Source organism: Haloparvum alkalitolerans (assembly GCF_055381565.1).
In genome coordinates this window covers 2,383,467-2,438,868 of sequence record NZ_AP043938.1, presented here as the reverse complement: position 1 = coordinate 2,438,868, position 55,402 = coordinate 2,383,467, and the positions used below count along the sequence as shown (strand labels likewise).

The 55,402-nt window shown below is 70.7% G+C and carries 53 protein-coding genes (2 of these 53 only partly in view); 19 read left to right on the top strand and 34 right to left on the bottom strand.

The genetic code is table 11. The features are described from left to right. From ACZ432_RS14390 to ACZ432_RS14380, 3 genes are all read right to left on the bottom strand, one after another. A protein-coding gene (locus tag ACZ432_RS14390) for an SRPBCC family protein (protein WP_426963885.1) crosses the window boundary here: on the bottom strand, positions 1–167 show its 5' portion. It extends 313 nt beyond the left edge of the window; the window shows 167 of its 480 coding nt (coding positions 1–167); the start codon lies at positions 165–167; its stop codon lies off the left edge, out of view. A 76-nt stretch (positions 168–243) separates the two neighbouring features. Continuing rightward, positions 244–468 carry a DUF7123 family protein gene (locus tag ACZ432_RS14385; protein ID WP_058366816.1) on the bottom strand — a complete coding sequence of 75 codons (225 nt, stop codon included), beginning with the start codon at positions 466–468 and terminating at the stop codon, positions 244–246. Positions 469–543: 75 nt separating this feature from the next. After that, positions 544–726 carry a DUF7525 family protein gene (locus ACZ432_RS14380; RefSeq protein WP_426963886.1) on the bottom strand — a complete coding sequence of 61 codons (183 nt, stop codon included), beginning with the start codon at positions 724–726 and terminating at the stop codon, positions 544–546. 192 nt (positions 727–918) lie between these two features. Here ACZ432_RS14380 and ACZ432_RS14375 point away from each other — a divergent pair, with 192 nt between their 5' ends. The 3 genes from ACZ432_RS14375 (at position 919) to ACZ432_RS14365 (ending at position 3,823) form a co-directional block, all read left to right on the top strand. Beyond that, positions 919–2,106, top strand: a complete 1,188-nt coding sequence (locus ACZ432_RS14375; RefSeq protein WP_426963887.1) for an LEA/WHy family protein — start codon at positions 919–921, stop codon at positions 2,104–2,106. A 111-nt stretch (positions 2,107–2,217) separates the two neighbouring features. Further along, positions 2,218–3,165, top strand: coding sequence for a DUF7096 domain-containing protein (locus ACZ432_RS14370; RefSeq protein WP_426963888.1), 948 nt, complete (start codon positions 2,218–2,220; stop codon positions 3,163–3,165). A 304-nt stretch (positions 3,166–3,469) separates the two neighbouring features. Then, entirely contained in the window at positions 3,470–3,823 is a 354-nt protein-coding gene (locus ACZ432_RS14365; protein ID WP_426963889.1) for a DUF7528 family protein, read from the top strand. A gap of 17 nt (positions 3,824–3,840) precedes the next feature. On the opposite strand, the gene ACZ432_RS14360 is transcribed toward ACZ432_RS14365, so the two are convergent. The 7 genes from ACZ432_RS14360 to ACZ432_RS14330 form a co-directional block, all read right to left on the bottom strand. Further along, complete coding sequence (locus tag ACZ432_RS14360) at positions 3,841–4,869, bottom strand: PhoU domain-containing protein (RefSeq protein WP_426963890.1); 1,029 nt, start codon at positions 4,867–4,869, stop codon at positions 3,841–3,843. Between the two features lie 933 nt (positions 4,870–5,802). Then, positions 5,803–6,624, bottom strand: coding sequence for a nucleoside phosphorylase (locus ACZ432_RS14355; RefSeq protein ID WP_426961757.1), 822 nt, complete (start codon positions 6,622–6,624; stop codon positions 5,803–5,805). Between the two features lie 89 nt (positions 6,625–6,713). Next, complete coding sequence (gene cdd, locus ACZ432_RS14350; protein ID WP_426961758.1) at positions 6,714–7,142, bottom strand: cytidine deaminase; 429 nt, start codon at positions 7,140–7,142, stop codon at positions 6,714–6,716. A 110-nt stretch (positions 7,143–7,252) separates the two neighbouring features. After that, complete coding sequence (locus ACZ432_RS14345) at positions 7,253–8,854, bottom strand: PGF-pre-PGF domain-containing protein (protein ID WP_426961759.1); 1,602 nt, start codon at positions 8,852–8,854, stop codon at positions 7,253–7,255. A 2-nt stretch (positions 8,855–8,856) separates the two neighbouring features. Beyond that, positions 8,857–11,127 (bottom strand): right-handed parallel beta-helix repeat-containing protein, encoded by a 2,271-nt coding sequence (locus ACZ432_RS14340; RefSeq protein ID WP_426961760.1) that lies wholly within the window; start codon positions 11,125–11,127, stop codon positions 8,857–8,859. A 417-nt stretch (positions 11,128–11,544) separates the two neighbouring features. Then, entirely contained in the window at positions 11,545–12,324 is a 780-nt protein-coding gene (locus ACZ432_RS14335; RefSeq protein ID WP_426961761.1) for a helix-turn-helix transcriptional regulator, read from the bottom strand. 303 nt (positions 12,325–12,627) lie between these two features. Further along, positions 12,628–13,215 (bottom strand): GNAT family N-acetyltransferase, encoded by a 588-nt coding sequence (locus ACZ432_RS14330; RefSeq protein ID WP_426961762.1) that lies wholly within the window; start codon positions 13,213–13,215, stop codon positions 12,628–12,630. A 230-nt stretch (positions 13,216–13,445) separates the two neighbouring features. Here ACZ432_RS14330 and ACZ432_RS14325 point away from each other — a divergent pair, with 230 nt between their 5' ends. Further along, the gene (locus ACZ432_RS14325) at positions 13,446–15,494 is read left to right on the top strand and encodes an AMP-binding protein (protein WP_426961763.1); all 2,049 of its coding nucleotides are present in this window, start codon (positions 13,446–13,448) and stop codon (positions 15,492–15,494) included. An 8-nt stretch (positions 15,495–15,502) separates the two neighbouring features. Here the strand turns inward: ACZ432_RS14325 and ACZ432_RS14320 are convergent, their stop codons facing one another. The 10 genes from ACZ432_RS14320 to glpA form a co-directional block, all read right to left on the bottom strand. After that, positions 15,503–16,780, bottom strand: a complete 1,278-nt coding sequence (locus ACZ432_RS14320) for an MFS transporter (protein ID WP_426961764.1) — start codon at positions 16,778–16,780, stop codon at positions 15,503–15,505. Between the two features lie 183 nt (positions 16,781–16,963). After that, entirely contained in the window at positions 16,964–17,350 is a 387-nt protein-coding gene (gene mce / locus ACZ432_RS14315; protein ID WP_426961765.1) for a methylmalonyl-CoA epimerase, read from the bottom strand. A gap of 83 nt (positions 17,351–17,433) precedes the next feature. Next, positions 17,434–19,110 carry an acyl-CoA mutase large subunit family protein gene (locus tag ACZ432_RS14310; RefSeq protein ID WP_426961766.1) on the bottom strand — a complete coding sequence of 559 codons (1,677 nt, stop codon included), beginning with the start codon at positions 19,108–19,110 and terminating at the stop codon, positions 17,434–17,436. A 115-nt stretch (positions 19,111–19,225) separates the two neighbouring features. Further along, the gene (locus tag ACZ432_RS14305) at positions 19,226–20,704 is read right to left on the bottom strand and encodes a hypothetical protein (RefSeq protein ID WP_426961767.1); all 1,479 of its coding nucleotides are present in this window, start codon (positions 20,702–20,704) and stop codon (positions 19,226–19,228) included. Between the two features lies 1 nt (position 20,705). Further along, positions 20,706–21,500, bottom strand: coding sequence for an ABC transporter ATP-binding protein (locus ACZ432_RS14300; RefSeq protein ID WP_426961768.1), 795 nt, complete (start codon positions 21,498–21,500; stop codon positions 20,706–20,708). Positions 21,501–21,549: 49 nt separating this feature from the next. Beyond that, positions 21,550–22,578, bottom strand: coding sequence for an LLM class flavin-dependent oxidoreductase (locus tag ACZ432_RS14295; protein ID WP_426961769.1), 1,029 nt, complete (start codon positions 22,576–22,578; stop codon positions 21,550–21,552). 123 nt (positions 22,579–22,701) lie between these two features. Next, positions 22,702–24,081 (bottom strand): CRTAC1 family protein, encoded by a 1,380-nt coding sequence (locus ACZ432_RS14290; protein WP_426961770.1) that lies wholly within the window; start codon positions 24,079–24,081, stop codon positions 22,702–22,704. A 95-nt stretch (positions 24,082–24,176) separates the two neighbouring features. Then, positions 24,177–25,661 carry an anaerobic glycerol-3-phosphate dehydrogenase subunit C gene (locus ACZ432_RS14285; protein WP_426961771.1) on the bottom strand — a complete coding sequence of 495 codons (1,485 nt, stop codon included), beginning with the start codon at positions 25,659–25,661 and terminating at the stop codon, positions 24,177–24,179. After that, complete coding sequence (gene glpB / locus ACZ432_RS14280) at positions 25,658–27,136, bottom strand: glycerol-3-phosphate dehydrogenase subunit GlpB (RefSeq protein ID WP_426961772.1); 1,479 nt, start codon at positions 27,134–27,136, stop codon at positions 25,658–25,660. The genes ACZ432_RS14285 and glpB overlap by 4 nt, the downstream gene beginning before the upstream one ends. Then, complete coding sequence (gene glpA / locus ACZ432_RS14275) at positions 27,136–28,893, bottom strand: anaerobic glycerol-3-phosphate dehydrogenase subunit GlpA (RefSeq protein WP_426961773.1); 1,758 nt, start codon at positions 28,891–28,893, stop codon at positions 27,136–27,138. The genes glpB and glpA overlap by 1 nt, the downstream gene beginning before the upstream one ends. 367 nt (positions 28,894–29,260) lie before the next feature. Between glpA and glpK the strand changes: the two genes are divergently transcribed. The 5 genes from glpK (at position 29,261) to msrB (ending at position 34,464) form a co-directional block, all read left to right on the top strand. After that, positions 29,261–30,793: a glycerol kinase GlpK gene (glpK, locus tag ACZ432_RS14270; protein ID WP_426961774.1), complete on the top strand. Its 1,533-nt coding sequence runs from the start codon at positions 29,261–29,263 to the stop codon at positions 30,791–30,793. Between the two features lie 3 nt (positions 30,794–30,796). After that, positions 30,797–31,858: a hypothetical protein gene (locus ACZ432_RS14265; RefSeq protein WP_426961775.1), complete on the top strand. Its 1,062-nt coding sequence runs from the start codon at positions 30,797–30,799 to the stop codon at positions 31,856–31,858. 148 nt (positions 31,859–32,006) lie between these two features. Beyond that, positions 32,007–33,179 (top strand): Cdc6/Cdc18 family protein, encoded by a 1,173-nt coding sequence (locus ACZ432_RS14260; protein ID WP_426961776.1) that lies wholly within the window; start codon positions 32,007–32,009, stop codon positions 33,177–33,179. Between the two features lie 111 nt (positions 33,180–33,290). Beyond that, positions 33,291–33,974: a phosphoglycolate phosphatase gene (locus tag ACZ432_RS14255; RefSeq protein WP_426961777.1), complete on the top strand. Its 684-nt coding sequence runs from the start codon at positions 33,291–33,293 to the stop codon at positions 33,972–33,974. Between the two features lie 46 nt (positions 33,975–34,020). Then, positions 34,021–34,464 carry a peptide-methionine (R)-S-oxide reductase MsrB gene (gene msrB / locus ACZ432_RS14250; protein WP_426961778.1) on the top strand — a complete coding sequence of 148 codons (444 nt, stop codon included), beginning with the start codon at positions 34,021–34,023 and terminating at the stop codon, positions 34,462–34,464. Positions 34,465–34,476: 12 nt separating this feature from the next. On the opposite strand, the gene ACZ432_RS14245 is transcribed toward msrB, so the two are convergent. Further along, positions 34,477–35,250 carry an MBL fold metallo-hydrolase gene (locus ACZ432_RS14245; RefSeq protein WP_426961779.1) on the bottom strand — a complete coding sequence of 258 codons (774 nt, stop codon included), beginning with the start codon at positions 35,248–35,250 and terminating at the stop codon, positions 34,477–34,479. 83 nt (positions 35,251–35,333) lie between these two features. Further along, on the bottom strand, positions 35,334–37,181 hold the full coding sequence (gene ligA, locus ACZ432_RS14240) for an ATP-dependent DNA ligase LigA (protein ID WP_426961780.1): 1,848 nt from the start codon (positions 37,179–37,181) through the stop codon (positions 35,334–35,336). Between the two features lie 137 nt (positions 37,182–37,318). Here ligA and ACZ432_RS14235 point away from each other — a divergent pair, with 137 nt between their 5' ends. After that, complete coding sequence (locus tag ACZ432_RS14235; RefSeq protein WP_426961781.1) at positions 37,319–38,881, top strand: hypothetical protein; 1,563 nt, start codon at positions 37,319–37,321, stop codon at positions 38,879–38,881. Between the two features lie 95 nt (positions 38,882–38,976). Here the strand turns inward: ACZ432_RS14235 and psmB are convergent, their stop codons facing one another. Then, entirely contained in the window at positions 38,977–39,699 is a 723-nt protein-coding gene (gene psmB, locus ACZ432_RS14230; protein ID WP_426961782.1) for an archaeal proteasome endopeptidase complex subunit beta, read from the bottom strand. A 299-nt stretch (positions 39,700–39,998) separates the two neighbouring features. On the opposite strand from psmB, the gene ACZ432_RS14225 reads away from it, so the two are divergent. After that, entirely contained in the window at positions 39,999–41,279 is a 1,281-nt protein-coding gene (locus tag ACZ432_RS14225; protein ID WP_426961783.1) for an RNA-guided endonuclease InsQ/TnpB family protein, read from the top strand. A gap of 50 nt (positions 41,280–41,329) precedes the next feature. Here the strand turns inward: ACZ432_RS14225 and ACZ432_RS14220 are convergent, their stop codons facing one another. After that, positions 41,330–41,500 carry a hypothetical protein gene (locus ACZ432_RS14220; protein WP_426961784.1) on the bottom strand — a complete coding sequence of 57 codons (171 nt, stop codon included), beginning with the start codon at positions 41,498–41,500 and terminating at the stop codon, positions 41,330–41,332. Between the two features lie 346 nt (positions 41,501–41,846). Between ACZ432_RS14220 and ACZ432_RS14215 the strand changes: the two genes are divergently transcribed. Then, entirely contained in the window at positions 41,847–42,218 is a 372-nt protein-coding gene (locus ACZ432_RS14215) for a DUF555 domain-containing protein (RefSeq protein ID WP_426961785.1), read from the top strand. Positions 42,219–42,349: 131 nt separating this feature from the next. Beyond that, positions 42,350–42,889 (top strand): CBS domain-containing protein, encoded by a 540-nt coding sequence (locus ACZ432_RS14210; RefSeq protein ID WP_426961786.1) that lies wholly within the window; start codon positions 42,350–42,352, stop codon positions 42,887–42,889. Positions 42,890–42,904: 15 nt separating this feature from the next. On the opposite strand, the gene ACZ432_RS14205 is transcribed toward ACZ432_RS14210, so the two are convergent. The 4 genes from ACZ432_RS14205 to ACZ432_RS14190 form a co-directional block, all read right to left on the bottom strand. Then, positions 42,905–43,858, bottom strand: a complete 954-nt coding sequence (locus tag ACZ432_RS14205; protein WP_426961787.1) for a mechanosensitive ion channel family protein — start codon at positions 43,856–43,858, stop codon at positions 42,905–42,907. Continuing rightward, positions 43,858–44,103 carry a YhbY family RNA-binding protein gene (locus ACZ432_RS14200; protein ID WP_058366849.1) on the bottom strand — a complete coding sequence of 82 codons (246 nt, stop codon included), beginning with the start codon at positions 44,101–44,103 and terminating at the stop codon, positions 43,858–43,860. The genes ACZ432_RS14205 and ACZ432_RS14200 overlap by 1 nt, the downstream gene beginning before the upstream one ends. Positions 44,104–44,222: 119 nt before the next feature. Continuing rightward, positions 44,223–44,498: a ribonuclease P protein component 4 gene (locus ACZ432_RS14195; RefSeq protein ID WP_426961788.1), complete on the bottom strand. Its 276-nt coding sequence runs from the start codon at positions 44,496–44,498 to the stop codon at positions 44,223–44,225. 138 nt (positions 44,499–44,636) lie between these two features. After that, positions 44,637–45,092 carry a hypothetical protein gene (locus tag ACZ432_RS14190; RefSeq protein ID WP_426961789.1) on the bottom strand — a complete coding sequence of 152 codons (456 nt, stop codon included), beginning with the start codon at positions 45,090–45,092 and terminating at the stop codon, positions 44,637–44,639. 307 nt (positions 45,093–45,399) lie between these two features. On the opposite strand from ACZ432_RS14190, the gene ACZ432_RS14185 reads away from it, so the two are divergent. Then, positions 45,400–45,699: a DUF3892 domain-containing protein gene (locus tag ACZ432_RS14185; protein ID WP_426961790.1), complete on the top strand. Its 300-nt coding sequence runs from the start codon at positions 45,400–45,402 to the stop codon at positions 45,697–45,699. 263 nt (positions 45,700–45,962) lie between these two features. On the opposite strand, the gene ACZ432_RS14180 is transcribed toward ACZ432_RS14185, so the two are convergent. Then, positions 45,963–46,940: an aldo/keto reductase gene (locus ACZ432_RS14180; protein ID WP_426961791.1), complete on the bottom strand. Its 978-nt coding sequence runs from the start codon at positions 46,938–46,940 to the stop codon at positions 45,963–45,965. A gap of 102 nt (positions 46,941–47,042) precedes the next feature. Continuing rightward, positions 47,043–47,240 (bottom strand): hypothetical protein, encoded by a 198-nt coding sequence (locus ACZ432_RS14175; protein ID WP_058366845.1) that lies wholly within the window; start codon positions 47,238–47,240, stop codon positions 47,043–47,045. A gap of 104 nt (positions 47,241–47,344) precedes the next feature. Here ACZ432_RS14175 and ACZ432_RS14170 point away from each other — a divergent pair, with 104 nt between their 5' ends. From ACZ432_RS14170 to ACZ432_RS14160, 3 genes are all read left to right on the top strand, one after another. Then, positions 47,345–47,569, top strand: a complete 225-nt coding sequence (locus ACZ432_RS14170; protein WP_426961792.1) for a zinc ribbon domain-containing protein — start codon at positions 47,345–47,347, stop codon at positions 47,567–47,569. A gap of 2 nt (positions 47,570–47,571) precedes the next feature. Continuing rightward, complete coding sequence (locus tag ACZ432_RS14165) at positions 47,572–47,823, top strand: hypothetical protein (RefSeq protein ID WP_426961793.1); 252 nt, start codon at positions 47,572–47,574, stop codon at positions 47,821–47,823. Positions 47,824–47,898: 75 nt separating this feature from the next. Continuing rightward, positions 47,899–49,443, top strand: coding sequence for a cryptochrome/photolyase family protein (locus ACZ432_RS14160; RefSeq protein ID WP_426961794.1), 1,545 nt, complete (start codon positions 47,899–47,901; stop codon positions 49,441–49,443). Positions 49,444–49,566: 123 nt separating this feature from the next. Here the strand turns inward: ACZ432_RS14160 and ACZ432_RS14155 are convergent, their stop codons facing one another. Beyond that, the gene (locus ACZ432_RS14155) at positions 49,567–49,761 is read right to left on the bottom strand and encodes a cold-shock protein (RefSeq protein WP_426961795.1); all 195 of its coding nucleotides are present in this window, start codon (positions 49,759–49,761) and stop codon (positions 49,567–49,569) included. A 194-nt stretch (positions 49,762–49,955) separates the two neighbouring features. Between ACZ432_RS14155 and ACZ432_RS14150 the strand changes: the two genes are divergently transcribed. Beyond that, positions 49,956–52,688, top strand: a complete 2,733-nt coding sequence (locus ACZ432_RS14150) for a heavy metal translocating P-type ATPase (RefSeq protein WP_426961796.1) — start codon at positions 49,956–49,958, stop codon at positions 52,686–52,688. 57 nt (positions 52,689–52,745) lie between these two features. Here ACZ432_RS14150 and ACZ432_RS14145 read toward each other — a convergent pair whose 3' ends face one another. Together ACZ432_RS14145 and ACZ432_RS14140 are read right to left on the bottom strand one after the other, a co-directional pair. Next, positions 52,746–54,263, bottom strand: a complete 1,518-nt coding sequence (locus tag ACZ432_RS14145) for a PAS domain S-box protein (RefSeq protein ID WP_426961797.1) — start codon at positions 54,261–54,263, stop codon at positions 52,746–52,748. Beyond that, complete coding sequence (locus tag ACZ432_RS14140; RefSeq protein WP_426961798.1) at positions 54,260–54,853, bottom strand: winged helix-turn-helix transcriptional regulator; 594 nt, start codon at positions 54,851–54,853, stop codon at positions 54,260–54,262. Before ACZ432_RS14140 ends, ACZ432_RS14145 begins: the two co-directional genes overlap by 4 nt. 123 nt (positions 54,854–54,976) lie before the next feature. On the opposite strand from ACZ432_RS14140, the gene ACZ432_RS14135 reads away from it, so the two are divergent. After that, positions 54,977–55,171: a heavy-metal-associated domain-containing protein gene (locus ACZ432_RS14135; protein WP_426961799.1), complete on the top strand. Its 195-nt coding sequence runs from the start codon at positions 54,977–54,979 to the stop codon at positions 55,169–55,171. Here ACZ432_RS14135 and ACZ432_RS14130 read toward each other — a convergent pair. Then, on the bottom strand, positions 55,153–55,402 hold the 3' portion of the coding sequence (locus ACZ432_RS14130; protein WP_426961800.1) for a DUF5305 domain-containing protein. It continues 989 nt past the right edge of the window; the window shows 250 of its 1,239 coding nt (coding positions 990–1,239); the start codon falls outside the window, past its right edge; its stop codon occupies positions 55,153–55,155. The genes ACZ432_RS14135 and ACZ432_RS14130 overlap by 19 nt on opposite strands.

Below are 55,402 nucleotides of genomic sequence, written 5' to 3'. Positions count from 1 at the left end.
AACGGGATCGGCAGCGAGACCTGCCACGTCGCGTTGCGCTCGTCGTGGACCTCGTAGGAGTCGACGACGCTTATCGCGCTGGCCCGCTTGCCGGGGTCGCTGATGAACGCCCAGACGTCGGCGGGATCGGCGTCGAACTCGAAGGTCCGCGAGACACGGACGGTCATGGCGCGAGATACGCCGGGGGGTCTCAAAAAGGGCGGGTTCCCGGCGGCCGTGGTCGGTTTGCCGAGACGCCGTCGGTCAGCCCTGCGTGACGCGCCAGGTGGTCGACTTGGCGCGGCCCCACTTCTCGATCTCGACCTCGTCGGTCTTCTCGGCGAGGTTGGGGAGGCGGACGCCGACCTGTTTCGCCGTCAGGCCGATGGCGTTCGCGATGGTCTTCGAGCGGACGTACCGCTCGCCACGGGCGGCGCTGTCCCGGAGGTACGCGAGGATGCGCCGTTCCTCTTCCGTGTAGTCGGTCATTGGCGGGAGATAAGGACGGTCCAGCCTTACGGCTTCCGGTCGATCCATTGACCGAGCGAAACCGCGCCCGGTCTGTTAGTCGAACGCCTGGAACGCCGCGACGGAGACGACGGCCGCGACCATCGCGCCGCCGAAGCCCCACGCGGTGCCGATCTGTGTCGGTGCGCCGAACATCGCGACCGCGCCCACGAGCGTGATCGCCGCGAACGCCAGCCCGATGCCGAGCCCCTTGTCGGACTCGATGGATCCCTCGCTCATACCCGAACCTTCCCGGGGCCGTACTTAGTTCATTCGACCCCGGAGGACTGCGGCGGCCGCTCCGCGCGCCGACCGAGTCCGGCATGCGCGACGGCGACCCTCCGCGATCGGTCTGGGCTGTCCCCCGTTCCGACGTATCACGCCATCAAGAGGACGGGATGGCGTTTTATGTCTCGCCCGTGTCCGACCGGTATGGCACTCGGCGGCATCACGAGTCTGGGAACGGGGAAGCTGGCGATACTCGCCCTGCTCGGCGTCGGCGTGACGCTCGGCGGCGCGTTCGCGGTCGGCGTCATCGGCGCGCCGAGCGTCGTCGGCGTCGACAACGGCTTCGGCGACGTGACCGAGGAGACGACGGTGATCGAGACGAACCTGACGGTGAACAACCCGAACCCGCTCGGGGTGCGCCTCGGCGGGCTGACGATCGACTACGAGGTGCTGTTGAACGACGTCTCGATGGCGCAGGGCGTCCGCGAGGGCGTCCCCCTCGAATCGGGCAACTCCACGGTCGCGTTCACGACGGAGATGTCCAACGAGAAGATCCCGGCGTGGTGGGTGAGCCACCTCCGGAACGACGAGCACACGACGCTGTCGGTGAACGCGGACGTCCACTCCTCGCTTCTCAACCGGTCGTTCGAGGCGCCCGCGGTCGAGCGGTCGATAAACACCAGCCTCATTTCGGCGTTCAACTCCGACGAGGAGCGCGAGGTGAACGCCGACACGACCGGCGTCGAGGACCCGGTGCTCATCGTCCGCGAGACGCGCGGCGAGTGGGGAAGCGTCTCCGAAGAGACGACGGAGGTTCGGATGGCGTTCGACGTGTACAACCCGCGGGAGTACCCCGTGGCGATCAGCAACGTCGGCTACGACGTGGCGATGAACAACGTCTCGATGGGCGGCGGCGAGACGAACGACTCCGTGGTCATCCCGCCGGGCGGGACGGAGACGCTCGAGGTGACCTTCGAGTTGACCAACGAGAACCTCGACGAGTGGTGGGTGAGCCACCTACAGAACGACCAGGTGACCACGCTGACCGCCGACTTCTACCTCCGCGTCGACCTCTCCGACGTGGGCGCCGGCACGACCGAGGTCCCGCTGGACACCATGGAGCAGACCATCGAGACGGACATCTTCGGCGAGGGCGGTGGTGACGGGACTGGCGGCGGGACCGACGACGGGACGAGCGACGACGGGAGCACGACCGAGGAGCCGACGGACGACGGAACGACCGAGACGGAGGGCGACGCGGCGACGGAGACGGCCACGCCGACGGAGACCGCGACGGAGACCGAGAGCGGCACCACGGAGACCGAGACGGATGACGGCGGCGGCCTCCTCGACGACCTCGACGCGTCCGACGCGGCGGCCGCCGGTGCGTAGCCGGCCGGCCGCGCCCGGTCGAGGATCGCCCCGCAGTCACCCGGTTTAACTCGGCTTAATCCGGGCTCAGGGACCTGACCGTATAAGGCGACGAGCCGCCTTCCTCCAGTCATGAAGCGAAGCATCCTCGCCGTCCTGCTGGCGGTCGCAGTCCTCGCGGGCGCGGGCCCGGTCGCCGCGCTCGCGGGGAACGCGGTCGGGCAGGCGGAGGGTACCGAGACCGACGGAGCCGGGAATGAGAGCGACGGCGTCGCGCCGGGCGAACAGTTCGGCGGCAGCGTGAGCGTCTCCGAGGCGGAACTCGAGGGCGAACTCGACGTTCGCGCGTTCGACCGGCGCGTCGCCGAGGCGCCCGACGACGACGCACGAGCCGCGGTCGTCGCCGGCGCGGTCAACGGGACCGCCGAGCGCCTCGCGGAGCTGCGCGAGCGACGGAACGAGCTGCGCGAGCGCCACGAGAACGGCACGATGAGCGAGGGCGAGTACCGCGTCCGGACGGCCCGCCTCGCGGCGGAGCTATCGACGGCCGAACGGGTGGCGAACCGGAGCGCGGCGGTCGCCGACGGGCTCCCGAACGAGACGCTCGCCGCCAACGGCGTCGACGCGGAGCGGATCGAGACGCTCCGATCCGAGGCCCGCGACCTGCGCGGCGGCGAAGTGGCCGAGATCGCCCGGGGGATCGCCGGCGCGAACGCCGGCGGATCGCCCGGCTCGCCGCCCGCCGACCGCGGGCCCGCCGACCGCGGGCCCGCCGGCACCCCCGGAGCGCCCGGGGAAGCGGGCGGCGGCGACGACCGGCCGGGCAACGAGGCGCGGAACGGTTCCACCTCCGGCGGCGCCGGAACGGCGGACGGAGCGGGCGACGACGGAGCCGCGAACGGCACCTCCGAGGAGTCGGACCGCTCGGGGACGGACGGGTCTGACGACTCGACGGAGGACGGGTCGACTGACGACGGGTCGACTGACGACGGGTCGGCGGACGGCACCTCGGACGACGGAGAGACCACGACGGCGGACACCGAACCGACTGACGACGGCGCCGACACCGAGTCCCGGTGACGCGGCCGGTTTCCGCCGTGGCCCCCGACCTCCCGCGCCGGTAGGGTTTTGAGGTACCCGAGCGAACCCCCTCGCATGCACCGGAGTACCCACGCTCCTGATCGAGTTCTCGGACGGTGAGACCGATTCCGACGCGGCCGGCGGCGATCCCGGCGACGGGACTGCCGACGCGGCCGGCGGCGCCGTAGAGGGCGAACGCGCACTTTCTGCGGACGACCGACAGGCCGACCGGGCCGCTGTCGACGCCTCGCTCGCGGCGGACGGGCGCACGGTCGCGGTCCGGCTTCCCGACGGGGAACACGAGTTGCGCAGGGCGGACGCCGCCGCCCTGCGCGACGCGCTCGGGGACGCCCTCACAGCCCGCCGCGAGTTCTTCAGGACGGTCGGGCGTCACCGTGAGGACGGGCGCTACGTGGTCGCTCGCCGCGGTGCCGACTCGGCGGGAAACGAGAAGGTGTTCGCGGACTTCGCGGCCCTGCGACGGCTCTACGACCGCCTGCCCGCGGAGTTCTCCGCGGAGGAGGTGAGTCGGGCCGGAATCACCGGATCGCGGCGCCACATGGTGGTGCGCCACGTCGCCGAGCATCCGGCGTTCGACTGCGAGGTCGTCTCGCGGAGCCCGTTACGCGCGAAGAAAACGGAGGACGGCGGGCCGTAGTCGCGACGGCTCGACGACTACGTGATCTCGACGTGCTCGGACTCCTCGTTGAGCGCGAGGTTCGCGGCGATCTCCGCGTTCCGCATGGCGTATTCGGCGGTGTGCTGGAGGCTCACGAGCACCTCGCGGACGCGCAGGAGGTCCTCGTTGTCCATCTCGGGCAGGTCGTCGAGGATCTCCGTCTCGTTGGTGCTGAGCTCGTTGAACAGCACGCGGCACTCGACGGTGATGTCGTAGTCACGCTCGACGACCGCGCGCACGGCCATCTCGGTCAGCTCGTCGACCTGGTCGGTGAACTCGCGGATGCGCCGCATCGTCGCCTGGTCGATGTCGAGGGTGTGGCCCTCGGTCTCCATGACGATCTCGGCGATGTCCTCGGCGTTGTCGGCCGTGAGCTCGAGGTTCTTCGCGACCGACCGGTAGCCGATCAGGGGGAAGCCCTCCTCCAGCCCCACGGCGCGCGCGAGGTTGGGGTTCTGGTAGGCGGTGAAGATCAGCCGGAGCATGAGGACGAAGATCTTGTTCGCCTGCCGCTCGCGGTTGAGCGCGCGCTGCGCGAGGTCGGTGTTCCCGTGTGCGAGCGCCTTCACGGCCTCGCCGCGCATCGTGGAGCCGGTGTTCTCCAGCCGCTCCATCAGGTTGTCGAGGGTGAAGTCCTCCGGGTCGACAGAGCACCGGATAGCGATGCTCTCCGGCGTCTCCTCGATGACGCCGAGGCCCATCAACTGCGTCTCGGCCTTGTAGACGGCGTTGATGTGGTCGCTCGCGAGCGGCCCGTCGCTCTCGACGTGGATGATGCGCCGCCCGAGGACGTACTGCGCCACGATGGCGCGTTCGAGCGCGCTCGCGTCGAGGTTGTCCGCGTGGATGACCGCCTCCGACTCCTCGGTGCTGGCCGACTCGGAGAGGACGGTGAGCGTCCCCTTGCCGCCCATCCGAAGCGAGACCTCGTCGCCCTTGTCGACGCCGTGTTCCTTGGCCCACTCCGCCGGCAGCGTCATCGCCAGCGTCGAGGGACCCAGCCGCTGGACCTTACGGGTTTCCATGGCAGGGGATAGCGCGCTGTTGACCTTAACCCTATCCCTATGTGCATTATATATTCGATCAATGTACAAGGTTCTTGACCGGCGTTCTCGAGGGAGTATCCGTCCCGTCGCCCTGCATCCATTACCCCCGCGGTAGATGCCGATACTGAGTGTTACAGACCGATTCAGAAGTTTTGTTTTTCTGAAATTCGCGGCGGTGCGGTGCTGTGCGGTCGCGGAGCGGTGCGGTTGCGGTGCTGTGCTGTCGGCGCGCGCCGCGGCGACCGCGACGCGCGTCGCCGCGACCGCGCGAGGGAGGCGGCGGCGCGGCCGCCTGCTGTGCGGTTCGCGGCCGCGCCGCCGCCGAGGTTGGGGAGGTGCGAGGCCTGCGGTGCGGTCGCGGGGCGGGGCTGTGCGGGGTGGGGCTGAAAGGGGCAGCCGGCTCGATCCCGCCCGAACGACGCTCTCGCGAGCCTGCCGAGCGAGAGTCAGCAAGTCGCAGCCCGGACCCGTCCGTCGGGCTGTGCCGAGAGACGCAACGGAACGCCCGGACCGTCTTGCCAGACAAGCACCGCAGCGGGCGGTGTCTCCAGCGTCGCCGTGAGCGCGGTGCGGAGCGAACGGCGGCTCGAAAATCTCCGATTTTCGGCGCGCTACTGCACGCTGGAGGCTCGCGAGACGCGGTTTGTCTCGCCAAGCGGAGAGCGAGGAGCGCAGCGAGGGTCCCGCGAGCTTGCCGAGTGGGACGACGGCAGTCGCAGCCCGGCAGCCCGCTACTGCAGGCAGCCCGGACCGTCTGCCGGAACCCGGCACGGTCGAGCCGGCTGGGGCTTTCTAGACGTTGCTGTCTGGAGCAGCAGGCTCAACAGCAGTTACAGAAGCACAATCCGACAGAAAAACAGAACCGCCACCGTACTCCACTAAGTATCGCTCGCGTTCTTCTCGCACGCCGTGCTACTCAAGACTCAGGCCGGCGTGCCAGCGGTCGGCGCCGGCCTCGGCCTTCACCTCGTCCATGCGCGCGAGCAGTTTCACCGCGAGGCTGGCCGTCTCGGCGGCGCGGGACTCGCCCTCGGTGCGGAACTCGCCGGTGATCCGGTTTGCGTAGACGGAGCAGACCGCGCCGGCGCGCAGGCCGTAGACGTTCGCGATGGTGAGAATGGCGCTGGCCTCCATCTCGATGTTCTTCACGTTCGCGTTCCGCAGCTCCGCGACGAGTTCGTCGGAGCCGGCGGCCTCGAACCCCTCGAACCCGGGGCGACCCTGCCCGGCGTAGAAGGAGTCCGCGCTCATCGTCAGCCCGACGTGGTAGTCGTAGCCGAGGCGCTCGGCGGCCGCGACCAGCGCCGCGACCACCTCCTCGTCGGCGACCGCGGGGTAGTCCTCGCGGACGTACTCGTCGCTGGTTCCCTCCTGCCGGACCGCGCCGCGAGTGATGACGAGGTCGCCCACGTCCATCTCCGGCTGGATGGCGCCGCAGGAGCCGACGCGGATGAACGTCTCCACGCCGACGCGAGCCAGTTCCTCGATCGCGATGGCCGCGGAGGGCGATCCGATGCCGGTCGAGGTGACCGAGATCGGCGCGCCGTCGTAGGTGCCGGTCGCGGTGCGGTACTCGCGGTGCCGTGCGCGCTCCTCGTGGTCGTCCCACAGCGCCGTGATCTTGTCGACGCGCTCGGGGTTGCCCGGCAGCAGCACGGCGTCCGCCACGTCGTCCGCGCTCACCTCGAGGTGGTACTGGACCTCGTCGTTGGGGTCCTCGCTGTCGTCGGTCATGTCCTCGGGCTTCGAGGTGGTCGGTTAAATATGGCGTCGGTTCGGAGCGAGCGCCCGCCCGGCCCGTTCCGGGCCGGTGCTCGACGTCGCTACTCCGCGTTCGTTCCGGTGCCGGGGTCGGCGTCCGCCAGCGTCTGCTCGCTGATCGTGTTGGGGAGCAACTCGCCGAGGGTGTACTCGCTGGTCTCCCCGCCGCCCTCGTCACAGACGACGACGAGGTCGTCGTCCGCGAACTCCGCGAGCGTCTGTCGGCACATCCCGCAGGGGGTGACGCCGTCGCGGACCCCGGAGGAGACCGCGATGCGCTCGAAGGACTCGTGCCCGTTCTTGACCGCCTCCGCGATGGCGACCTCCTCGGCGTGGAGGCTGTTGGAATAGTTGGCGTTCTCGAGGTTACAGCCCGTGTAGACGGTGCCGTCCGCGGTCCGCAGCGCGGCGCCGACGCGGTACTCGGAGTAGGGAACGTACGCGTCCGCGAGCGCCTCGCGAGCGGTCTCGACCAGTGGGTCCGTCTCCATAACCCGGGCGTCGCGGCCGACGCCGATAAGTGCGGCGAGAGGCGGCCGTCGAGACCCCGCGGTCGGTGTCCGGATGGCTCACTCGCGGGAAGAAAAAAGAGCGCGGCGGTTCAGACCGGTCGCCGAAGCGCGAGCAGTCCGGCGACGGCCAGCGCGATCAGCGCCGACACCGGGGTGAATCCGGGGACGCTGACGCCGAACTCCTCCTCGACGGGCACGTCCGTCTCGGTGGCCGCTCCGTCTCCGGTCTGGTCGCCGTCGCCGGTCTCGGTCGTCGAGTCGTCGCTCCCGTCTTCCACGAGGAGCGTCCCGGCGTCGACGCCGTCGACCGTGAGGGCGTACTCGCCGGCCTCCTCGGCGGGGACGACCAGGTCGACCGTCTCGGAGTCGCCGGGGGCGACCGTGACGTCCGACGTGGTGACTGTCTCGCCGTCGAACCGGAGCTCGACGGTCTTCGTCCCCTCGGCGGCGCCGTCGTTCTCGACGGTCACCTCGACGGTCACCGAGTCGCCGGTCGCGACCTCGGCGTCCGCCAGCGAGGCGTCGGTGACCGAGAGGTCGGCACGCCCCGCGCCGACCGCGAAGTACGAGAAGCCGGGCGAGCGCGCCTCGTAGGTGCTCACCCCGCCGTCGGAGGCAACGTGCTCGGTCTCGAGCGCCTGCCACTCGCCGTCGGCGTAGCGGAACATCGTCACCGCACCGGGGTCGGTCCCGTCGGGAAGTCCGCTCTCGTTGACGGTGAACGTGAACGTCACCTCGTCGACTTCCTCGGTGCCGATCGCCTCGGCACGGAAGTAGCCCATCGCGTCGGCACCGTCGAGTTCGTCGGCGTCGGACGGCGCCTCACTCTGCGGGTTATCGACCTCGACGCGGTACTCCTCCGGCGTGATGCGGTGGTCGAGCAGGAGCCCCCGGATGGAGATCCCCTCGCTGGCGACCGCGTCCCCGAGGTCGACCTCGGCCTTGTCGTCGGTCGGCGGGTCCTCGATCGCCGCGGTCGCCCCGCGGTCGAGGTCGGTGACGGAGACGGAGACTTCGTCGGCCGTGGATGCGCCGCCACCGCCGCCACCGCCGCCGGTACCACCGCTGGTGCCGGCGTCGTTCTGGTCGTCGCCGGCGTCGGCGTCCGTCTCGTCGCTCCCGTTCCCGTCGTCGTTCGTCCCGTCAGTTCCGTCTCCGTCGTCGCTTCCGGTCCCGTCATCAGTTCCGTCTCCGTCGTCAGTTCCGTCTCCATCATCGCTTCCGTCTCCGTCATTGCTTCCGGTCCCGTCGTCAGCTCCGTCTCCGTCGTCGCTTCCGTTCCCGTCATCGCTTCCGTCTCCCCCGTCATCGACGGTGCTGTCGGGGAACGAGAGGTCGACCTGGCGGACGTCACCGGACTCCCAGTCGACGGTCGTGTCGGCCACTTCTCCCGTCTCCTCGAGGCGGAACTCGACCGTGTCGCCGCTACAGTCGCAGTCGACGACGAGCCGGTCGTCGAAGGGGTCGGGACCCCCGTAGGAACCCTCTTCCGAGACGGTGATGTCGCCGACGACCTCGCCGTCGACGAGCGCCTGTATCGTCACGCCGGTGGGTGCCTGTTCGCCCCCGACGGTCACCGACCCGTAGTAGGCCGCGGGCGGCTGCGGCTGGTCCGCGGCCGCGAGGCCCGCACCGGCCGCTCCCGCGACCACGAGGGCGATTACGAGCGCGATGCGACGTGTCGCAGTCATCGTTACTTACACTTCTCGTCGGTTTCGAGCTGGTCGATCTCGCCCTGGTAGGTGGTGCCGGCCGTCAGTGCCGCCGGCAGCGACCCGGTGTCGCTGTCGTCCACGAAGGCCCAGTAGCCGGCGTACGGGCTGACGCACTTGTCGTCGCCCGTGCCGACCGTGTGGTCCCAGTTCTTCTCGTCGCCGCGAGCACTGGTGCCGTCGAGGAACGTCGGCTGACTGGCGGGCTGTTGGTAGCTGTGCTGCACCACCGTCATGGTCGCGGAGGACCGGTCGACGATGGTGTCCTCGGAGTGGCCCTTCTTGGGCGCACCGACCAGGTTCCAGCCTTCCGCGAGGTCCGCGTTCTGCGGGGCGGCCGCGCCGTCACCCTCGTAACCCGCGACGAGCGTCACGGTCTCGCCCTCCGGAAGGTCGGTGATCACGAACGCGTCGAGCGGGTCGATGGAGTCGCCCGAGTTCGGGGTGACCCACTGACCGGCGTCCGCGTCGTACATGTACAGCCCGCTGCTGTTGGGCAGGTCCGCGAAGACCTCACCGACGGTCCGGTCGACCGGGCCGGGGAAGCCGACCGCGTGAACCGGGCCGGTGCTCTCCTGGACCGTGAAGTCGTGCGCGAACGCCTCGGTCTTGTGCTTCTCCTGTTCGATGTCCCACGGCGCCTCCGTCAGGAAGGGGTCGTAGATGACCATGCCCTCGACGCTGGCCTCGTCCGCGATCGTGTGATCGTGGACGCCGAACCAGTTCAGGCGGGCGTCGATCGGGACCTCGACGTCGTTCTCGACGTCGTGGTCCTGCGCGGAGAAGTCGTTGTAGTTGACGACCGGGCGGGCGTCCTCGGGCACGCTCTCGTCGAAGTCGTGGACGTGGACGCCGACCTCCGCGTTGTCGATGAACTCGTTCTTCCGCAGTTCGACGTTCGCGGTGTCGCTACCCGTCACGTTCGCTCCGACGCCGTTGTTCTGGAGCGTGTTGTACGTGGCCTGGACGTTCCACACCTGATCGAGCAGCAGGCCGTTCGAGCCCATCGTGTTCGTGATGACGTTCTCGTGGATCAGGGCCTCCTCGACCTGATTCATGTAGACGCCGATCCGCTGGTTGCTGTCCACGTTGTTGGACAGCACCTCGACGTTCTCGCTCGCGAAGACCCAGATCCCGGGCCCGTGGTTCGAGTGAACGTTGTTGCCCTCGATCACCGCCCCGTCGTAGCGGGCGACGATGACGCCGGCCTCCTGCGACTCCGTGACCATGTTGTTCGACACGGTCAGGTCGGTGCCGCCGTCGTAGTTGGCGACGATCCCGTACCAGGCCCAGTTCGCTTCGACGTGGTTCCCGTCGACGAGGTTGCCCTCGGTGACGACGCCTTCGCCCTGGCTTCCGACCCAGATCTGCGCGCTCTCGAAGGTGTCGGGGTTCGCCCGGGCGTCGAGCCGGTTGTTCGTGACCTGGCTGTGGTTCGCCTGGAGCACGACGGACTTCCGCATCTGTCCGACGTGCTCACCCTTGTGCGTGGGCGTGTAGAACCGGTTGTCGTCGATGGTGACGTGGTGCGGGATGGCCTCCGTCGTCGCGTCGATGTGGACGAAGTTCACCGCGGTCGCCGGGTTAGAGGGCGACGTGTCCGGGTCCCGGACCGTGAACTCGTTCCCCTGAATGAGGGTCTCGGTGTGCGACGGGGTGTCCTGCTCCATCGGTTCCTGGTACAGCCCCTTCGCGTCGTCGCCGACGATCACGCGGTTATCGGTGAACTCGAGGTTCTTCACGTCGTGCGAGGGCGAGGTGGCGAGCACCTCGACGACGTTGTCGCCGTCGTCACCGACGAGCGTGAAGCCGTGGACGGTCGTCGAGTCGGCCGTGATCGTGAGCACGACCGAGTTGCCCGTAACCTCGACTGCGTCGGGGCCCGCACCGATGAGGTCGACCTGCTTGTCGACTGTCACGCTTTCGTCGTAGGTGCCCTCCGCGACGTAGATCGTGTATCCGTCACCGGCGTTGTCCATCGCGGCGGTGATGTTCGGATACAGGAGGTCGTTGTCCGCGACCTCGCCGGGCTCGTAGTCGTCGTCGACGCGGAACTCGTCAGAGGCCAGATCACCCGCTGCCGGGATCGCGTGTGAGGCGAGCTCCGGACCGTCGTCGACTGCCGGCTGTACTGATTGTGTCGATGCTGGTTGGGCCGCGACACCACCCATCGCGACCATCGATACGACCATGACCGCGGCCAGGAGTACCGCCCCGACCGCGTTCGTCGTGTCGTCTTGTTTCGTATACATCCTCTCCACCCCCGAGTGTCAGCTCGGAGCCATCTGTAGTGTTTAGACAACTCTCCTATCAACGTATTCGGCGCACGTCGTGCACTTGCTCCGATCTCGGCGCGATAGTGCACGCTAACGGGACGACGACGACGCTGCACGAACACGGCGGCTGCGCGTGTGAACACGACGCACACGTTCGGCGCGCGCGGAGCTTCATGCCCCGTGCACGCGAGCGGACCGTGCTCACACCGGTGGCTCGGGCTGGCAGCCCGACCGTTCACGCACCGTGAAAACCCGCGACTGCAGGCGAGCGGTACGCGTCGTCGGCCGTCGTGTGCAGCCGGCGCTCGCCGGCCTCGGACCCCGCTTCGGAGTGGCTCCCGATCGGGTTCGGAGCGGCCGGATTCGGATCCGCTGGGGTCGGAGCGGCCGGATTCAGAGCGCCCGGGACGCCCGCCGGTACTTCTCGAACTCCCCGTGGGCCCACTCGCAGGCGTCCCCGTTGCCGAGTTCGAGCAGGACGCGGACGACGTTGTCGGCGTCGGTACAGCCGATCTGTGCCGCCTCGTCGGTGACGCCCAGGTAGAAGGGGAGGTCGCCGTCGTACGCGAAGACGTCGGCCTCCTCGAGGATCGCCTCGAACAGCTCCGCGTACCGGTCGTCCGTGCGGAACCGGTCGACGGTCTCGGCGGTGACGATCACCTCGAGATCCTTGCCGTCCGCCGATCCGAGCCGGCGACACTGAGACAGGAGTCCGCGGTTCAGCGTCGGGTACATCACGCGGACGGACGTCGCCCGACTGAGGAGGTCGATCTGCTCGTCCACGGGCGCGTAGGGGTTCGTGGCGTCCGCGCGGATCACGTCGGCGTTCTCGATGTGTTCGATCGCGAGGTCCACGTCGTCGATGTCGATCCACCGGATCACCGGCCGGAGCTTGATCGCGAGCGACGTCCGCTCGACGAGTTCCAGCAGCACGTCCGCGACGATGCGTCCGCAGCTGGTGATCTCGTACCCGTCCGTCGTGTACTCGATCCACCCCCGCTCCTCGAGGGCGTTGAGGTTGCGCTGCACGGTCGTGCGGACGCCGTTCAGTTCGTCTTTCAGTTCGCGTTTGCTCACCGGCCCGTCCGTTCGCAGCGCGTACAGGACGCGCACGCGAACGGGGGAGCGCGCGAGAAACTCGATCTCCTCGATGGCGTTCCGCTGTAGCTCCACACCACCCAACCTCCTGATCGGCGAGAACTACATGTAGACTGGGTAATGAATGTGTGGTACCGTTCACGCGAGCACGGCGTGATAGGGTGTCGTTACTGGTGAGGGCGGCCGGATCTGGGTGTGCACGATGTCGGTGTCCGTCGGGATGCGCCGTACGGCGTCCCAGCGAGGACGCGGCGCGCAGGTGGTCACGCGACGCTCACGGTCCGGTAACGGGTGCTTTCCGCGACTGATGCCCGCGCACGGGCGACGGGCAGTGCAGGGTCGACGCGGCGCGACCGCCTCGCCGGGCTCCGGGGACGCTCACCCGCCGGTGTCGTACTTGTAGGTCGCCTCGTCGGGGTCGATGCCGAAGTCCTCCGGGGCGTCCTCCGGTTCGGGCTCCGCCTCCTCGCCGGCCCCCTCGCTGGCCCGCTTGAACGCCTCGCGGAGGTGGTCCGCCATCGAGAACGCCTCGACGGGGAGTTCGAGCGCCACCACGTCCTCGCTCACCGTCTCCCGCTTCTCCGAGAGGCGCTCGCGCAGGCGCTCGGGGAGGTCCGCCTCCGGGACGCGCTCGAAGCCGAACTGCTCGAGGTACTCGGCCTCGTCGGTCAGCGTGTACACCGAGTCGAACCCCTCGATCTCGGCGGTATCGACCAGCCGCTCGATGACGTGCGCGCCCACGCCCTGTCCGCGCCAGCCCTCCAGCACGCCGATCCCGGTCAGCTCGCACCGCTCGGGGTCGGTCTTGTGGATCCGGAGCCGCCCGAAGCCGACGCGCTCGTTCGACTCCTGGTCGACGGCGATGACGTAGTCCCGCGACCTGAAGGCGGCGTCGTCGAGCCCCATCGCCTCGATGTGGTCGAGCAGCCACGCCTCGTCCCGGTTCTTGGCGTCGCGGACGTACATGAGAGGTCGTACCACGCCCACACTCAAAACGGTTCCCCGGAGTCCACGCTCGTCCGAAGCAGTTCCCCGGAGTCCACGCTCGTCCGAAACGGGTCCTCGGAGTCCAAGCCCGTCCGAAGCGGTTCTCCCGCGGCCGCACCACGGCCGCGAAGGTGTCCCACGGATCCTCCGGATCGTTCCGGCAGGTTCGAGAAAGTTACTTACCCGGGCGGTCGGAACTGCCGATAATCATGGAGGGCAACGAGGCGATCGACGAGGTGGTCCACGAGCCGGACCCCGAGTTCGCGGCGGCGACGAACGTCCGCGCGTTCATGGACGAGTACGGCATCGACGACTACGAGGAGCTGATCGCCCGCACGACCGAGGGGATCGAGGGCGAACCCGAGTCGGGCGTCGACTGGTTCTGGGACGAGATCGTCGACTACCTCGACCTCGAGTTCGACGAACCGTACGACGCCGTCCGCGACGATTCGGCCGGGCCGCAGTTCTCCGAGTGGTACGTCGGCGGCGAGTTGAACGTCGCGCACAACGTCGTGGACAGACACGCGGCGGTCGACTCCCCGAACCGGAACCGCGTCGCGCTGATCTGGGAGGGCGAGGACGGCGACGTCCGCGAGTACACGTTCCACGAGCTCGCCCGCGAGTCCGACCGCGTCGCCAACTACCTGGAGTCCGCGGGGATCGAGGTCGGCGACACGGTCGGCCTCTACATGCCGATGGTCCCGGAGGTCGTCCCCATCCTCTACGGCTGTCTGAAGGTCGGCGCGATCGCCGTCCCCATCTTCTCGGGCTTCGGGACGGAAGCGACCGCGACCCGCATCGCGGACAGCGAATGCTCGGTGCTGTTCACCGCGGACGGCTTCTACCGCCGCGGGAACGAGGTCCGACTGAAGGCCGACGCCGACGCCGCCATCGAGCAGGCCGGCCACGTCGAGGAGACGGTCGTCTACGACCGGTTCGGTGCCACGTCCGCGACCGGAGGGGCCGAAAGCGGAGGCAGCGGGGGCGAGGACGGCGGCACCGACCCCGTCCCGTGGACCCCCGACCGCGACCGGACCTACGAGGAGGCGGTCGGGACCGCCGACCCGGACTACGAGACGAAGTCGCTCCCCGCCGACCAGGAGTCGCTGCTGCTCTACTCGTCGGGGACGACGGGCAAGCCGAAGGGCATCGTCCACACCCACGCGGGCGCGCTCGTCCAGCCGGCCAAGGAGATCCACTTCGGCTTCGACCAGAAGCCCCACGACCGCTTCTTCTGGGTCTCGGACATCGGCTGGATGATGGGGCCGTGGACGCTGATCGGCAACCACGCCTTCGGCGGCACCGTCGTCATGTACGAGGGCGCGCCGGACCACCCGCAGCCGGACCGCTTCTGGGAGATGATCGACCGCCACGGGATCACCACGTTCGGCATCTCGCCGACCGCGATCCGAGCGCTCCGGAAGCACGGCGACGAGTGGGTCGAGGACCACGACCTCTCCTCGCTACGAATCCTGGGATCGACCGGCGAGCCGTGGGACCCCGAGTCGTGGCGGTGGTTCCACGACGCGGTCGGCGGCGGCGAGTGCCCGATAATCAACATCTCCGGCGGGACGGAGATCTTCGGCTGCTTCCTGATGCCGATGCCGGACCGGCCGCTCAAACCCTGCACGCTCGGCGGGCCGGGACTCGGGATGCACATCGACATCGTCGACGAGACGGGGGCCTCGATCAGGGAGACGGGCGAGCGGGGCTACCTCGTCGCGCGCGACTCCTGTCCCTCGATGACCAAGAGCCTCTGGTCGGGCGACGAGCGCTACCTCGAGGAGTACTGGTCCACCTTCGACGACCTGTGGGACCACGGCGACTTCGCACAGAAGGACGCGGACGGCTTCTGGTTCCTCCACGGCCGCGCGGACGACGCGCTCAACGTCGCCGGCCGGAAGGTCGGTCCCGCGGAGATCGAGGGCGTCCTGATCGACCACGAGGCGGTCAACCAGGCCGCGGCCGTCGGCGTCCCCGACGACACCACCGGCACCGCGGTCGTCGCCTACGTCGTGCTGGAGCCGGACGCGGAGCCGAGCGACGACCTCGCGGAGGAGCTGCGGACGCTCGTCGGCGAGGAGCACGGCAAGCCCTTCCGCCCGCGCGAGGTGCTGTTCGTCGACGAGTTCCCCAAGACGCAGTCGGGGAAGATCATCCGCCGCGCCATCGAGGCGGCGTACCGGGGCGAGGACCCCGGCGACCTCTCCTCGATGGAGAACCCCGAGGCGCTGGAGACGCTGAAGGACGCATCGTAAGAGGCCCGTCAGTCGGGCGCACGCATCCTCTCCTCGCCGCCGCCCGCCAGCCGGCCCGCCAGCGCCACGCAGCCCGCGCCCGTGAGCCCAGCGGCGCCGCCGGCGAGCAGGACCGGGTCGTAGCTGCCGAGCGCCTCGAACGCCGCGCCCGCGGCCGGCGGCGCCGCGAGCCCGGCGACGCCGAACGACAGCGAGGCCACCGGAAAGAGCGTAGTGAGCGCCCCCTCGCCGAACAGGTCGGCGATCTGCGCGCCGAGGAGACCGCCGCAGCCGCCGTAGGCGACGCCGAACGCGACCGCGACGGCGAGGAACGTCGCCCGTCCGGAGGCGACCGCGAACCCCGCGGTCGCCGCGCCCATGAGCGCCGCACAGAGGACGAACGTCCGAGTCCGTCCCACGCGGTCGGAGAGCGCGCCGATCCCGAACCGCGTGACCGTCGTCGCGAGCCCCAGCGTCGTGATCGCCGCGACGCCGACCGCTCGCCCGAGTCCGGCGTCGCTGGCGTGGAGCACCACGTGGCTCAAGACGACGTACAGCGGCGCGAACGTCAGGATCCAGCCCGCGGTCACGAGCAGGAAGGCCGGCGACCGCAGCGTCGTCCCGGCGTCGGGGGCGACCCCGGAGGGGCTCAGGTCGCCGCCCGCACCGGTCGACGAGAACTCGGCGCGTTCGCCGGCCTCGGCGCCGACGTCGGCGGGATCGTCGGCGAAAAGCAGCGCGACCAGCGCGGCGACGACGCCGACCGTCGCCGCGAGCGCCGCCATCGCGGGGCGCCATCCGACCGCGGCGATCAGCCGGTCCGCGGCCGCGGGGACCGCCACGAGCCCCACACCGAGGCCCGCGGAGGCGACGCCGACCGCGGTGCCGCGGCGGCGGCCGAACCACCGCGGGACGGTGGCGTACCCCACCACGTAGAGCCCGGCCATGCCGGTCGCCGCGACGACGCCGAACGCGACGAGCAGTTCGGCGTAGCTGCGCGCGACGGCGGTCCACGCGAGCCCGCCCGCGAGCAGCGCGCCCGAACCGGCCGCCACGCGTCGGCCGCCCTGCGTCTCCACGACGCGCCCCGCGCCGACGCCCGCGACGTAGATGAGTGCGGTCTGGAGCCCGAACGCGGCCGCCAGCGCCGTCCGGGAGGCGTCGAACGTCTCGAGCAGCGAGTCGTAGAAGACGCCGAAGGCGTACGTCGACCCGAACGTCGCCATCGACGCCAGAAAGCACGCGACGACGACCACCCAGCCGTAGTAGACGCGGTCGGCGAGCCGGCGGCGCGGATCGAGAGCCATCGGTGGGTGGCTCCCGGCCCGGGACCATAAAGGGCGGTTTCGCGGCACTGCGCCGCGGTGTGGTGCGACGCTGAACGGTGCTTGTGCGACGCTGGACGGTGCTCGTGGGGCAGGTGCTGTATGGAGCGGTCGCAGGTGCTCTCGGGATCTCCGGCGTCGGTCCGACCGCCGTACCCCGACCGATCAGTGTTCCACGAACTCCACGAGCACGCCGCCCGTCGACCGCGGGTGGAGGAACGCCACGTCGTGGCCCCACGCGCCCGGCCGCGGTTCCTCGTCCACGAGGTCGATGCCGAGGCCGCGGGCGCGGTCGAGCGCGGCGGCGGCGTCGTCGGTCGCCAGCGCGACGTGGTGGACCCCCGGCCCCTCGCGGTCGAGGTAGTCCGCGATCGCCCCGCCCTCGCGGGGTTCGAGCAGCTCGAAGTAGCCGCCGCCGTCGAGCTCCAGGAACACGACGCGCATGCCGTCGAACGTCTCCTCGTGAGCGACCGGCGCGTCCAGCAGGTCGTCGAACAGGTTCGCGAGCGCGGCCGCATCGTCCGTGGCCACGCCGACGTGGTCGAACTCCATACCTCGGTGTCTGCCGCCCGGGGCATAAGCCCCGCGAGGCGTCGCGGGCGCGGTCCGAGAGGGGTCGGCCGCCCCGGTTCCCCTCACCGCCCCGGCTTGTACTCGCCGTACTCCTCGCGGAGCACGTCGCAGATCTCCTGGACGGTCGCGTACTGCTTGACCGCGTGGACGATGTGGGGCATCACGTTCTCGGACCCGCGCGCCGCCTCGCGGACCGCCGCGAGCGCGTCCTCGACCGCCTCGGCGTCGCGGTCGGCCTTCACCGCCTCCAGGCGGTCGATCTGCTCCTGTTCCTGTTCGGGGTCGACCTCCTCTAAGTCCATCTCGGGCTCCTCGTCGACCTCGAACTCGTTGACGCCGACGATGATCCGGTCGCCGGCCTCGATCTCCTCCTGCCGCTCGAAGGCGACATCCTGGATCTGCCGCTGGACCCACTGGCTTTTGACCGCCTCCAGCATGCCGCCGCGCTCCGCGACCTCGTCGAGGATCTCGAACGCCTCCTCCTCGATGCCGTCGGTGAGGTTCTCGACGTAGTAGGAGCCCGCGAGCGGGTCGATGGTGTCGGCCGCGCCCGACTCGTGAGCGAGGATCTGCTGGGTCCGCAGGGCGGTCCGGACCGACTTCTCGGTCGGGAGCGCGAGCGCCTCGTCCTTCCCGTTCGTGTGGAGGCTCTGCGTGCCGCCGAGGACGGCCGCGAGCGCCTGATACGCGACGCGGACGACGTTGTTCTCGATCTGCTGGGCGGTGAGCGTCGACCCGCCGGTCTGGGTGTGGAACTTCAGCTGCTTGGACTTGGGGTTCTCGGCGTCGAACCGCTCCTCCATGATCTGCGCCCACATCCGGCGCGCGGCGCGGAACTTCGCGGCCTCCTCGAAGATGTTGTTGTGCGCGTTGAAGAAGAAGGAGAGCTGCGGGGCGAAGTCGTCCACGTCAAGCCCCGCGTCGAGCGCCGCCTCGACGTACTGGATGCCGTTGCCGAGCGTGAACGCGACCTCCTGGGCCGCGGTCGACCCGGCCTCGCGGATGTGGTAGCCGGAGATGGAGATGGTGTTGAACTTCGGCACCTCCGCGGCGCAGAACTCGAAGATGTCCGTGATCAGCCGCATGGAGGGCTCGGGCGGGTAGATGTAGAGGTTCCGCGCGATGTACTCCTTCATGATGTCGTTCTGAATGGTGCCGCGGAGCTCCGCGCGGTCGACGCCCTGCTGGTCGCCCATCGCGATGTACATCGCCAAGAGCACCGAGGCGGGCGCGTTGATCGTCATCGAGGTGGACACCTCGTCCAGCGGGATGCCGTCGAACACCGTCTCGAAGTCGTCGAGCGTGTCGATGGCGACGCCCGAGCGCCCGACCTCGCCCTGCGCCATCGCGGCGTCGGAGTCGTACCCCATCTGCGTCGGCAGGTCGAACGCCATCGAGAGGCCGGACGACCCCTGGTCGATCAGGTAGTTGAACCGCTCGTTGGTCTCCGCGGCGGTCCCCATGCCGGCGTACTGCCGCATCGTCCAGAGCCGACCGCGGTGCATCGTGGAGTAGACGCCGCGCGTGTACGGCTCCTCGCCGGGGAAGCCCACGTCCTCGTCGTAGTCGAGATCGGCCACGTCCGCGGGCGTGTAGAGGGGGTCGACCGCCTGCCCCCCGGTGTCGGTGGTGAATTCGTCCTTGCGCTCCCCGAACCGCTCGACCGTCGGGCCGTAGGTCTCGGACTCCCACGACTCGTGGCCCTCGCGGATCGCCGCCAGTTCCTCGGGGTCGAACATTACCTATTGGGTCGCCCCTGCGGGACTTAACTGTTGGAGAAGGCGGCGGACTGCGGGCGTCCGCGGAGCCGAGGTTTTCTCGGCCGTCTCCTCCGAGCCGCGATTTTTCTGTTCCTCACGCCGCACGCGCGCGTTCGGCCCACCGCGGGCCCGCCCGCACGGCCAGCAGCACGCCCGCGGCGCCGACGGCGACCGCGCCGCCGACCGCGGCCGCGGGCGCCCATGTCGGGACCATCCCGGCCGCGGGCAGGAACGAGCCGAGCAGCGCCGGCACGACCACGAGCGCGACCGCGGCGCCGAACGCGCCGAACCGCGCGGGGTCGAACAGGAACTCGTTGGGGTCGAACCCCGCGAGGTAGACGGTCACGCCGAAGAAGTACGCCGAGGCCGCGACGAGCCACAGCGCGCCGAGCGCGGCGTCGCCGAGCGTCGTCGGGTACAGAAGGAGCGCGACGGCGTACGCCGAAAGCGCCGCCGGGATCCCCACGATCGCGAACGCGCGCCGCTTCGCGCGGAACACCGCCGGCAGCGCGACGGGCAGGATCTCGTAGGTCGCGAGCGCGTCGACGCTCGTCAGCCAGTTGTACGTCGTGAACGCCGACAGCGACAGCACCGCGCCGAAAAAGGCGCCCGGTGCCGGTCGGACGGCGACGATGGTCTCGACCAGCCCCAGCAGTCCCGCCACGACGGCCAGCAGGATCCCCGCGGAGACGACCGGCTTCCAGAGCCCGCCGCGCGAGCGCGAGAGGTCGAGCAGGCTCTTGACCACGAGGCCGTCCGCGTCGCCGATCCGGTCCGCGAGCGCGCCGAGACGGGCGGCGGAGCGACGCGAGGCCGGGCGGTGCGTCGGGTCGTGGACGACGAGCGCGCCCGCCGCCACCAGGAGCGCCAGCGCGAGCGCCGCGGCGCCGACCGCGAGGCTCCCCCCGGCGAGCGCGAGTCGAGCCGCGCCGGTCGCCCACGCGAGCGCCGCCAGCGCGACGGCCCCGGCGACGAGTCCGATCCGGGGGATCCCCCGGGTGCGCGTCGCGATGGCGGCGACCGTGAGCGCCATCCCGAGCGCGAACAGCGCGACCGCCTCGACCCACAGCAGCCCCACGGAGGCGACGACCGCGAGCAGCGCCGCGCCCACCGATGCCGGAACGGCGGCGCTCCCGCCCTCGACCAGTCCGAACCCGGCCGCCGAGGCCGCGAGCGGCGCGGTCCCGACCGCCATCGGCAGCACGAAGACGACGGCGTAGAACGCGGCGTCCTTCAGCAGGAACAGCCCGAGCATCCGGGTCCGGTCGAGGGGGAGCGTCTCCGTCGTCGACAGCACGAGCGAGAGGTCGTCGAAGAGGTCGTCGGTCCGGTCGCCGCCCACGAACGCTGCGGTGCCCGCGTAGAGTCCGAACAGCAGCGCGACCCCGCGGATCCCGCGCTCGATCGTCGCCGCCTCCGTCCCCACGGCCGCGAGCCCGAGCCCCCCGAGCGTCGACATCGTCAGGACGACGAGCGGCAGGGTCGCGAACCGGCCGCCGCCGAACAGCCGCGCGTGGAGGCGCCACTCCTCGCGCCACAGCGTCGCCAGCAGGGCGCGGTCGAGCGAGGCCATCTCAGACCCCCGCGCCGTCGTCGTCCCGGGGCTCCGCGCCGCCGTCCGCGACCGCGTCGCCCGCCTCGACGCCCGGGAGGTCGCGCGCCCCGGCCCGGTCCACCTCGTCGAGGAACGCGTCGAGCAGGGAGCCGTCGAGGGACGCGGTCTCGCGCTCCGCGACCACGCGCCCGTCGGCGACGATGCCCACGCGCGAGCAGAGCTCTTCGGCGACCTCGATGTTGTGCGTCGAGACGAAGACGGTGTGCTCGCCGGCGTAGTCGGTCAGGAAGCGCTTCACGCGCTCCTGGACGATCGGGTCGAGGTTCGCCAGCGGCTCGTCGATGAACACCAGGTCAGGCTCGTGGAGGAACGCGGCCGCGAACATCGTCTTCTGTCCCTGCCCGCGGGAGAGGTCGGTCGCGAGCGTGTCGAGCTTCCCCGCGAACCCGAGCCGGTCGGCCCACGCCTCGGTGCGCTCGGTCACCGTCTCCGGGTCCATCTCGCGGACCCGCCCGACGAAGGAGAGGTACTCACGCGGGGTCAGAAAGCTCGGCGGCGACCCCTCCTCGGGGAGGATCCCGACGCGCCGGCGCACCGCGACCGGCTCCGCGACGGGGTCGACGCCGAGCACCTCGGCGCTGCCGGCGTCCGGCCGGAGCTGCCCGGTCAGCACCCGCAGCGTGGTCGTCTTGCCGGCGCCGTTCGGCCCGAGGAAGCCGAACAGCTCGCCCTCCTCGACCGTCACGGAGAGCCCGTCGAGCGCGGCCACGTCGCCGTAGCGCTTCTCCAGCCCGTCGGCGCGGATCGCTGTCATCGCCCGGTGTTCGAGGGAGTCACATAAAGGCGTACGGGCGTCGGCGGGTTCAACGAGGTGTCAGGCCGACCCCGTCCGCGATCAGCTCGTGGGACCGGAGCGCGTCCGCGTGGTCGCCCACGGCGTGTTGGACCATCACCTCGTCGACCCCGACGCGGCCCGCAAGCTGGTCCAGCAGGCCGGCGAGCGTGTCCGGGTCCCCCGAGATCGCTCGCGGCCACTCGCCGGGGTCGAGCGTCGCGGGGGTCGGTTCGGGCGCGCCGCCGAGCTCCGCGATCGCCTCCTCGACCGACGGCCGGGGGCCGACCTCGCCCCGTCGCAACCGACGGAAGGACGCCTCGGCGACCGCGCGCTGCCGGGCGGCGTCGGCGTCCGTCTCGGCGCAGACGGCGTTCACCGCGACCATGCCCGTCGGCTCGTCGACGCCGCCGGGGAGCCGCGACGGCTCGAACGCGTCGCGGTAGCGCTCGAACGCTGCCTCGGCGTTGTCAGGCTTGATGAACGCCGCGAAGCAGTACCGGAGTCCGAGCCCCCCGGCGAGCGCCGCGCTGGAGGGACTCGACCCGAGCACCCACGGGGTCGGCGGCGCCGCGTCGGACCGCGGGACCGAGAGGTCCGCGTAGGGGTGTCCCTCGGGGTAGTCGTCGTACAGGTGCGCGACGACCGCCTCGATCTTCTCCTCGTGGTCGGCGTCCGGGTCCCGGACGCGCCGGTCCGTCCCGAGCGCCTTGTCGACCGCCGGCGAGCCGTTCGCCCGTCCCAGCCCGGCGTCGATGCGGCCCGGCGCGAGCCCGTCCAGCGCCCCGAACGTCTCGGCCACCTTGAACGGGCTGTAGTGGTTGAGCAGCACCGCGCCGGAGCCGAGTCGGATCTCCTCGGTGGCCCCCGCGAGCCGGCCGAGCAACACCTCGGGAGTCGTCCCGGCGAGCGTGTCGCCGCGGCCGTGGTGTTCGGCGACCCAGAACCGCTCGTAGCCGAGTCGTTCGGCCTGTTCGGCGGCCTCGATCGTGTTCCGGTAGGCGTCGGCCGCGGTCCCGTCGGCCGGAACCGGGGAGAGGTCGACGGCGGAGAGCTTCACAGGGGCGGTCGGGGATCCGCGGTGAAAACGGTTCGGCTCGCCGCGCGCGTCGCCGGTCGCCCCGCGGAGCGGCGACGCGCTCGGACGCGCGGTCGGTTCAGACCCGTGGCGCGACCGGGCGGTTCAGAACCGCGGGGCAACCGGGTGGTCGACCCCGTGCTCGACGTTCGGTTCCGGGTCCTCGATCGCCTGCTCGCGCCCGTCGGGCCAGCGGACGATCAGCCGCTTGGGCGTCGCGCCATCGAGGCCGAAGTGGGCGACCGGCTCGGAGCCGCCGGGGGAGCCACAGCCCGCCTCCACGACGCGGCGCTGGACGCCCGCGGTCGTCCGCAGTCGCACCACGGCGCCGCGGGCGGGCGCGTCGTACTGCGTCGTCGGTCTGACCCGGAGCCAGTCCCGTCCGCTCGCGACCGGGCACTCGAACAGGGCGGGCGGGCGGGGGGTCTCGTCGCACAGCACCAGCAGTTCGAGCGCGCCGTCGCCGTCGAGGTCCGCGACCGCGGTCGCGCCGGCGCTCCGTGCCGGGGCCTCGGCGTCGCCCGCGTCGACGCGCCCCCAGTCACGGTCGCCGTCCGCGTCGAGGCCGTCGCGCCGCGCGAACAGCTTGTTCGACCCCGAGGCGGTCGCACAGAACAGCTCCTCGCGGCCGTCGTTGTCGAGGTCGGCGGTCGTCAGCGAGCGCACGTCGGTCACGCCCTCGAAGGCGGGCGTCGGGACCGGGACGAGCCCCCCCTCACCGTCCGGTCGGTAGCGCTCGAGCCCCGTCTCGGTCGCGGCGACGAGCGCGAGGGCGTCGCCCTCGTCGACGAGCGTGGCCGCGCGGACCGGCGCTCCGTCCGCCGGCGACGGCCCGGCCGCGTCCGCGAAGTGCCCCGACTCGTTGCACAGCAGCCGGCTGCCGCCGTCCGCCGCGCCGACGAACAGGTCCATCCCGTCGGTGAGCACCGGCGCGGCGACCACCGAGCGCACGTCCGCCTCCACCTCGATGCCGACCGCGGCCGCGAGGTCGGTCACCTCGCCGTCGTCGCCGATCTCGTAGAACCGCGTCGGGGAGTCGGTACAGCCCACGACGACGCCGTATCTGCCGGTGCCGTAGCGGTCGACCGCCGCGACCGCCCGCCCGACGCGATGGTTGCGCCGGTCGCGGTTGACCGGGAGCGAGAAGGCGTCCGTCCAGCGGTAGCGGTCCCGCTCCAACCGGTCCAGCAGGAGGTCGGTCTCCGGCGTGTGGCCGGCGTCGACGTCCGTGTTGTGGACGTACAGTTCCTCGCAGCCGTCCGCGTCGAGGTCCGCGGCGACGACGCAGGCGGCGTGTCTGTCCGGGTCCGCGACGATGCCGGTCGCGGTGTCGACGTAGGCGTCGCCCTCGCGGGCGTAGAGGCGGTTCGGCTCCCCGTCGCCGCCGACGAACACGAGGGGGCCCTCCCGTCCCGGCGTGACCGCGACGCCGCGTCCCCGTACCGGGGCGGCGTCCTCGAGCAGGTCCGGGACGGCTCGAAGCATGGCCGTCCCTCACCGCTGCGGAGGGAAGTACTCACGGGTTCGGGCGGGGTGCTCAGCGGGGGCGTTCCGGCTCCCGTCGAGCGGGGACTCGCCCCCTACGACCCCTCGACGAGCGCGCGCTCCAACAGCTGGAGGGGATGTTCGACCTCGTAGCCGGTGCCGTGCTCCATCTGCATCGCGCAGGTCGGGCACTCGGTCATCCCGGTCTCGCCCTCGGCGTCCTCCATGTGGTCGAACATGTCGGCGCCGATCTCCATCGAGACGTCGTACTTCTCGGCCTTCCAGCCGTAGGTGCCGGAGATGCCCGAACAGGAATCGCCCACGTCCTCTATCGCGGCGCCGTCGAGGTCGCGGAACGTCTCCAGCGCCTGCCGGTCGAGGCCCTGATTGCGGGCGTGACACGGCGCGTGGTAGGCGAAGGCGCCCGAGTCGACCTCCGCCTCGGCCACGTCGGCCTCCACGTCCTCGTAGATCCGGAGGTACTCCAGCGCCTCGAAGGTGTTCTCCGAGAGGTCCTCGATGCCGTGGATGTCGAACAGCTCCGGGTACTCCTGTCTGAGCGAGAGCGAACAGGAGGTACAGGAGGCGATCACGTCCGCGCCCTCGCCGATGGCCTCGACGAGGTTCTCGACGTTCGTCTCGGCCGCGCGGCGGGCGTCCGAGAGCATGCCGTTGGCGAACATCGGCGTCCCGGAGCATTTCTGTGGCGGGACCATGACCTCGTAGCCGTACTGCTCGAAGACGCGGACCATCGCCTTCCCCACCTCGGGTGTGTTGTAGTTGGAGTAGCACCCGTGGAAGTAGGCCACGCGCTTGTCGGGGTTCTCGACGGCGGCCCCGCCGCGCTCGCGCCACCACTCCCGGAAGGTCTGCTCGGCGAACTCGGGGAACTCCCGCTCGCTCGTGACGCCGAGCGTCTTCTCGGCCAGCCACATCGCACCCGGGACCTTCGTCGCGGCGTTCGCCAGGCGCGGCGCCTTGCTCGCGATCGACGCGAAGAAGCGGTAGTTCGAGAGGATCCGGTTGCGGACGTACTCACGCGAGAGCTTGCTCATCTGCCGCTCGACGAACTCGCCCCGCGCCTCGTTGTGCATCTGCGAGAGCGGCACCGAGGAGGGGCACGCGGAGTCACAGCGCATGCAGTTCGAACAGGAGGTGATCGAGTCGTCGATCTCCGTGTCCTCCTTGCGCTTGAGCCGCCACTGCTCGGGCCCCTGGAACTTCGGCCCGGGGAACTCGTCGTCGACCTCCGCGACCGGGCAGGAGGTGTCGCAGGTGGTGCACTTGTAACAGGAGTCGGCGCCCTCCCGGAGGTCGAGGTCGCCGCCCTCGAACACGTCGACGGGGTCGTAGGCGTCCGGGTCCGGGCCGGGAGCGGGGGCGGCGTCGCCGTCGGCCGCCGTCCCGCCGTCCGTGGCCGTCTCGGGACCGAACTCCTCCGCCGGGTACTCCCCCGCGGGGTCGTCCGCGTCAGCGCCAACGTACACCGCGGGCTGTTCGTCGCTGCCGAGTCGCGGGACGCCCGGCGCCGGACGCTCGCGATCGTCGTCGTTGTCGTCGTGTGATGAGTCGTCGGTCATGCGTTCTCCTCTGTCATGTCGCCGGCTGCGTCGTCGGTACTGTTCGCTCCGTCCAGTGCCACCGCCGCCGCGCCGCGTCCCGCCACCACGCCCGTCGCCAGCGAGACGCCGCTGGCGGACTTCTCGCGGGCCACGTCCGCGCCGCCGAGCGTCGCGCCCGCCACGCGGACGTTGGGGTACTGCACCGCGCCGTCCGCGTCGAGCGGCCGGAGGGCGCCGTCCGCGGCCACCCCGAACCGCGCGTACGGCTGGTCGCCGAACGCGTCGTCGACGAACCACTCGTAGCGGTCGTCGGGGTGAGGGACGTGACAGCCGAGGACCGGCTCCCGGACCCCCTCACGGTCGGCGTCGATCCCCTTGCCGACCGCGCCGCCCGTGGCGAGCACGAACGCGTCCGCGGCGTAGGGTATCTCTCGCCCTTTTCTGTCCACGAGGACGTGCGCGACGCGTCCGTCCTCGTCCAGTTCGCGGCCGACGACGGGGTTCCCGGTCTCGACGCGGACGCCAGCCTCGTCGAGCGCGTCGAACAGGCGGTCCTCCAGCCGGAGTCCGGGGATGCTCGGCGGGCCGCCGGGGAGTTCGAACACCGCGGCGCCCAGTCGGTCCGAGAGGTCCGCGCGGACCGCGGCGGCGCGCTCGTCGCCGAGCATGGCGGGGAAGCCGACGCGGGCCGCGGTCCTTCTGTCACTGCCGTCGCCGTCCGCGACCGCGCCGACCGCGTCGAGGTGCGGTTCGACGGCGTCCGCGAGCGCCTCGCGGGCGGGCGTCCCCCGCCCCGCGTCGTCGCCGCCGAGCGCCTCGTTCCGGTCGAGCGCGCCCGCGAGTCGGGTGAGCCGGGCGTCGTCCCGAAACTCGCCGGGGAACGCGATCTCGACGCCCGCGACCGGGAACGGGACGCCGGCCGCGCGCAGGCGGGCCGCCAGCTGCCGCGCGTCGTACTCCGGCAGGCTCTCGAAGCCGACGATCAGGGCCGGCGCGTCGTCGCTCGCGAGGCCCGCCGCCATCGACGCGGGGTAGCGCGCGGTCGGCTTCACCGTCCCGCCCGCGGTGGGAACCAGCGCGTTGCGCTCCGTGTGCGCGCCGCGGTAGAGGTCGCCGGCGGCGTCGTCGAACAGCGCGAGCCCCTCCCGGAGCGCCGACGCGCCGACGAGCCGGTAGGGGTGGCCGTCGGGGAGTGCGTCGACCTGCTCGAAGGGGTTCGGAAGCGGACCCTCGGGGTCGGGTCGTCGCTCCGCGAGCGCGCCCGTGCGCCCCGCGGTGGGGTCCAGCGTCGGGTCCGACCCGGGACCGGCGTCGCCCGCGGCCCGACTGGGCGGAACGTAGCCGAGCGCGTCGATCAGGCCGGACGCCTGCCGCAGCGTGGAGTCCTTGTGTGAGACGAGACGCACGGCCGCGCCTTCGCGCGCGGCCGAGAGCGCGGCGGTCGCGCCCGCGAGCCCCCCGCCGACCACCAGCACGTCGCTCTCGATGGCCATCAGCGACCGCCTCCCGTGTCCGCCCCCGTGGCAGAGTCCCAGCGCGCTCCGTCCTCCGATCCGTCGTCGAACGCGCCGAAGTCCACGCCGTCGTCGAGCGTGGCGGGATCCGCGTCGCGGCTCAGCGTGAGCGCGTGGAGCGTCCGCGAGAGCGTCGCCTGCGAGAGCTGTTCGCCCCACAGCGCGTGCCGCTGGCCCTTCCAGCGCTCCTGGTACAGCTCGTCGAGGGCGGCGCGGGCGGTCGGCTCGTCGTAGTCGGGGTGCAGCTCCGCCGCGATGGCGTGGGCACAGAAGCCGCCCTGACAGTTGCCCATCGAGGCGCGCGTGCGGAGCCGGACCGCGTTGAGGTCCGCGCCGGCGCCGTTCTCGCCCGTCATCGCGTCGCGGAGCTCGGCGCGGGTGACGCCCTCGCAGGTGCAGACCACGGGGTTCGGCTCGTCCGTCTTCAACACCTCGTCCGCGCGGGAGCCGAGCCGCTGCGTCGAGCGCCGGCCGACCGGCGAGCGCAGGCCGAACTCGTCCATGTAGTCGCGCAGGACCGAGAAGTCCTCGGAGCCGGGGAGCGGCTCGTCGGCGGTGACGCAGTCCGCGTCGACCCCGAACTTCTCACAGACGTGGTCGGTGATCGACTCGGCCATGAGCCGGTAGGTGGTGAGCTTCCCGCCGACGACCGTCGTCAGCCCGGGCAGGTCGTCGCGCTCGTCGTGGTCGAGCAGGAAGTAGTCGCGCGTGATGTCGGTCGGGTCGTCGGTGCCGGTCCCCGGCGGTTCGTACAGCGGCCGGACGCCCCAGAAGGAGCGGAGCGTCCGGGCGTCCGCCAGCGGCGGGACGAGTTCGGCGAGCTCGTCGATGACGCGGTCGACCTCCCACTCCTCCTCGGGGTAGTCCTCGGGGTCGTCGACCTCCTCGTCGGTCGTGCCGAGGATGCAGGCGGTCTCGTGGGGGACGACGATGTCGGCGTCGCCCTTCGGCTTGCAGCGGTTGATCACCGTGTCGACCTGCCGGACGTTCATCACGGTCATCACGCCCTTCGAGGGGCGGACCGCCACGTCGACGTCCGCCATCGCGCCGATCTCGCCGGACCACGCGCCCGCGGCGTTGATCACGTGGTCGGCGCGGATCGTCTCGGTCTCGCCCGGCGCGGGACGGCTCCCCGTCTCGGAACCGCGGTCGCTCCGCTTTCCCGGACCGTCCCCGTGTTCGACCTTGACGCCGACGACCGCGCCGTCCTCCACGAGCACGTCTGTCACCTCCGCGTGCGTCGCGACGCGGGCGCCGTGCTCGATCGCGTCCGCGGCGTTGGCGACGCAGAGCCGGAAGGGGTCGACCGCGGCGTCCGGCACCGTGATCGCCTTCTCCACGTCGCGCGCGAGGTACGGTTCGCGGCGGCGCGCCTCCACGCCGTCGATCACCTCGGCGGGGATGTCGCAGGCGCGACAGCCCGCCAGTTTCTCCTGAAAGTACTCCTCGGAGTCCTCGGGGCGCTTGACGAACAGGCCGCCCGTCTCCTCGACACAGTGGGCGGCGATGTCGCGGACGACCGTGTTCTCCTCGATGCACTCGCGGGCGGACTTCTGGTCGGAGACGGCGTACCGCCCCCCGCTGTGGAGCAGGCCGTGCATCCGCCCCGTCGTCCCGTGGGTGAGGTTCCCCTTCTCGACGAGCGTCGCGTCGACCCCGCGGGTCGCGAGGTCGCGGACGATCCCGCAGCCCGTCGACCCCCCGCCGACGACGACGACGTGTGGTGTCGATGCCATTCGTTACCTCACCTACGGATCGGACCCACTTTGTCTTATCGCCTCTGGCGAGTCGAGCGTAACGTATTCGATCGCGGGCGCTCATCCGCGGACAGCCGACCCGGATCCGGAACGGGAGGCGCGTCGTCGCGACCGTCCACGACCGCTCCCCTCGCAGAGCGGCCAGCGAAGAACGGCCGTAGGTGGCTCACCTCGTCCGTTCTGTCCTATCGGGCCGCGTCTCGGCAGACGACTCCAGGCCGGGGGACCGCCGATGGCGAGCCGCCGGTGTGGTGGTCTTTCACAAACCTTTATAATGATTCAGTATTTTGTTTACTGGTAACGCGGCAACAGAGATAAATAATTGTCGCGGGGGAGAGCCAACCACATGTCAGACACGTACGTCGGAGCGATCGACCAGGGAACGACCGGCACGCGGTTCATGGTGTTCGACCACGCGGGGCAGGTCGTCGCGAACGCCTACGAGACGCACGAACAGATCTACCCCAATCCCGGTTGGGTCGAGCACGACCCGGTCGAGATCTGGGAGAACACGCAGTCCGTCGTCGTCGACGGCCTCGCGGCCGCGGGCATCGACGCGGACCAGCTCGCGGCGCTCGGGATCACCAACCAGCGCGAGACGACCGTGGTCTGGGACGCCGACTCCGGCCGCCCGGTCCACAACGCGCTGGTGTGGCAGGACCGCCGGACCACCGACCGCGTCGAGGAGCTGCAGGAAGCGGGCGACGACGAGTGGATCCAGGAGCGGACCGGCCTCGAAGTCGACGCCTACTTCTCGGCGACGAAGACCGAGTGGATCCTCGACAACGCGGAGCCGCTGAAGCTGCAGAGCTCGCGGGGCGAGGACCTCCGCGACCGCGCCGAGGCCGGCGACCTGCTGATGGGCACCATCGACGCGTGGCTCGTCTACAACCTCACCGGCAACCACATCACGGACGTGACGAACGCCTCGCGGACGATGCTGTTCGACGTCCACGAGATGGACTGGGACGACGACCTGCTGGAGACGTTCGGCGTCCCGGAGGAGATGGTCCCGGAGGTGCGCCCCTCCTCGGACGAGGAGCTGTACGGCCACACCGACCCGGACGGCTTCCTCGGCGCCGAGGTCCCCGTCGCGGGCGCGCTCGGCGACCAGCAGGCCGCGCTGTTCGGCCAGACCTGCTTCGACGCGGGCGACGCCAAGAACACCTACGGCACGGGCTCGTTCTACCTGATGAACACGGGGACGGACGCGGTCACTTCCGACCACGGCCTGCTGACGACCGTCGCGTTCCAGCTGTCCGGCGAGCCGGTCCAGTACGCGCTGGAGGGCTCCATCTTCATCACCGGCGCCGCCATCGAGTGGCTGGAGGACGTCGACCTCATCAACAACGCCGCCCAGACCGCGGAGCTGGCGCGCTCCGTCGAGTCGACGGACGGCGTCTACATGGTCCCGGCGTTCACGGGCCTCGGCGCGCCCCACTGGGACGGCCGCGCCCGCGGGACGATGGTCGGCATCACGCGCGGCACGCGCAAGGAGCACATCGTCCGGGCGACGCTGGAGTCCATCGCCTACCAGACCCGCGACGTGGCGGAGGCGATGGAGGCCGACTCCGGGGTCGAGACCACCTCGCTCCGCGTCGACGGCGGCGCGGTGAAGAACGACTTCCTCTGTGGCCTCCAGTCGGACATCATCCAGACGGACATCGTCCGCCCCGAGGTCGACGAGACGACCGCGCTCGGCTCCGCGTACGCGGCCGGCCTCGCGGTCGGCTACTGGGAGTCGCTCGACGAGCTGCGCGACAACTGGCAGGTCGACCGCACCTTCGAGCCGGAGATGGACGAGGCGAAGGCCGACAGGATGTACGACCGGTGGGACGACGCCGTCGAGCGCTCGCTCGACTGGGCGCGGGAGGAGTGACCGATGTTCGACCTCCTGCTCCAGGTTCCGCTCCTGGACGTGACCGTCGAGCGGTTCCTCGTGTTGGTGATCGCGGCGATGGCCGGCGGGGCCTTCGGCGCCGCGCTCGGTGCGCTGCCGTCGTTCATCTTCACCGGCTTCGTCGTCTTCCTCGGCGAGGGGATCGCGATCCTCCAGCGCGAGTTCGACGCCATCGAGGCGGTCCCCGACGGCGAGCTCGCCGCCGGCATCACGGGCGTCATCGGCTTCGGCATGGTGACCGGCCCGCACGTCGCCTTCGCGGGCGGCGTGGCCGCCACGGCGTACGCGGCCAAGAAGTACCCCGAGATGGAGCCCGAGGGGTGGGACTACCACTTCGGGAAGAACATCCTCTACGCGTTCGGCACGAAGCCGGACATCCTCGCGGTCGGCGCCGTCACCGGCGTCGCCGGGATGCTGATCGCCCGCCTGCTCGGCGCGGTCGGGTTCCCGAGCGACCCCATCGCCATCTCGGTCGTCGCGACGGCGCTGCTGGCGCGGGTCGCGTTCGGCTACTCGCTCGTGGGGTCGCCCGGCGGCGACGGCTTCCTCGACATGACGCCGTTCGCGCGCGGCGAGACCCGGGCCATGACCGACGGCGGGAAGGAGGCGCTCGTCACCGAACCGTGGCTCCCCCACCAGTACAAGTGGTCCGGGGTCGCCACCATCGGCCTGATCGGCGGGGTGCTCGGCGGCTACCTCTGGCTGGAGACGGGGAGCATCTTCCTCGGCTACGCCATCTCGGCGATGAGCCTGCTGTTCCTGAACCTCGGCGTGGAGAAGATCCCCGTGACCCACCACATCACCCTCCTCGGATCGACCGCGGCCGTGGTCGTCGCCGCGATGACCGGCAGCGCGCCGGTCGTCCTGGTCGCGGCGGGGCTGGTCGGCGCCCTGAGCGGTCTCCTCGGCGAGGCCACCCAGCGCCTCTTCTACGCGCACGGCTCCACGCACGTGGACCCGCCGGCGATGGCCATCGCGATCCTGATGCTCGTCATCGGCGTGCTCGCACTGGTCGGCGTGCTTCCGAACGCCGGCTACCTCTGAGGGCGATGCCGACGCCCGGTCCCCGTGCCGTCGCGAGTCGTCGCGTCGGTCACGCTCCCCTCCGATCCCCGACCGCTCGCGGGTGCGCGACCGCGATTCTTTTGACCGGGGGGCGACGAGACGCTGACGACGCCGACGCCATTCCGCCATGAACATCGACGCACGGATCGACCGACGACGCCGCGGCGACGACGGCCAGCGGCTGGTGCGCGACTACACGGCGATCGCTCCCACCGCGCACGCGGACGAGCCCGTCGACCGCGGCCCCACGCTCGAGCGGATCCTCGACCACCTCGACCCGGCCTTCGAGGGGACGATCCCGCCGAACGCCTACGTGCACGGCCCGGCCGGCTCCGGGAAGTCCGCGGTCGTGACGGCGCTTTTCGATCGGCTCCGACGGACCTCCGCCGAGACACGGACGGGGATCCACACCAGCACGCGCGCGGTGCCGACGACGCTCCCGCAGTTCGTCCGCGTCGACATGCGCGAGACGACCAGCGCGTTCGGCTTCTACCGCGCGGTGCTGGACGGCGTGGTCGAGGAGTCGGTGCCCGGCCACGGCGTGAGCACCGACGAGTTGCGCGACCGCCTCCGCGAGACGCTGACCGGGACGCCGGGGGCCGTCGTGGCGGTCGACCACGTCGACGACCCGGAGGCGGACGACCGGCCGGACCCCGTCGAGTTATTCGCTGGCCTGCCGAGCAACGCGAGTTGGCTCGCCGTCGGGCGGACGCCGCCCGCGGAGACGTCCCTGTCGGAGTACACCGCGACGACGCTCGCGGTCGACCGCTACCGCCAGCAGATCCTCGTCGACATCCTCACCTCGCGAGCGTCTTCGGGGCTCGCGCGCGGGGCGCTCGACCACTCGCTCGCCCGCCGGATCGCCGAGTGGGCCGACGGGGACGCCCACGACGCGCTGACGGTGCTGTTCGTCGCGGCCGTCCGCGCGGACCGCGAGGGCGGGACCCGGCTTTCGGAGGCGGACGTCAACGCCGCCATCGCGGAGATGCCGGAGCCGTGCGCGGCGCTCGGCCGCGTCCTCGCGCTGCAGGACAACCGCCGCGCCGTGTTGCGCGCGCTCGTGACCCTCGACGAGGACGAGCGCGCGTCGGTCACCGAGACGACTGAGGCCATCGCGGCCGACCCCGACGTGGACCTCTCCGCGGGGACGGTCAAGCGGTTCCTCTACGAGCTCGCGGAGGCGGGGATCATCGCCCGCGTGCGCGCCGAGGAGGCGAGCGGGCGCGGCCGCCCGCCGAGCCGCGTCGAACTCCGGTTCCCGCCCACCGCGTTCCGGCGCCTGGACGACCTGCGGGAGTGACCCGCGGCCGGCGATCAGGAACACGGCGCGCGGCCGGGGTGGTTGCGGGGGCGTCTCCGACGCCGCCGCGCGGGCGCAAGGTAGTTGCCGCGGCGGCCGCGATGTTCGGCCATGGTTCCGCCCCTCGTGCTGGACATCGACGGGACGCTGACGACGCCGGAGCACCGCGTCGACCGTCGGGTCTTCGAGTTGCTGCCCGGCTGGGACGCGCCGGTGGTGTTCGCGACCGGGAAGTCGTTCCCCTATCCGGTCGCGCTCGCGCACTTCCTGGGACTGCCCGAGAACGTGGTCGCCGAGAACGGCGGCGTCGTGTACGCCGACGGCGAGACGACGCTCGCGGGCGACGCGGAGGCCTGCTGGGAGGCGGTCGAGGAGTTCCACCGCCGCGGCGGCGACCTCGGATGGGGGACGCGCTCGACGGTGAACCGCTGGCGCGAGACGGAGGTGGCCGCCTCGCACGACGCCGACGAGGACCTGCTCCGCGAGGTCGCCGCCGGCTACGACCTGGAGGTCGTGGACACGGGCTACGCGTACCACGTCAAGACGCCCGGCGTGAGCAAGGGCGCCGCCTTCGAGACGCTCTGCGAGACGCTCCGGGTCGACCCGGAGCGGTTCGTCGCGGTCGGCGACAGCGTCAACGACGTCTCGACGTTCGCGGTCGCGGGCGAGTCGTACGCGGTCGCCAACGCCGACGAGGCCGCCCGCGAGGCCGCCGACCGCGTGCTCGAGGCGGGCTACATGGACGGCACCGCGGCGGTGCTGGAGGCGCTGCGTGAGGGCGCGGCGGGGCCGTGACCCGTGCGCCGCAAGGGCCTTGCGGGCACGGCCCGTAGGGCCGGCCATGAGTGACGCGGACACGGAGACCGGCGACGGACCCGCGGACGAGGTCCCGGAGAGCGAGGCCGACTGGCGCGAGCGGCTGACCGACGAGGAGTACCGCGTGTTGCGCGAGGCGGGCACCGAAGCCCGGTTCTCGGGCGACTACGTCGACCACGACGAGGACGGGATCTACCGGTGTAAGGCCTGCGGCGAGGTGCTGTTCGAGTCCGAGACGAAGTACGACTCCGGCTGCGGCTGGCCCGCCTTCTACGCCGCCGAGGAGGAGTCGGTGACCACGCGGAAGGACACCAGCCACGGGATGGTTCGGACGGAGGTCAGGTGTGCCGACTGCGACTCCCACCTCGGGCACGTCTTCGACGACGGCCCCGAACCGACCGGGAAGCGCTTCTGTATCAACTCGGTGGCGATGGAGTTCGACGAGGGGCCGGCCGGCGAGGACGCGTAGCGCCGCGAACCGCTACTGATTCGCGGACCGCTCGTCCAGCGCGACGGCGACGCTCCGGACGGCCACATCCGCGGCGAACGCCTCGCCGTCCGCCTCCAGTTGCTCGAACGTGTCGTAGTGGATCGGGACGACCAGCTCCGGCCGCATCGCGTCGGCCAACTCGGCCGAGGCCGCCTCGTCCGAGACGATGCCACCCCCGCCGATGTTCGCGAGGAACAGGTCGACGTCCAGTTCCGCGAAGCCGTCGAGCGCGTCGGAGTCGCCCGGCCAGAAGAGGCGCTTGCCGCCGAGCGCGACGAGGAAGCCGCAGCCGAGCCCCTTCGGATGCGTGACGGTGCCGTCCGCGCTCGCGTTCGGCCCCTCGGGGTCGTTGTACGCCGGCACCGACCAGACCGTCGCGTCGGGGTCGACCGTGCCCGCGTCCGCGGACGCGTCACCCGCCGCACCGGCGGCCGCGACCTCCAGTTCGTCCTCCTCCTCGACGCGGACGACCTCGTAGTCCGCCGCCAGGTCGGCGATCGGCTCCACGTCGCGGTCGATGCCCGCCGGGTCGACGCCCTCGTAGATCACCAGCGTCGCGTCCTCGCCGGCCACCGACCGGATGCCGTCGCTGTCGTAGTGGTGGTCGTGGGTGACGAGCACGAGGTCGCCGTCCTTCGCCCAGTAGTCGTCGAGGACGCCGTAGCGGCCGGGGTCCGTGTAGCAGACGTAGCCGTCGGGCGTCTCGACGCGTGCGGTCGCGTAGCCGAGCCAGTCGACGGTGAACCCGTCGTAGCGAACCGTCATGTGCGCCCCTGCGCGGGCGACCGCCTTGAGGGTGGCCATCCCGGCGGCGGACGACCGCTCGACGACGAGGGCGCCGGGCTCCGTCAGTCGCCGGCGTCGCCGGCCAGCCGCTCGACGCGCGCCAGCGAGTCCGCGTCGACGGGGTCCTTGTCCGCGCGGACCTCCACGAACCGCGGGAACCGGAGCGCGTAGCCCGACGAGTAGGTGGGCGAGCGCTGGATCTCCTCGTAGCCGACCTCGAAGACGACCGCGGGCCTGATGTCGACCTCGGTGCCCGACTCCGCGAGGACGTGCGGTTCCAGCAGGTCGGTCAGCTCCTCCAGTTCCGCGTCGGTAATGCCGGTCGCGACCTTGCCGATCGTCTCGTAGGCGTCGGCTCCTCGGTCCCTGCCGTCTCCGCCGTCCCCGCCGCTGCTCCCTCCCGCCCGGACCGACAGTTCGAACGTCCCGAGCAGTGAGGCGCGCCGCCCCTCGCCCCACTCCGCGCCGGTGACCACGAGGTCGAGCGTCTCGACGTCCGGCTTGCGCTTGAGCCAGTTGCGCCCGCGGTCGCCCGGCGTGTACGCCGCGTCGGGGTCCTTCAGCATGATCCCCTCGTGGCCCGCCTCCAGCGCCGCCGCCTCGACGGCCGCGATCTCGTCGGGGTCGTCGGTCACGGTCACGTCCGCGGCCGCGTCGGGCAGGAGCGCGGCGAGACGGTCGTGGCGCTCGCGGAGCGGCGCGTTCACGAGGTCGTCGCCGTCGGCGTGCAGGCAGTCGAACGCGTGGAGGCGGAGCTCCACCTCCTCGCGCATCCGGTCCACGTCGTGCTTCCGTCGGAAGCGGCGCAGGACCTCCTGGAACGGGAGCGGGTCGCCCGCGTCGTCGACCGCGACGACCTCGCCGTCGAGGATGACCGGCACGTCGACGCGCTCCGCGACGTACTCGACGATCTCCGGGAGGGCGTCGGTCACGTCGTCCATGTTCCGGGAGTAGAGTGCCGGCCCGAGCGCGTCGCCCGTCTTCGTCCCCTCTTCGACCGCGGGGTCGTAGTGGACCTGCACCCGCGCGCCGTCGAACTTGGTCTCGACGGCCGCCTCGCCCCACTCCTCGAGCGCGTCCGCGGCCGTGCCCGCCTGCGCGAGCATCGCCTGCACGGGGCGACCCACCTCCAGTCCCTCCTCGTCGAGGCCCGCCGCGCCCTCCTCGCGGGCCAGCACCGCGACGCGCCCGTAGTCGTTGGTCACCTGAAGCGCGCGCTCGACGGTCGCAACTTCCTCGTCGGTGGCGTGAACCACCGGCTCGTCGGACCCCTCTTCGGGGGCCGCCGCGTCCCCGGCCGACAGAAACGCCTCGGAGATCGCGTCCCGGACGGCGCCCTCGCCGACGCCGAGGCGCATCTCGCCGAGCACGAGCCGGGCGATGAGCTTCGCCTCCGCGGGCTCCGAGCGGTTGAACAGGCCGAACAGCGCGTCGCGCTTCGTGGACTCGCTGCCGGCGCCCGAGGCCGCCGCGAGGGCCCGCAACTCGGCGTCGACCTCGGCGACGGTCAGCCCGGCGCCGGCCGTCGCTCCGCCGCCGCTCCCCGCTCCGTCACCGCCGTCCGCTCCGTCACCGCCGCCCGCGAACGCCGCGAGGCCGCGCTGGCCGCCGAAGTCGTAGTCGGCGGCGACGGCGCCGATCTCCCCCAGCTCCGCGAGTGTGGTCTCCACGTCGGCCGCGTCCACGTTCGGGCCCGCGGCCCGTGCGATGGCCTCGTAGCAGAGCGCCGGCCCCACGTCCAGCGTCCGGGTGTCGTGGGCCGGGAAGACGCGTCCGAGCAGGAAGCGGGTGACGGTCGGGAGGTCCGGGCCCGCCTCCGCGAGCAGGTCCGCGACCAGCGCCACCGTCTCCAGGTCCGCGGGCTCGGCTTCCAACTCCTCGGCGCGGGCGGCGAACGCGGCGAACTCCATACGGTCGCCCTCGGCCGGCGGGGCCCAAAAGCGCCCCGATGGTGGGCGGTCGCGCCGGCCCGCGCGACCGTGACGCCCTCCCGCGAGCGCCGCCTCGGCCGCCGTCATTTATAAGCTCGCGGCCGCACGGGACGGGCATGAGCACCGAGCCCGACCTCGCGGCCCGCGTGCGTGCGGCGCTGGACGTGGACGCCGAGGCGTTCGCCGACCGAGCGGCCGCGGAGGCGGAGCTTGTCAAACAGCACCTCCGCGACGGCGCGTTCGACAACCACCAGTCCATCGTCGGCTTCGAGTACGAGTTCTACGCGGTCGCGGACGGGCGGTGGAGCGAGGAGTCGCGCGCGGGCGACTACGCGCTGATGCGCGTCCCGCGCCGCCTGCTGGAGCTGATGGGGTTCGAGAAGGAGCTCGGGCTCCACAACGCGGAGATGTCCACCAGCCCGCAGCCGCTCTCCGACCACGGGCTGGAGTCGCAGGAGGCGGAGGTCCGCGCGCGCCTCGCCGCGGCGCTCGCGCCGGCCTCCGCGGAGGGGATGCGGCTCGTCTCGGACGGGCTCTGGACCATCCCGCCCGCCGGCGAGGGGGCCGCCGAGTACCTCACCGACAGCGTCGACCTCGACGGCGTCACCGTGGCGACGAACATGAGCGCCGCCGACCGCTACCACGCGATGGCCAACGACTCCGCAGAGGCGAACGCGGACGCGGGGGAGGTGACGCGGCTCGAGGCGCCGGGCGTGAGCCTCACGGCGGACACCGTGATGCCCGAGAGCCTGATCACCTCGATCCAGCCGCACTATCAGGTGGCGCAGGCCGCCACGCTCCCGAAGCACTTCCGGTACGCGCTCCGCGTCGCGGCCCCGCTACTGGCGCTCGGCGTCAACTCGCCGTTCTTCCCGCCGGAGCTGTACGACGACGACTGGCGCGAGGACCCCGAACGCGTGCTCGCCGAGGGCGCCCACGAGAACCGCGTCCACGTCTTCGAGTCGGTGCTCAACGGACGCACCGAGGCCGACAAGGTTCGGTTCCCGCGCGACCTGGAGACGGTCGAGGAGGCGGTCGACCGCGTGGCGGCCGACGAGACCATCGTCCCGATGCCCGTCTCGGAGGGTGACCGCTTCGACGACGAGTTCGCCACGTTCCGGCTCAAACACGGCACCTACTGGCGCTGGGTCAGACCGGTGTTCGAGGGCGCTTCGCGCTCGTCCGCGAACGCGCGGATCGAGTTCCGGCCGGTGGCCGCACAGCCCACCGTCCGCGACTCCGTGGCGTTCCAGGCCGCCTTCGCCGGCCTGATGGAGGGGTTGCCACACCGCGAGCATCCGGTCATCGAACTCCCGTGGGAGACCGCCCGCGACAACTTCTACGCGGTCGTGGCTGACGGCATCGACGCCGACATGCAGTGGGTCGACGCCGAGGGGCGACACACGGAGGCCAACGAGGCCATCTACGACGACCTGCTCGACGCGGCGGAGGCCGGACTGCGCGACGCGGGGTGCTCCTTCGAGGAGGCGGCCCGCTGGCTCGCGCCCCTGCGCTGGCGCGTCGAGCGCTGGACGACGCCCGCCGGCTGGAAGCGCGACCGCTTCCGCCAGGCGGTCGCGGACGGCGCCTCGGTCGACGAGGCGGTCCACGCCGCCCAGCGCGCGTACATCAGGAAGCAGACGGACACCCTCATCGAGGGCAGCCTCGCGGACTGGTGAGGTCGCGGACCCGGCGTCTCGCGTTCCGGACTATTTCGACGAGCGTCGCGCTGGTGGACGGGCAAAAACGGAGAGAGAACGAACTTTTTCGCGGCTTACAGCAGCTCGTCGAACTCCTTGTGCCGGGTGACGTCGACGCCGTCCTCGGTGACGACGGCGACGTTGATCCCGTTGCCGGAGGCGAGGTCGCGCTCGACGGCGGACTTGATCGCCTTCGCGGCGACGGTCGTCGCCTCGTCGACGGTGAGGTCCTCGCGGTGCTCCTGCTCGAGGACGCCGAGCGCGTACTGGGAGCCGGAGCCGGTGACGGTGTACTCCTCCTCGGTCGTACCGCCGAGGGCGTCGATGGAGTAGATGTGGGAGCCCTCCTCGTCGACGCCGCCGAGGATCGGCTGGACGACGAAGAACGCGCCGGAGCGGAGGAGGTTCCCGGTCAGCGTGGAGAGCGCCTGCATGGACATGTCCTTGCCGCGGCGGGCCTCGTAGAGGCTTGTCTCGGCCTTCAGCGTGGAGATGAGGTTCTGCGCGGCCGAGACCGAGCCCGCGATGGTGAGCGCGCCGGTCGGGTGGACCTGCTCGACCTTCTGAACGTCCTTCGAGGAGACCATGCCGCCGAGCGAGGCGCGCATGTCGGTCGCAAGCACGACGCCCTCGGCCGTCTTGATGCCGACGGTCGTCGTCCCCGTCTTCATGCCCTCGCCCTCGCCGGCGGAGGCGGCGCGCTGCTCGCTCTGGTCGAACTCGCCGAGCTCCGGCCCGAAGACCGGCTGGTCGACGTCGGAAAGCTCGCCGCTGAGATCGCCTGTCGGTGTTCGCATTACCGTCTCGTTAGCCCGGCGCGCTGATAAAGGCAACCCTTCGGCCCCTCGTTGCCCCTTCCGCGAGGGGGACGTAAAACCGATAGACAGAACCGTGTCAACGGGGGCAAACGGGGGCACCGCCGCCTCACGAGTCGCCGGATCGTGACCGCTTACGGAGAATCGAGGAGAAAGCCCCGCCCTTTAGGGCGGGGATGAATCCGACAATACCGGTCACGAACGGCCGTTCGAGGGCACGGGAGGATATTCCACGCTGCGTAATCCATACTTTCAAATCGATTTGTCTACATAGATTATGTATGGCGAAACAGGTCGTCACCCGCACCTATACTGCGTCCATCAGGAACCAGTCACGGGTGCAAGACGACCTGGATTCGCTCGGATTCGCTGCCTCGAAACTCTGGAACGTCGGACGGTGGACGTGTGACCGCGTCTGGTCAGAGATTGGTCACATTCCCAGTCACGCAGAACTCACCGCGTACCTCAAAAGCCACGAACGCTATGATGACCTGCATTCTCAGTCAAGTCAGCGAGTCCTCCAAGAACTCGCTGAGGCGTTCGACGGCTGGTACGGGAAGCGACGCACTGGAGACGCGAGCGCGAACCCGCCCGGCTACCGCAAACACGACGACGACCATCCACGAAGCACGGTCACGTTCAAAGCCGCTGGCTTCAAACTCGACACCCAGTACGACCGTGTTCGACTTTCCAAAGGGTCGAATCTCAAGGAGTACTGGTCGGACTTCATCCTCTGTGAATACCAGACTCGCCCCGACGTTGACCTCTCGACCGTAGAGAGCGTCCAGCAAGTCAGGGCCATTTGGACGGGGGATGAATGGGAACTACACTTTGTGTGTAAGGTCGAAATCGACGTGTCCGAAGCCCGCGGCGAGAAGACTGTTGGTGTCGATCTCGGCATCACCAACTTCGCTGCACTCGCCTACGAGGACGGCCACGCCGAGCTGTACCCGCTGAACTGTCTGAAGCAAGATGACTACTACTTCAGCAAGCGGATCGCTCGATGTGACGACTCGAACTCCGAGCAAGCCACGCGGCTGAATCAGAAGAAGTCAGCTCGCCGCACCCACTATTTCCACACGCTCTCGAAACACATCGTTCAGCGATGCGTCGAGAAGGGTGTTGAGACGGTTGTGGTGGGCGATCTCTCCGGTATCCGCGAGGATGATGAGAACGGCGAAGCGAAGAACTGGGGCAAACACGGCAACCTCGACCTGCACTCATGGGCGTTCGACCGTTTCACCGATCTCCTCGAATACAAAGCAGAGATGCAAGGCATCTCGGTTGTGGAGAAATCAGAGCGAGATACGTCGAAATCGTGTTCCTGCTGTGGTCGTGAACGTGACGCGAATCGTGTTGAGCGTGGGCTGTACGTCTGTGATGCGTGTGGGATGGTGGCGAACGCAGATGTGAACGGTGCAGAGAACATTCGACAGAAGGTATCTCCGAGTCCCGCCACGGATGGCGGCGATAGGAGTAACGGCTGGTTGGCACAGCCATCGACATTCCTGTTTGACAAGGAGACTGGTGCGTTCGCACCTCAAGAACGGGTCACGTCGTAAACCACAATATCCCAACGCGGGAATCCTCGCCCTTCAGGGCGGGGAGGATGTCAATCCGCGGCGCGCTCGTAGGCCGCGCCGGTCGCCTCGACGAGTCGCCGGATCGCGGACGGAACGCCGGAGCGGCGCGCGGCGAGCGCGAGCGGGAACAGCGCGATCCCGACCGCGACCGTCAGCTGGTGTAGCCCGAACATCGCGGACTGGTACGCACGGGTGAACATTGGGTCTCTACCATCAGGGATCGACCGCCGTACATAAGGGTATCGGAGCGTCAGACGGGCGCACGTCGCCGCAGGCGTGTGGTTTTCCCGTTCCCGGTCATCCAGCGCCGCCCCGGCCGGGTCCCGGTCGCGAACCCGGTGCGAGGGCGAAGCGTGTCGGTCCCCAAGGCAAACGTATCGATAACTTATGAAGATGCGCGGGGACTCGTGCGCCTATTCGACGGCCGCGGACGACGCGAGCGAACGCACGCGACTCGGCGCGACCGATGGAACCCCCGGTCGGTCGGCGACCGTTCCGCGCGGGCGAACCACAAGACACGAAACCCCGCGCCCCTTCGAGTCGGGTATGAGCAACTATCTAGTCGCCATGGAGGCGGCGTGGCTGGTGCGGGACGTCGAGGACGCCGACGACGCGATCGGCGTGGCGGTCAGCGAGGCCGGGAAGCGTCTCAACGAGACCGACAAGCAGTACGTCGACGTGGAGGTCGGCGTGACCGGCTGTCCCGCCTGCGGCGAGCCGTTCGACGCGACGTTCATCGCGGCGAGCACCGCGCTCGTGGGACTTCTCCTGGAGATCGAGATCTTCAACGCCGAGGGCGAGGAGCACGCCTCCCGCATCGCCAAGAGCGAGGTCGGCAGCGCGCTCCGCGACGTGCCCCTCGAGGTCATCGAGGTCGTCGAGACCGAGGCCGACGCCGACGCCGACGAGGCCGAGTAACGCCGTCGACCGCCGCCGAGCTACGGATTCGGTCGTCGCCGGCGCGAGCACGCGAGCCCGGGCCGCCGTCGACGCCACGCAGGTCCGGCCGCCGTCGAAACCTTTTCAATTACCCCGAGTTATCTCGGGATATGGAACTTCCGACGCCGCAGGACCTGCGGGAGCGCCGCAACGCGCTCGGGCTCACCCAGAGCGCGCTCGCGGACGAGGCCGGCGTTTCGCAGCCGCTCATCGCGCGCATCGAGGGGGGCGACGTGGATCCCCGGCTCTCGACGCTCCGCTCCATCGTCAACGCGCTCGACGAGGCGGAAGGCGAGGTCGTCCGCGCCGAGAACCTGATGAACGAGACGGTGATCAGCGTCGCGCCGGACGACGCGGTCCGGGACGCGGTCGACCTGATGGAACAGGAGGCGTACTCCCAGCTCCCGGTGCTCCAGAACGGCATCCCGGTCGGCTCGATCAGCCAGGGCGACGTGGTCCACGCCGGCGAGGACGTGGGCGACCACCCCGTCAGCGAGGTGATGAGCGAGTCGTTCCCGACGGTCGCGCCCGACGCCACCGTCGACGAGGTCCGCAACCTGCTGGACCACTACAAGGCGGTGATGGTCACCGACGGCGGCGAGACCGTCGGGATCATCACCGAGGCCGACATCGCGGCGCAGCTCTCCTGAGGCCGCTCGCGACCGCTACTGCTCGGCGGAGAAGGCGTCCGGTTCGCTCCAGGCGTCGCGGCCGGAGACCGTCCGCTGCGGGAACGGGAAGGAGATGCCCTCCTCGTCGAACCGCTGTTTGACCGCCTTCACGTAGTCGGCGCGGGTCTTCACGAAGTCCGCGCGCGAGGGGTTCTCGATCCAGACGCGGGACTGCAGGCCGACGTAGGAGTCAGCCAACTCGTTGAGGCGGACCGAGGGGGCCGGGTCGCGCAGGATCTCGTCGTGTTTCTCGGCCTCCTCGATGATGATGTTCGTCGCCGCGTCGATGTCGTCGTCGTAGTCGATGCCGAAGACGAACTTCAGCCGGAGGGTGTCCTTCGCGACCGGATTCTTCACGACGCCGCTGGTCAGTTCGTAGTTCGGCACCGTCAGCAGTTCGTTGTCGAACGTGCGGACGCGCGTGACGCGGAAGGAGATGTCCTCGACGATGCCGGAGTTGTCGCCCCACTCGACCCAGTCGCCGATGCGGAACGGCTTGTCCGTGTAGATGAACACGCCCGAGACGAAGTTGCGGATGATGTCCTGCATCGCGAAGCCGATGGCCAGCGTCGCCGCGGCCGCGATCGTCGCCATCGACTGCAGGAAGTTTCCGTAGCCGGCCAGCCCGAACGCGACCGCGATGCCGGCGAAGAGCACGCCGACCGTCGCGATCCGGTTGAGCGGTTTGCGCGCGTGCGGCTTCAGCCCCTTTCTGTCGAGCAGCCGGTCGACGAGCGGAGAGAGTACCGACTTGTTGAGGACGTAGACGGCCGCGAGCACGCCGACGAAGACGAGAAACGACGCGATAGGCGCCGCGAGGGTCCCGCCGAGATAGGGCGTCAGCGCGTCCGCAACCGGCTGCACCTGTGCCGGAACCGCGCCGAGCGCGTCGCCGGCGGCCGCACCGCCGGAACCGCTGACCGCACCGCCCGCCGCACCGATCCCCATCAGTGGAACACCGCCGTGTTGCCACGCGTCTCCACCAGCTCGGCGTCGACCCGGTCCGCGAGGTCGGCCGCCAGTTCCTCGGTCGTCGTCCCGCCGCGGGCCGCCCGCAGGAACTTCGCTTTCACCAGTTTTCGGTCGTCCAGCTGGTCCGCCAACTCGTCGACGACTGCCTCGACGCCGCCCTTACCGACCCAGACGGTCACGTCGAGGTCGTGCGCCTCCTTTCGGAGTTGCTGATCGGTCATACGCGGTCAAGAGGGCGCGGCGCATTGAAGCTTGAGGTACGCGGCCGCGAGCGACCCGTCGCCCGCCGTCCGCGAGGCGGTCCACGAGGCGGTCCGTCCGCGAGGCGCCCCGAGCCGACTCAGAAGGGGTACCTGTCGGTCGCGCCGCACTCCAGACACCGCACGACGACGTGTCCCGGCTGCGTGCGGAAGCGTCCCGTGACCCCCGGCCGCAGATACACGTCGCAGTCGTCGCAGGTCCGCCGCGTGAACGCCCGCGGGAGCCCGCAGCGGTTCCGCTCCGCGATGCGGCGGGCGAGGCGAACGTACTCGCGCGAACGGTCGAACTCCCCGTCGACGACCGCCTCCCGCGCGAGCGACAGGAGCCGCTCGATGCGCTCCTCGGGAATGCCCATACGCGAAGCGCGCGACCGGACGGGAAAGGCGTTGCGAACGCGGGCGTCCCGCCGGACGCTCGCGGCGCTCGGGATCATCTCGAAAGGCCGGCGTCGGCGACCGACGCCGAGAAAAACGCGTCGCGGACCGCGGCCGCGCTACTGGTCTTCCAGCGCCTGCGCGATGCGCTGTAGCTGCCGGGTCGCGTCGCGGACCTCGTCGCGGAGCTGGCGCACCTCACGCACGAGCTCCTCGTTGCCGACCGACTCCTCGCCGCCGCGCTCGCCGCGAGCGCCGCCCGGACCGCCGGGACCGCCGCCCATCCCCGGCGCGCCGCCCGGCCCGCCGCCACCGCCCATGCCCGGCGGGCCGCCACCGCCGCCCATCATGCCGGACATCATCTGTGCGAAGGGGTTGCCCCCGCCCATACCGCCGGGGCCGCCCTCGCCGCCCATCATCTCCTCGGGGCTGGGCTGCTCGCCCTCCTCGCGTTCCTGTTCGCGTCGTTCGCGGATCTCCTCCACGCGCTCGCGGAAGGATTTCTCCTCTCCGTCCTCGCCGTCGGCGGCGTCGCCGGCGTCGTCGCCGGACTCGGCCGGTTCGTCGTCTGCCATACCCCCCGGTTGCGTCTCGGGTCCGAAAAGGGTTGGCTTCGACCTTTTTCTGCGTCGGGTTCGCGCGGCGCAAGCGCCGCGCTCACCGCTCCTTGAAAAATGTCGATCAAAAAGGGCCGCGGTCGGCGCTACGGGCGCTTCGCGCCCTCGCGCCGCCGCGGTACCACCACCTCGACACATAACCGCACCGCCACCGCACCAGCACCGCCACCGCACCAGCACCGCGGCCGCCACCGCACCAGCACCGCCACCGCACCAGCACCGCACCGCCACCGACCTTATGAGCCTCACGGCCGAGGTGCCCGGTATGACCGACTTCGACGCGGACTACGTCATCACCCACGTGCGCTACGTCGGCCACCACATCGACGCGGTCCGACGACACCGCCCGGCCGACGACGGCCTCGGAGACCCCGTCGAGGTCCCCCGCGGCGCGGTCGTGCAGGACCTCGACCTCGGCCTCGACTATATGACCGCCTTCCACGAGAACGGCGACTGGATCCCCGGTGACGAGGTGATCACGTACCACGCCGACGGCGAACGCTTCATCCGCACCACCGGCGACGACCACCCCGAGGACAACCTCTCGGGACTGCCCGAGTTCTGAAACTCGACCTTTTTCTGCGTCGGGTTCGCGCGGCGCAAGCGCCGCGCTCACCGCTCTCCCCGAGCTCCGCTCGGGGATCAGCGAGACCCAACGGGTCTCGCAAGCCTTGAAAAATGTCGATCAAAAAGGGGCCGCGGTCGGCGCTGCGGGCGCTTCGCGCCCTCGCGCCGCCGCGGTACCACGACCTCAACACATAACCGCACCGCGGCCGCGTGGTGACGGAAAAGCGCCGTTCCGGCCGGTGTCCCGTAACCCGAATCCGCCTACTCGTGGCCCGAGACGGGGACCGGCTCGTACGGCTCCTCCAGCCATTCCACGTCCGAGTCGGACAGGTCGATGTCGAGCGCCTCGACCGCGTCCTCCAGGTGCTCCACGCTCGTGGTCCCGACGATGGGCGCGTCGACCCAGTCCTTGTGGAACAGCCACGCGAGCGCGATCTGGGCCATCTTCACGCCCTTCTCGGCCGCGAGTTCCTCCACGCGAGCGTTGATCGACCGACCGCCCTTCTCGCGGTAGGGGTGCTCGTACATGTGCTCCTCCGTCTGCCCGCGCAGGGTCGCGTCGATGTCGTCGTCCGGGCGCGCGAGGTAGCCCCGGGCGAGGGGACTCCACGGCATCACGCCGACCCCCTCCTTCTCGCACAGCGGGAGCATCTCGCGCTCCTCCTCGCGGTAGACGAGGTTGTAGTGGTTCTGCATCGTGACGAACCGCTCGAGGCCGAGGCGCTCACTCGCGTGGAGCGCGTCCGCGAACTCGTGGGCCCACATCGAGGAGGCGCCGACGTACCGCGTCTTCCCGCGTCGCACCGCGTCGTCGAGCGCGCGCAGCGTCTCCTCGATGGGCGTGTCGTGGTCGTAGCGATGGATCTGGTAGAGGTCCACCGTGTCCATCCCCAGCCGGTCCAGCGAGTTGTCCAGCTCCTGCTCGATGGCCTTCCGGGAGAGGCCGCCGGAGTTGGGGTTCCCCTCGTCCATCTGGAAGTACCCCTTCGTGGCGACCACGAACTCGTCGCGGTCGTAGCCGGCGAGGGCCTCGCCGAGCACGCGCTCGCTCTCGCCGTCCGAGTACATGTTGGCGGTGTCGAAGAAGTTCACGCCGAGGTCGACCGCGCGCTCGACGAGCTCCCTCCCCTCCTCCTCGCCGAGGACCCACTCGCGCCAGTCCGGGTCGCCGAAGCTCATACAGCCGAGACAGATCCGCGAGACCTCCACGCCGGTGGACCCGAGGGTGGTGTACTCCATGGGTACGCGGTCGGCCGCGGGGACCAAAAATCGGTGGGCCGGCGGAGCGGTTGCCGGTGGTCGGCGGCGCCGTGCGCGCGAGCGCCGTCGCCGCACTCCGCCCTACTCGTTCTTGAACGACGCCGTGTAGACCATGAACGCGCCCGTAACGAGCACGAACGAGAGGAAGGTGACGAGCGCGAGGACCGTGGCGACCGGCTCCAGCGGGACGAGGAACTGCTCGCCGGTCGTGTCGAGCACGAGCACCGCCAGCAGGGCCGACACGAGCGCGAGCAGCCAGTTCGTGATGATGCTGTCCATACCGGGCCGACGCCGGCCCGCGTGAAAAAGGTGCGCGGCCGCCGGACGGAGGGGGCTCGTCCCGCCGATACGGTTTAGTGGGTCGCCCGCGCAGTCGCGTCCGCATGCCCTCCACCGAACACGCGCACGGCGACGGTGGCTGTCCCAAGTGCGGCCACGACGAGGCCGAAGTCGGCTCCATCTCCACGACCGGGAGCGGCCTCAGCAAGATGTTCGACATCCAGACCAACAAGTTCCGCGTGGTCTCGTGTACGGACTGCGGCTACTCGGAGCTGTACCGCGACTCGGCCTCCGCCGGGAGCACCATCGCGGACGTGTTCTTCGGCTGACCGTGGCGGAGGCCGCCCTCCTCATCGCGGTCCTGCTCGCGCTCGTCGCGCCCCTCGTCCTGTACGCGCTGGTGCGCGACGAGCACGAACGCGACCGGGAGACGGTCGACGGCTGGGACGAGGCCGAACGGACCGCGCGCAAGGACGCGGACGCCGCCACCAGCGTCGACGCCGACGCCGCGCGCCGGGACCCCGACGCCGGCGCCGAAACCGACGACGGAGTCGAGAAGAACGGCTGGGGTCGCCGGGACTGAGCCCCGAACGCGGGAGGCGAGCCGCGGGGTCCGACCCGCCACCGCGTATTTGTCGGTGGCGCTCGCAGCGAACGTATGACGCTGCTGCTGCTCGGCGACCAGCTTTCACACGACCTCGCGGCGCTCGGGGAGGCCGAGGACGTGCTCATGATCGAGTCGCGCGCGTTCGCGGCGCGCAAGCGCTACCACGCGCACAAACTCACCCTCGTCTTCTCCGCGATGCGGCACTTCCGCGACGAACTCCGCGAGCGGGGCCGCGCGGTGACGTATCTCCGGGCCGAGGACTTCGCCGAGGGGTTCGACCGGTTCGCGGCCGAGCGCGAGGATCCGGACCTCCGCCTGATGCGTCCGGCGAGTCACGGCGCGGGCGAGCGCCTGCGGGAACTGGCCGCCGAGCGCGGCATCGACCTCGAACTGCTCCCCAACGAACTGTTCGTCACGACGCCCGACGACTGGCGCGCGTGGGCCGGCGCGGACGCCGACGACCCCGACGCGACGTTCCGACAGGAGGACTGGTACAGACACGTCCGCCGCGAGACGGGCGTGCTGATGGAGGAGGACGCCGACGCCGCGGACGGGGATCCGGAGCCGCGGCCCGCGGGCGGCGCGTGGAACTTCGACGAGGAGAACCGCGAGACGCCGCCGGACGACTGGGCCCCGCCCGAGCGCGCGACGTTCGAGCCGGACGCCCTCACCCGCGAGGTCCACGATTGGGTGACGGCGGCGTTCGAGACGTGGGGCGCGTCGTCGATCGACGACTTCGCGTGGCCCGTGACCGCCGCGGAGGCGGAGGCGGCGCTGGAGAGGTTCGTCGCCGAGCGCCTGCCCGCGTTCGGCGACTACCAGGACGCGATGGTGGAGGGGGAGCCGTGGCTCGCGCACTCGCTGCTGTCGCCCGCGATCAACCTCGGTCTCCTCGACCCGATGCGGGCCGTGCGGGCCGCGGAGGACGCCTACGAGCGCGGCGAGGCGCCGATAAACGCGGTCGAGGGGTTCGTCCGCCAGCTCCTCGGCTGGCGGGAGTTCGTGCGCCACGTCTACCGGGCCGCGATGCCGGAGCTGGCCGACGCGAACCGACTCGATAACCACCGGGACCTCCCGCCCGCGTTCTGGGACGGCGAGACGGAGATGACGTGCCTTTCGGAGGCGGTCGAGCACGTCCGCGCGTTCGGCTACGCGCACCACATCGAGCGCCTGATGGTGCTGTCGAACTTCGCGCTGCTGTACGGCGCCGACCCCCACGAACTCAACGAGTGGTTCCACCTCGGCTTCGTCGACGCGTACCACTGGGTGACGACGCCGAACGTCGTCGCGATGGGGTCGTTCGCGACCGACGCCCTCTCCTCGAAGCCGTACGCCTCCTCGGGGAACTACGTGAACGAGATGAGCGACTACTGCGCCTCGTGTCCCTACGCCGTCTCGCGGACGACCGGCGAGGGCGCCTGCCCGTTCAACGCGCTCTACTGGGACTTCCTGAAGGAGAACGAGGAGACGCTCCGCGGCACCGGCCGCATGGGCCTGATGTACAACCACGTCGACGACAAGGACGACGAGGAGTGGGCCGCGATCCGGGACCGCGCCCGCGAGGTGCGCGAGCGGGCCGCGGCCGGGGAGTTGTAGTGCCGCGGCCGGGGAGCTGTAGGGCCGCGCACATCGCGGCCACGGAGGGTTCCCCGACAGCGCGGCCGCTCCGCGGGCAAGAAAACGCGGGACTCGTCAGTGTGCCGATGCGCCGAGGTCGAGCTATACTCGAGTGAGGTTCGTCGCGCGTGGCCCCTTGTCGGCCTGATCGATGTCGAACTCCACTTCCTGTCCCTCCTCGAGATCGGGGCCGCCCACGTCCTCCATGTGGAAGAACACGTCCTCGTCGGCGTCCTCGGTCTCGATAAAGCCGTAGCCTCCGGTGTCGTTGAAGAAGGCAACCGTTCCTGTCGCCATCGCGTCTCAAGCAACGCGGAACCCGACCATAAACGTTTGGGGGATGGTAGCACGGGAGTTCGACGGTCGACAGCCATCCCGAGACAGAAACGTAAAAATCTCGCCGACAGAGTTTCGGTTCCAAAATATCCTGCAGTTCGAGGGACGGGATCGAAGCCATAACCGGCATGAAGTAGTAGCCCCTATCAACACCCATGAGCACGCACCGCGCGCACATCGAGATCGGCGGGATGTCGTGTGCGACCTGTTCGAAGACCGTCTCGGAGGCGGTCGAGTCCCTCGACGGGGTCGAGGAGGCCTCGGTCAACTTCGCCACCGACGAGGGGACGGTCGCGTACGACCCCGCGGTCGTCGGTCTCGACGCGATCTACGAGGCGATCCGCGACGCCGGGTACGACCCGACCGCGGAGTCGGCGTCGGTCGCGATCACCGGCATGTCGTGTACCAACTGCGCGGACGCGGTCGAGAGCGCCGTGAGCGACGTGCCGGGCGTGATCGACGTGTCGGTCAACAGCGCCAGCGACGAGGCGCGCGTCGAGTACAACCCGACCGACGCCGACCTCCCCGCGATCTACGACGCCGTGAAAGGGGCGGGCTACGAGCCGGTCCGCGAGGTCGGCCCCGGCGCGGAGGCTGGGAGCGAGGGGGACGGCGAGGGAAGCGGCGCGGGTGACGGGGGCGGCTCCGGGGAGTCGGCGCGCCGGAGCGCGGTCCAGCGCGAACTGGAGCGCCAGCGCCGACTGGCGATCGGGGGCGGGATCCTCACGATCCCCTTCTGGGTCCTGATGGGGAGCATGCTCGGGTTCTACGCGGTCCCCGAGACGGTCGCGGGGATCGACCGCGGCTGGTTTGAGCTCGCCATCGCCACCGTGATGATGGCGACGCTCGGGCGCGAGTTCCTCTCGGGCGCGTGGCGCGCGCTCTCGAAGTCCCGGGACGTGAACATGGACACGCTCGTCGCGGTCGGCTCCTCGGCGGGCTACCTGTTCTCGACCGCGGTGATGGTGAACCTGATCACCGGCGACCTCTACTTCGAGGCGGTCGCGTTCATCCTCTGGTTCATCACCGTCGGCAACTGGCTGGAGGCGCGCTCGAAGGCGCAGGCCAGCGACGCGCTCCGCGCGCTGCTGGAGATGGAGGCCGAGACCGCGACGCTCGTCGACCCCGAGACGGGCGAGGAGCGCGAGGTCGAGTTGAGCGAGGTCGCGGTCGGCGACCGGATGAAGGTCCGGCCGGGCGAGAAGGTCCCGACCGACGGCGTCGTCGTGGACGGGGAGTCCGCGGTCGACGAATCGATGATCACCGGCGAGTCCGTCCCCGTCGAGAAGGAACCGGGCGACGAGGTGGTCGGCTCGACGGTCAACGAGAACGGCGTCCTGATCGTGGAGGCGACGAAGGTGGGCGAGGACACCGCGATCCAGCAGATCGTCGACCGCGTCCGCGAGGCGCAGTCGCGCCAGCCGGACATCCAGCGCGTCGTGGACAAGGTGTCGGGGGTCTTCGTCCCCGCGGTGCTTCTCAACGCGACGGTCTGGGGCGTCCTGTGGTTCCTCTTCCCCGACCAGCTGTACGCGGTCGCCACCGCGCTCCCGCTGTGGGAGCCGGTCGGCGGCGGCCCGGTCGTGGGCGGGGTTCCGGTCGCGGAGTTCTCCATCATCGTGTTCGCCTCCGCGGTGCTCGTGGCGTGCCCGTGTGCGCTCGGACTGGCGACGCCCGCGGCGACGATGGTCGGCTCGACCATCGCGGCCACCTCCGGCGTCCTGTTCAAGGGCGCCGACGTGCTGGAGCGCGTGAAGGACGTGGACGCGGTCGTCTTCGACAAGACGGGCACGCTCACCCACGGCGAGATGGAGCTGACCGACGTGGTCGCGCTCGACGCCGCGGGGACCGCGACCCGTGCCGACGGCGGCGCCGCGGCTGACGGGAGCGACGCGGCCCCCGACGGCGGCGCGCTCTCGGTCGAGCACTCCGACGCCGACGAGGCCGAAGATGTCGAGGATGCCGACGATGCCGACGACGCCGAAGAACTGGTCCTCCGTGCGGCCGCGGCCGCGGAGTCCGGGAGCGAGCATCCCCTCGGCGAGGCGATCGTCGACGGGGCCGCGGACCGGGGCCTCGCCGTCGAGCGTCCCGAATCGTTCGAGAGCGTTCCCGGTCACGGCGTCGTGGCGGAGACGGAGCGGGGCGAGGTGCTGGTCGGCAACCGGAAGCTGTTCGCGGACCGCGGGATCGACGCGGACGCGGCGGCCGAGGAGATGGAGCGGCTGGAGCGCGAGGGCAAGACCGCGATGCTGGTCGGCCTCGACGGCGAGGTGATCGGCGTGGTCGCCTGCGCGGACACGGTGCGCGAGAGCGCCCGCGAGACCGTCGCGGCGCTGCGCGAGCGGGGCGTGGAGGTCATGCTCCTGACCGGCGACAACGAGCGGACCGCCCGCGCGGTCGCCGAGGAGGTCGGTATCGAGCCCGACAACGTCCGATCCGAGGTGCTCCCCGAGGACAAGGCCGACGCCGTCGACGACATCCAGTCCGACGGCCGCCGCGCCGCGATGGTCGGGGACGGCGTCAACGACGCGCCCGCGCTCACGACCGCCCACGTCGGGATCGCCATCGGCTCCGGCACCGACGTGGCCATCGAGTCCGCGGACGTGACGCTGATGCGCGACGACCCCGCGGACGTGCTGAAGGCGCTGCGCGTCTCCGAGGCGACGCTCTCGAAGGTCAGACAGAACCTCTTCTGGGCGTTCGTCTACAACACGACGCTGCTGCCCGTCGCCTCCCTCGGCCTGCTCAACCCCGCGCTCGCGGGGCTGGCGATGGCCGGCTCCTCGGTGTCGGTGATGACGAACAGCCTGCTGTTCCGGCGCTACGACCCGAGCGAGGACTACCACCTCGCGGTCCTCCGGCCGTTCTACCGGCTCCGGGAGTAGCGTGCGCGGCCGGAGCCGGCGCGGCGTCGGTGAGGTGCGGTCCGCCGTCGCGGGTCGTCACTCCCCGGCCAGCGGCAGCCTGATCCGGGCGACATTCCCCGTCCCGTCGGGAGGCTCGAACCGGGCGCTCCCGTCCGAGAGGTCGACGACCCAGTGGACGAGCCACAGGCCCAGCCCGGTGCTGTGTGCCACTCCGTCGTCGTCGCCCTTGCCGAGCAGCACCTGTCGGTCGTACTCGGGGACCGGGACGTTCCAGTCGCGAACCGTGACGACGGCCTCGTCCCCTTCGAGCGCGATCGACACCGCCACCCGCGGTGGGTCCGCCTCCGGGTCCGCGTAGCCCACGGCGTTGTCGATCAGTTCGGCCACCGCGTCCTCGATCTCCGGGAGCGCGTCGACGGTGGCGGCGTCGGGGAGGTCGGTCTCGATCGCCGCGTCGGGCGTCCGCCGTCGCTGCGTCTCGACCGCGCGCTCGACCGCGGCGACGAGGTCGACCGGGCGCGTCGCCGGCGCGGAGCGCAGCAGGCGGTTCACCTCGCGCTGTTTCTCCGCCTTGTCAAGGAGGTCGAGTCCGACCTGTCGGATGACCCCGGTCTCGGGGCTACCCCCTTCGGTCGGGTCGTCCGGATCCCCCTCGCCTTCGGCGCTTCGTTCTCCGGCGCTTCGGCTGCCGCCCCTGTCTCTGTCGCTCCGGCCGCCGCCGCTTCGATCCCCGTTTATCTCGTCGACGTACCCGAGGATCTTGTTGAGGTCGTTCCGCAGGTTGTGCCGCAACACGTTGTCGATCACGGCGAGCTGCTTCTCACGGCGCTTCCTGTCGGTCACGTCGCGGGAGAACCCGACGATCCGGACGACCTCGCCGTCCTCGACGATCGGGCTCGCCTGCACCCATACCCAGCGACCGAAGTTCCGGTCGGGGTTGACGCGGTACTCGACGTCGACGTGCTCCCCCGCCGAGATCCGCGCCATGGCGTCCCTCACCGCGGGCCTGTCCTCCGGGTGGACCTGCTCCAGGAAAGCGGTCGCGTCCGCCTCGACCTCCTCGATCGACCCGCCGTACACCGATTCGTAGGCTGGGTTGACGAACAGGACCTCGCTCCAGTCGCCGGTGAACGACCACAGCACGTCGGTCGCGTTCTCCGCGAGCTCCTCTAGCCGCGCGGCGGTCTCGTCGCGCTCCCGTTCCGCGCGGACGCGGTCGGTCACGTCACGCGAGCTCACGACGTAGCCGCCGACGGCCGCGTGCGTGAGGTTCGAGAAGCGACTCTCCAGCCACACCCACGAGCCGTCGGGCGTCCGGTGTCTGTACTCGACGGTCGCCGCGGCGTAGTCGTCCGCGTCGCCCGTTCCCGGCGGCGTCCCCTCGACCGTCTCCCTGAACGTCGACCGGACGCGTTCGACGTCGTCGGGGTGGATCAGGTCGAACGCGTCGACGCCGATCAGCTCCTCGGGGCCGTAGCCGACGACCTCCCGCGCCGCCTCGTTGCAGTAGGTGACCGTTCCCTCCTCGTCGATGACGACCACCTTGTCCCGGGCGTGGTCGAGCAGCAGTTCGGCCGGCGGCTCGGCCGTCACGACGACCCCGCCTCCAGCCGCTCGTACCGCGTCTCGAAGTTCGCCCGGCAGGTGCCACAGCAGAAGTAGTAGCGCGTGCCGTCGAGGGTCGCGGTCTCCCCCTCGCTGGTGACGGTGTTGCCGCACTCCACGCAGTCGACGGCCAACTCCGGATCGCCCAGCGTCGGCTCCCACGACGACGCCGTCACGAGCGACACTTCCAACGAGGACACCGCCTCGAGCCCGACCGTCTCCGCCAGCAGCTCCCGGACCGCGCCCTCATCGACCGTGGCGACGGCGACGACCGTCCCCTCCGCCGTCTCGAAGACGTGGTCGACGCGGTCGTCCGCGGTCAGCGCCTCCCCGGCGGCCGCCACCTCCGCGGGCGGGACGCCGAGCCGGATCAGCACCTCCGTTCCGGTCGAGATCCGAGAGCGGTCCAGATCCAGCGTGAACCCTTCGATGACGCCGAGTTCGCGGAGCCGGTCCACCCGGTCCGAGACCGCCGGCGCCGACAGGTCGACCCGCTCGGCGATGTCGCTGTAGGGCCGCCGGGCGTCCTGCAGGAGGAGTCGGAGGATCTCCCGGTCAGTCTCGTCGAGGGTTCGCATGGACGAACGGTTCTCATTCCGGAACCAAAAGCGCTCGCCAGCCCGGTCGTTCGAACCCGTACCCGGCGTTCGGCCGCGACCGCAAGGGAAACCGCAAAGGGCGTCGGCGACCTACGTCGGGCCATGACGACGATCGACGTCGACGGCATGGCGTGTACCGGCTGCGAGACCACCGTCGAGGACGCGCTCGCGGACGTTCCGGGCGTGGAGTCGGCCGAGGCCGACCACGAGGCGGGCGCGGTTCGCGTCGAGGGCGACGCCGACCCGGACGCGGTCACCGCGGCCATCGACGAGGCCGGCTACGAGCCGGAGCGCTGATCCTGAGCCGGGTCGTCGCTCCCGTCCGCGTCGCCGGACGAGGCCGACTCGCCGTTCTCTCGACTGTCGCCCCCGGCCGCGTCGCCGGGCGAGACCGACTCGCCGTCCTGCCGACCAGGGTCGGTCGATGCGGCGCGGGGGCCGTTCTCGGGAGTCGGCGGCACGTAGGTGTACAGCCGACCGTCGACCAGCGCGTGATAGCGCCCGGTCGAGGGTTCCTCCACGACGCCC

What these genes read in the sequence shown, in the direction of transcription:
- ACZ432_RS14160 (WP_426961794.1), top strand. Translation starts at nt 47,899, where the DNA reads ATGACGCTGCTGCTGCTCGGCGACCAGCTTTCACACGACCTCGCGGCG.
- ACZ432_RS14300 (WP_426961768.1), bottom strand. Translation starts at nt 21,500, where the DNA reads ATGACAGCGATCCGCGCCGACGGGCTGGAGAAGCGCTACGGCGACGTG.
- ACZ432_RS14155 (WP_426961795.1), bottom strand. Translation starts at nt 49,761, where the DNA reads ATGGCGACAGGAACGGTTGCCTTCTTCAACGACACCGGAGGCTACGGC.
- ACZ432_RS14380 (WP_426963886.1), bottom strand. Translation starts at nt 726, where the DNA reads ATGAGCGAGGGATCCATCGAGTCCGACAAGGGGCTCGGCATCGGGCTG.
- glpK (WP_426961774.1), top strand. Translation starts at nt 29,261, where the DNA reads ATGTCAGACACGTACGTCGGAGCGATCGACCAGGGAACGACCGGCACG.
- ACZ432_RS14255 (WP_426961777.1), top strand. Translation starts at nt 33,291, where the DNA reads ATGGTTCCGCCCCTCGTGCTGGACATCGACGGGACGCTGACGACGCCG.
- ACZ432_RS14360 (WP_426963890.1), bottom strand. Translation starts at nt 4,869, where the DNA reads ATGGAAACCCGTAAGGTCCAGCGGCTGGGTCCCTCGACGCTGGCGATG.
- ACZ432_RS14205 (WP_426961787.1), bottom strand. Translation starts at nt 43,858, where the DNA reads ATGGGGATCGGTGCGGCGGGCGGTGCGGTCAGCGGTTCCGGCGGTGCG.
- ACZ432_RS14290 (WP_426961770.1), bottom strand. Translation starts at nt 24,081, where the DNA reads ATGCTTCGAGCCGTCCCGGACCTGCTCGAGGACGCCGCCCCGGTACGG.
- ACZ432_RS14195 (WP_426961788.1), bottom strand. Translation starts at nt 44,498, where the DNA reads ATGGGCATTCCCGAGGAGCGCATCGAGCGGCTCCTGTCGCTCGCGCGG.
- ACZ432_RS14170 (WP_426961792.1), top strand. Translation starts at nt 47,345, where the DNA reads ATGCCCTCCACCGAACACGCGCACGGCGACGGTGGCTGTCCCAAGTGC.
- ACZ432_RS14340 (WP_426961760.1), bottom strand. Translation starts at nt 11,127, where the DNA reads ATGTATACGAAACAAGACGACACGACGAACGCGGTCGGGGCGGTACTC.
- psmB (WP_426961782.1), bottom strand. Translation starts at nt 39,699, where the DNA reads ATGCGAACACCGACAGGCGATCTCAGCGGCGAGCTTTCCGACGTCGAC.
- ACZ432_RS14225 (WP_426961783.1), top strand. Translation starts at nt 39,999, where the DNA reads ATGGCGAAACAGGTCGTCACCCGCACCTATACTGCGTCCATCAGGAAC.
- ACZ432_RS14330 (WP_426961762.1), bottom strand. Translation starts at nt 13,215, where the DNA reads ATGTACGTCCGCGACGCCAAGAACCGGGACGAGGCGTGGCTGCTCGAC.
- ACZ432_RS14245 (WP_426961779.1), bottom strand. Translation starts at nt 35,250, where the DNA reads ATGACGGTTCGCTACGACGGGTTCACCGTCGACTGGCTCGGCTACGCG.
- ACZ432_RS14355 (WP_426961757.1), bottom strand. Translation starts at nt 6,624, where the DNA reads ATGACCGACGACAGCGAGGACCCCAACGACGAGGTCCAGTACCACCTC.
- cdd (WP_426961758.1), bottom strand. Translation starts at nt 7,142, where the DNA reads ATGGAGACGGACCCACTGGTCGAGACCGCTCGCGAGGCGCTCGCGGAC.
- glpA (WP_426961773.1), bottom strand. Translation starts at nt 28,893, where the DNA reads ATGGCATCGACACCACACGTCGTCGTCGTCGGCGGGGGGTCGACGGGC.
- ACZ432_RS14200 (WP_058366849.1), bottom strand. Translation starts at nt 44,103, where the DNA reads ATGACCGATCAGCAACTCCGAAAGGAGGCGCACGACCTCGACGTGACC.
- ACZ432_RS14220 (WP_426961784.1), bottom strand. Translation starts at nt 41,500, where the DNA reads ATGTTCACCCGTGCGTACCAGTCCGCGATGTTCGGGCTACACCAGCTG.
- ACZ432_RS14260 (WP_426961776.1), top strand. Translation starts at nt 32,007, where the DNA reads ATGAACATCGACGCACGGATCGACCGACGACGCCGCGGCGACGACGGC.
- ACZ432_RS14370 (WP_426963888.1), top strand. Translation starts at nt 2,218, where the DNA reads ATGAAGCGAAGCATCCTCGCCGTCCTGCTGGCGGTCGCAGTCCTCGCG.
- glpB (WP_426961772.1), bottom strand. Translation starts at nt 27,136, where the DNA reads ATGGCCATCGAGAGCGACGTGCTGGTGGTCGGCGGGGGGCTCGCGGGC.
- ACZ432_RS14185 (WP_426961790.1), top strand. Translation starts at nt 45,400, where the DNA reads ATGACCGACTTCGACGCGGACTACGTCATCACCCACGTGCGCTACGTC.
- ligA (WP_426961780.1), bottom strand. Translation starts at nt 37,181, where the DNA reads ATGGAGTTCGCCGCGTTCGCCGCCCGCGCCGAGGAGTTGGAAGCCGAG.
- ACZ432_RS14190 (WP_426961789.1), bottom strand. Translation starts at nt 45,092, where the DNA reads ATGGCAGACGACGAACCGGCCGAGTCCGGCGACGACGCCGGCGACGCC.
- ACZ432_RS14235 (WP_426961781.1), top strand. Translation starts at nt 37,319, where the DNA reads ATGAGCACCGAGCCCGACCTCGCGGCCCGCGTGCGTGCGGCGCTGGAC.
- ACZ432_RS14285 (WP_426961771.1), bottom strand. Translation starts at nt 25,661, where the DNA reads ATGACCGACGACTCATCACACGACGACAACGACGACGATCGCGAGCGT.
- msrB (WP_426961778.1), top strand. Translation starts at nt 34,021, where the DNA reads ATGAGTGACGCGGACACGGAGACCGGCGACGGACCCGCGGACGAGGTC.
- ACZ432_RS14265 (WP_426961775.1), top strand. Translation starts at nt 30,797, where the DNA reads ATGTTCGACCTCCTGCTCCAGGTTCCGCTCCTGGACGTGACCGTCGAG.
- ACZ432_RS14345 (WP_426961759.1), bottom strand. Translation starts at nt 8,854, where the DNA reads ATGACTGCGACACGTCGCATCGCGCTCGTAATCGCCCTCGTGGTCGCG.
- ACZ432_RS14210 (WP_426961786.1), top strand. Translation starts at nt 42,350, where the DNA reads ATGGAACTTCCGACGCCGCAGGACCTGCGGGAGCGCCGCAACGCGCTC.
- ACZ432_RS14320 (WP_426961764.1), bottom strand. Translation starts at nt 16,780, where the DNA reads ATGGCTCTCGATCCGCGCCGCCGGCTCGCCGACCGCGTCTACTACGGC.
- ACZ432_RS14135 (WP_426961799.1), top strand. Translation starts at nt 54,977, where the DNA reads ATGACGACGATCGACGTCGACGGCATGGCGTGTACCGGCTGCGAGACC.
- ACZ432_RS14310 (WP_426961766.1), bottom strand. Translation starts at nt 19,110, where the DNA reads ATGTTCGACCCCGAGGAACTGGCGGCGATCCGCGAGGGCCACGAGTCG.
- ACZ432_RS14215 (WP_426961785.1), top strand. Translation starts at nt 41,847, where the DNA reads ATGAGCAACTATCTAGTCGCCATGGAGGCGGCGTGGCTGGTGCGGGAC.
- ACZ432_RS14305 (WP_426961767.1), bottom strand. Translation starts at nt 20,704, where the DNA reads ATGGCCTCGCTCGACCGCGCCCTGCTGGCGACGCTGTGGCGCGAGGAG.
- ACZ432_RS14325 (WP_426961763.1), top strand. Translation starts at nt 13,446, where the DNA reads ATGGAGGGCAACGAGGCGATCGACGAGGTGGTCCACGAGCCGGACCCC.
- mce (WP_426961765.1), bottom strand. Translation starts at nt 17,350, where the DNA reads ATGGAGTTCGACCACGTCGGCGTGGCCACGGACGATGCGGCCGCGCTC.
- ACZ432_RS14175 (WP_058366845.1), bottom strand. Translation starts at nt 47,240, where the DNA reads ATGGACAGCATCATCACGAACTGGCTGCTCGCGCTCGTGTCGGCCCTG.
- ACZ432_RS14180 (WP_426961791.1), bottom strand. Translation starts at nt 46,940, where the DNA reads ATGGAGTACACCACCCTCGGGTCCACCGGCGTGGAGGTCTCGCGGATC.
- ACZ432_RS14375 (WP_426963887.1), top strand. Translation starts at nt 919, where the DNA reads ATGGCACTCGGCGGCATCACGAGTCTGGGAACGGGGAAGCTGGCGATA.
- ACZ432_RS14385 (WP_058366816.1), bottom strand. Translation starts at nt 468, where the DNA reads ATGACCGACTACACGGAAGAGGAACGGCGCATCCTCGCGTACCTCCGG.
- ACZ432_RS14150 (WP_426961796.1), top strand. Translation starts at nt 49,956, where the DNA reads ATGAGCACGCACCGCGCGCACATCGAGATCGGCGGGATGTCGTGTGCG.
- ACZ432_RS14140 (WP_426961798.1), bottom strand. Translation starts at nt 54,853, where the DNA reads ATGCGAACCCTCGACGAGACTGACCGGGAGATCCTCCGACTCCTCCTG.